The following is a 49,253-nucleotide window of genomic DNA, read 5'->3' on the forward strand; positions in this document are numbered from 1 at the left end:
CCCGAGCCCGAACCGGTGGCCGAGACCATCACCGAGCCCGAGCCGGTGACCGAGCCCGAACCGGTGGCCGAGACCATCACCGAGCCCGAGCCGGTGACCGAGCCCGAACCGGTGGCCGAGACCATCACCGAGCCCGAGCCGGTGGCCGAGCTGGAGCCGGTGACCGAGCCCGTTGCCATCGCCGTGCCAGAGCCCGCCGAGAAAGCCACGGAACCCACTCCCGCGGACGAGCCCATCGCCGCCGAGCCCGAGCCGGTGACCGAACCGGAGCCCATCGCCGCCGAGCCGGAGCTGGTTGCCGAGCCGGTCGCCGCCACAGAACCGATCGTCGAGCCCGCCCTGGAGCCCGTCGCCGCCCCGGAGCCCGTCGCCGCCCCGGAGCCCGTCGCGGCGCCCGAGCCCGTCGCCGCCCCGGAGCCCGTCGCCGCCCCGGAGCCCGTCGCGGCGCCTGAGCCGGTTGCTGCCCCGGAGCCCGTCGCCGCGCCCGAGCCGGTCATCCCGGCGCAGGCCGTCATCACGGCCGAGCCGGATCTGGTGGGCACGCCCGCCCCGGTCGACCAGCCGGACGACCTCACGAAGATCGCGGGCATCGGCCCGAAGGTGGCCATCGCGCTCGCCGCGGCCGGCATCACCACGTACGCGAAGCTGGCCGACTCCGACGTGACCAGCCTCAAGCAGGCGATCAACGCGGCCGGAATGCGCGGCTCGGCGAGCCTGGCCTCGTGGCCGGATCGTGCTCGCGAGATGGCCGGCGCGAACAGCTGAGAAGAGAACAGGCGTGTCCCGGCCCCGGGACACGCCTGTCTGCCGCAGTTCAGGTCGCCGAGAATCTCTCCGGCAAAAAGTTGCATCCCAGGAGCGGCCCGCCGATGTATCCGGCCGTCCAGCAAGGCCATGGCAACGTCAGGAGATCACGATGAACGTCGGCGCCGCTTCACTCTCCGCCTGGAACAGCTACGCGGCCTGGAACCGTCTCGCCGAGGCCCGGTCCAAGCTCGCCGCGGACCTGATGCCGACCCAGTCCTCCCCCGGCGTCGTCACCTCGTCCCGCGCCGCCGTCGCGAACGCCGAACACGAGGTGGTCCGGGTCGAGGCGGCCCGCGCGGCCGAACTCGCCCGTTTCCAGCGCAGCGGCCGCTTCATCGACATCACGGTCTGACGCCGCGCCGGCCCCCGGTGAGAGCACCCGGCCGGGCCGGACAGCACCAGGATCGGATGAGGACGGGCGGCGCTTAGCGGCGGGCAGGTTCAATCGGGTTGCGGGTTCAGAACGTGCGGTCCTCGTCGAACCACCCGGAGGGTTCCCCGCCCGGCGGAAGGTGGAAGAGGTCGGCCAATCCCCGGTAGACCTCCCATGCCTCTTCCCGTTCGCTGGTCTCGATCACCCCGTACCGTTGATCTATGCCGTTGAGGTCGGCGACGAACCGGCGGAGCGCACGCTCGGCTCGCGGGAGACGGTCCGGCGTCGACGGGGTGACGCCCTCGGCCGCCGCGCGCGCCCGCGCGTAGGCCAAACCGGCCTCCTCGGCGGCCGCCTCGGACTCCTCCCGCCAGTTCCGGAAGGGGTTGTTCAGGTTCCGGTCCAGCCAGGCGTCGGAGACCTTGCCCTCCAGGTGCACCCGGACGGCCGTGCCCCGGTAGCGGTCGCGCACCGCCTTGGCCAGGCTCCGCCGGACGCCGTGCAGTTCGAGCAGACGCAACCCCGGCAGGTCCGGGAGGTCGTCCGCGCCCAGGGCATAGGCGCCGGCCAGCGAGATCGTGTGCAGGCGCGGGCAGGCGGCCAGCGCCCCGGGCTCGGTCAGCCTGCCTGGAGGATCCTCGAAGTCGAGCCGGAGCTTCTCCAGCTCCGGTAGGGCGGCGAGCACCGACGCGGAGACCTCGGCGCCCACCCGCAGCCAGAGGTCGCGCACCCGGTGGAGGCCCTCGGGGACCCGCACGTCGGGGTTCTCGGGGAACAGACGCAGGTCCAGCCCGTACCCGGCATCGGGAAGCTCGACCCGCAGCGAGCGCGACGGGCCGGACAGCAGAAGCGTCTCCATGACCGGCAGCCGGAGGCTGCGCAGCTCGCCGCAGCCGAGGACACGCAGCGTGCCGACCGCGGTGCCGGTGAGGTCGATGTCGCCGACCGGATCGCGCCACTCGAGGAAGCGGATCCGCGGGCGGGTGCGGAGGGCCTCGCCGAGACCCCGGTCCGTTCCGGACCACAGGATGTTCTTGCTCTGCGGGAAGGCGTCCAGCGCGGTGAAGTCGACCGGGCCGTCCACCGGCACGCGGCCCGTCAGATTGAGTACGGTCATCGAGGCGACCATCGCGTGCGGACCCGCCCCGAAATCGACCTCGACGGTCGGTGGTGTCACGGAACGCAACTCGAACGCACCGGAGAGATCTGACATCCGATCATGTTAGAACCACTGGATCCGGTGAATCCGTCAAACTTTCCGTGACTTCGGCACATTCGTGGGCGCACGATGAATCGACGCCTTTCCACGTCTTCGGCAGCCCCGCGGTTCGGCAACATCATCGCTGGTGGATCGCTATGCGGGCGGCCGCCGCGGAACAGCCCGCCCGGACCCTCCCCACCGAGATCAAAAACGCTGTGTCGCCGGATCGACGCTGTTCGTAGTCATCTCGGGGTTTCGTGTCGCGCCTCGGCATCGCACCATGGATGACGGGTGATGCATTCGATGAGCGGGCGACGACTGGCAGTAGTGGTTAGCGTCGAGCAGCAGGACGATCCCGTGTTGCGCAGGTTCTCGGTGCCGTCGGCGGATGTTCCGGCGTTCGCGGACGTGCTCGGGGAGCCGGCGCTCGGCGGGTTCGACGTGGCGTACCTGCGAGATCCCGGCGCGCGTGAGGCGTACTCCCGGATCAAGTCGATCTTCGACGGCCGGGAGCAGGACGACTGCGTCCTGATCTACTTCCGCGGGGTGATGCTGACCGGGCCCGGCGGCAGTCTCTATCTGGCCGCGGCCGACACGGTGATGGGCCGGCCCGCCGACACCGCCATCGACGTCGCGCAGATGGCCGCCCTCATGCAGCGCAGCCGCGCCGGGCAAGCCGTGGTGCTGCTCGACGGTCGCACCGGGAGCCCGGTCGACGCCGGGCACCACTTCCGCGCGACACGGTCCGCCGAGTGGCAGAGCAGGGTCGTCATCGCCGCCACCGCCCGGCTCGAACCGCCCACCTTCGCCGGGCTCATCGCCGACGGTGTCACCAGCGGCGCCGCCGACCGTGACCGGGACGGCTGGATCGGCATCGGCGAGCTCCACGATCACCTGCGCGAACGGGACCCCAGCGTCCGGCAGTGGGTGTTCGGGTCGGGCCGGCAGCCGTACCTTGCCCGGGTCCGCCGTCAGGGCAGCGATCAGATGGCGCAGATCGCCCAGCTCGCGGTCGCGGCCGCCGGCGACGACCTGTCCCGCGCCGTCGAGGCACGCGAGTCGCTGCGCCGTCTGTCCACCGGTGAGGGCCGGGTCGCGGCCGCCGCGTCGGCCGCCCTCCGCCGCACCTCGGTCCGCCTGGCCGAACCGGTCGTCGACTTCGGCCGGGTCGCCCCCGGTACCCGCCGGCTCGCCGTCGAGGTCGCCGTCCAGGGACCACCGCTGACCGCGGCGTCGGCGGTGTCCAGCAGCGTCGACGGCCTGCACGCCCGGCTGGAGGGCAACGTCCTGCGAGTCTCCTGGTTCCCCACGGTGGGCCGCTTGGACGGCGCGATCACTCTGGACGGCCCGGCAGGCTCCGCCCACCTGGCGGTGACCGGCGAGGTCGCCGAGGACTTCGACGTGGCCACCGGCGGCTGGGTCCCCCGCGGCAACGGCACACCGCAGGCCCTCCCGGGCGGGGGCTCCCACGTCCCGCCTCCGCCCGGCGCTCCGACCTCGGGCGCGGGCCCACACGGCGTCCCCTCCGCACCACCCGCGCCTGAAGAGAGCTACACCCCGGCCGTCGGTTCCTCGCCCACGGGCGCTTTCGTGCCCTCCTCGGATGCCGGGCCCTCCGGACCGCCCGCGAGTGGCGGGCCGGGACATTCGACGGCCGCGTGGGAAACCGCCTGGGCCGCGGGCGCCCAGCCCTGGCCCGGCGAGACGCCCACCCCCGCCGAGGCCTGGCCCGGCGAGACGGCCTGGCCCGGCGAAGAAGCAGCGCGGGATCAGAGCGGGCCGTGGCCGGGCCGGCCGGCAGGCGGCCACACCACTCCCGCGCCGCCGGGCGGGGCGTCGGTCTCCGGTTCACCGGCCTGGTCGCCCACGAGCGGGCCACCGGCCCGAAGCTCTCAGCAGGCCGCCGGGAACGCCCCCACCCCACCCGGTACGACACCGGCCGCGGGGAACGCCACCGCCCGACCCGGTGCGGCACCGGCCGATATCCGGCCCTCCGGCGTGTCGCCCTGGGTTCCCACCGCCCAAGCGCCCACTCCGGCACCAGGCGACGAACGGACGGCCGGAGCCTCGCCCTGGGTTCCCACCGAGGGAACCGGTGCGGAGGAGCGCTCGGACAGCACGGCCGAGCCGCGAACCACGGCGCGCACCTCGCCGTGGGCGCCTACCAGTGGACCCCCGTCGCCTGGGCGTTCCACCGCTTCCCCGGCCGGGTATCCCGCCGTGCCGGCGGCCTGGGGCGGGACCGGCGATCCGTCTTCGGCCGGCCAGGGACGTGGCGGCTCCGTCACGAGCCCGGTGCCCAACGAACCGAGCGGAGCCGGGCCCGCGGAAGCACGGACGAAGCCCCCCGCTACCGCATCGGCGCCGGACAGCGACGCCGTGGCGGGCGTGGAGCCCTCGTCGACCGCCCCGGAGACCGGACCGCCCGGCATTCCTGACCAGCCGCTGGTGGCGCCCCGAGCGACGGTACGCGGTTCGTTCCCTGCCGAGCTGCCGGCTGTTTCCGGCAAACCGGCTGACGTTCCGGCAACGGTTCCGGGCGGATTGCCGGCGGAGTCGGATGAAACCGGCATGGCCGGCGGCTCGCCCACTTCCGTCGACGGAACGGCCGCCGAACACGAACCGCATCCGGCCGACAGCGGTGCCGGCGGCTCCGCTCCGGGACCGGAGAACATCTCGCCCAGCGTCCAGCCGAGTGCCGAACCGGTTCTCGTGGCCGGTGAAGTCAGCGATGCGGTCCACGGCAAGGTGGAGGCGGACACAGCCGGAGGGGCACCGGAGCCGAACTCGCCGGATGCCGACCGGTCCGGCGTTCCGGAGCGGGACGCCGCTGCGGGCGGGCAGCGGTCCGGCTCGGCGACGAGCACTGCGGAGTCCGGCCCTGCCCTGACCAGGCGTCCCGCCGCGCTCGACGGCGGCGGATGGCCTGTCCCCGGTGGCTCCTGGGGTTCACGGCCTTCGGATCCGGATGGGCTCTGGCCGTCGGCCGGCCGGAAACCCGGAGAGACCCCGGCGGGTGCCATCGCCGCCGCCGGTGGCAGGGACACCACCGATTCGCGTACGGGCGCCGCGGAGGCGGATCCGGTCACGGAGCCCGCGCCGACCGCCGGACATGTGCCCGGCCCGGTTCCCGGAGCGGCTGCGAACGGGTTGGACCAGGCCCTCGACGACGACGCCGAGGCGCATGACTCCGGTCTCGCGAGCGCTGGTGACCGTGGTCCGGTGGAGGCGGGCCCGGCCGGGCCGGCGCGGCCGTCCGGGAACGGCGTCTCGATTCCGGCTCAGCGTCAACCGGCCGACGAGACCGGTCCTCGGCTTGTCTCCTCAGCTCAGCGCCCACCCACGGCAGCGGAACAGGGTGTCCTCACAGAGCCCGGCACGGGAGTGGCTGCCGCCGCGGAGCACGGCGGTCCGGCGATGCCCGGCACGGGGGCAACGCCCGATAGCCGACGCGGCGGTCCAGCCGAGACCGGCACCGGAATCGCGGCTGCCGCGGCCGAGCACTCGGGGCGGCCTGGCAGTTGGCCCGGCACTGAGACCGGTGCAGCGGCTCGTCCATGGGCCGCCTCACCGATCGGGCCGGACGCGAACACTCCGGCCGGGATCGCGAGCGGACCGGAGACGACCGCCCCGGCCCCGCACCCCGCCGGACCGGACGCCAACCCCCCGGCACGGCAATCGGACGGTTCGTGGCCGAACGCCTCCGGTGGTACGGGCACAGCGACACCGGCTTGGCCGGATGAGCGAAGCACGCCCGCGCCATGGCCGTCCGCAACAGGTCCGGCGGTCGGAGGCGCGGCGGCAAGCTCCGGTCTCGGCGACTCGGCGGGCGGCGGAACGCCCGGGGCGGACACGGCGGCCGGGTCCGGGTGGCCCACGTCGCCGGCCGGCAGCTGGCCGACCTCGCCGGCGATCCCCTGGCCGGCGGCCGACCAGTGGGCACAGGCGCAACCGGGCGCCGACCAGTGGGCGCAGGCGCGACCGGCCGCCGACCAGTGGGCACAGTCACAGCCAGGCGCCGATCCGTGGGCACAGGCGCACCCGGGGGCCGCTCAGGCTCCGGGGACGCCGTATCCGGGTGACCAGGGACCGGCCGCCCACAGCACCGGCTACGGCCAGCCGGCCGGACCGGGCACGACCGGATACGGCCGGCCCGGAGCGGCCGGGTACGGGCAGCGCGGCGCCCGGGTTCAGTACGAGGGACCCGGCGCCGCGGGCTACGACGTTCCGGCCGGGGTGGGTTACCCGGGTGGGGACGGGCCGGGAAGCGGCGGCGGAGCGTACCCGGAGAATGGGGGTGAGCCGCCGCGGAGGCGCCTGGCTCTGGTGGCCGGGGTTCTGGTCGTGTTGCTTCTGCTGGCCGGTGGAACGTACGCCGGGGTGCGGTTCGTCCTGACCGGCGACGAGCCGGAGGCCGCCCCGCGCACGCCCGCCCCCACGCAGCAGGCGTCGCAGCAGCCGGGGGCCGTGCCGACCGAGCCGGCGGGGACGCAGCAGCCGGCCGCCCCCGCGAGTCTGGCGAAGCCGGTGGTGGTGGAGCAGATCAAGCTGGGCCGGGAGCCGGAGGGTGTGGCCGTCTCGCCGGACAACCGGACGATCTACGTGGCCGACCAGAGTTCGACGGACGTGCATTTCGTCGACGTGCGGTCGAAGCAGATCAGTGTGGTGAAGGTGCCGAACACGCCGCGGTTCCTGGCGTTGTCGGCGGACGGCAGCCGGCTGTATGTGTCGCTGTTCGAGAACAACTTCACCGGCAATGGCCTCGCGGTGATCGACACGGCCAAGAAGTCGCTGGTCAAGACGATCCGGACCGGGCCGCGGCCGTTCGAGCCGGCGGTGGCGCCGGACGGGCGGATCTGGCTGCCGATTCACAACGGGGCGCGGGTGGAGATCTACGACGACGAGTCGCTGACCGAGGCGGCACGGATCTCGGTGCCGCCGAACCCGCACTGGGTGGTGTTCACTCCGGACGGGCGGACCGCGTTCACCGCCAATCACGAGTCCAGCCAGATCTCGGTGGTGAACGTCGCGGACCAACTGGTGCGGAAGAACTTCAAGGTGGGCAAGTCGCCGCACGCGCTGGCGGTCACGCCGGACGGCAGACAGCTCGTGGCGACGAACTACGACCTGGACACGGTGGAGGTGTACGACACCGGCGACCAGCGACTGCTTCACAAGATCAAAGTCGGGCGGGAGCCGCAGGCGGTGATGGTCTCCGGAGACGGCCAGCACGCGTACGTGGTGAACGAGGGCTCCGACAACCTCTCGGTGATCGACCTGCCCTCGGGCAGGGTGGTGTCGACGGTGGGCGTCGGGGACAGTCCCCGGGTCAACGCGGTGTCCCCCGACGGCAAACGGCTGTACGTGACGGACGGCCGCGGCAAGACGGTTACCGTGTTGAGAACGTCTGCGGAGTGACGATTCCCTGGTAGCGTCGCGCCATGTCGCCGGATTCCATCTTTCGGGCTCGCCTGCACGACCTCACCGCACGGGAGCTGACCACTTTCGCCGACCGGCATCCCCGATCGGCGGCACTGTACCGAAACGCCGACCACCTGTTCGGCCGCGTCCCGATGACCTGGATGAACAAGACGCCGGCCGGTTTCCCGATCCATCTGGACAAGGCGCGCGGCAATCGGATCACCGACGTGGACGGCAACGAGTTCGTCGACTTCTGCCTCGGCGACACCGGCGCGATGGCCGGCCACTCCCCCGAGCCGGTCGTCGCCGCGGTCACCGAGCGTCTCCGCGACGGCCTGGCCACCATGATGCCGACCGAGGACGCCGCGGTCGCCGGCGCCGAGCTGGCCCGCCGGTTCGGGCTGCCGGCGTGGAGTTTCGCGCTGACCGCCACGGACGCCAACCGGTGGGCGATCCGGCTGCTGCGCGCGGTCACCGGCCGGTCGAAGATCCTGGTGAACAGCTACTGCTACCACGGTTCGGTGGACGAGTCGCTGATCGTGGTGGGCCCGGACGGGCGGGGTGTCTCCCGGGAGGGCAACGTCGGCGCGCCGGTGGACGTGACGATGACCAGCCGGGTGGCCGAGTTCAACGATCTGGCCGGGCTGGAGCGGGAGCTGGCGTACGGGGACGTGGCGGCGGTACTGATGGAGCCGGCGCTGACGAACATCGGGATCGTGCTTCCGGAGGAGGGTTACCTGGCCGGGGTGCGGGAGCTGACCCGCCGCCACGGGACCTACCTGATCAACGATGAGACGCACACGTTCTCGGCCGGGCCGGGCGGCGCGACCGCGTACTGGGGCTTGGACCCGGACGTGGTGACCATCGGGAAGGCGATCGGTGGCGGGGTGCCCGTCGGGGCGTACGGATTGAGCGCGGAGCTCGCCGGAGCACTCAGCGGGCGCGGAGATCTGGACCTGGTGGACATGGGCGGGGTCGGCGGCACGCTGGCCGGCAACCCGGTGTCGATGGCGGCGACCCGCGCCACCCTGACCGAGGTGCTCACCGAGGAGGCGTTCGCCGGCATGATCACGACGGCCACGGTGTTCGCCGACGGCCTCATCGAGATCATCGAAGGGCACGGGCTGCCCTGGTCGGTGAGCCGCCTCGGCGCCCGGGTCGAGTACCGCTTCGCCGCCCCGGCCCCGCGCAACGGCACCGAGTCGGCCCGGAGCGCGGACGCCGCGCTGGAGGACTTCCTGCACGTCTACCTGGCCAACCGGGGTGTGCTGCTGACTCCGTTCCACAACATGGCGCTGATGTGCCCGGCGACCACCCTCGCCGACGTGGCCCGGCATCACGAGATCTTCGACGCCGCCCTGAAGGAGCTGATGTAGCCGCCACGCTCCGGCCGCGGGACCGTGGGCTCCTCGCCGGTGCCCTCAGATGTTGTCCGGCTGGTTGAGAGCCGGATGCCGCTCCCCGGGAACCGCATACCAGGCCGGACCGTCCTGCCCGAGCGCCGTGTCGATCCGCAGTTTCGCCCACTCGTCCAGCTCGGGCAGGGCGCCCACCTCGAACCAGCCCACCTCCAGCGACTCGTCGTCGCCGACCCTCGCCTGCCCGCCGACCGCCCGGCAGCGGAACCACACCGCCAGATACTCACAGGTGTCACCGTTCGGATAGACCACCGGATGCGTGGCCACCCCCGCCACCCGAACGATCTCGGCGACCACCCCGGTCTCCTCGAGAATCTCCCGGAGCGCGGCCTCGGCGGGCTGCTCCCCCGGATCGATCATCCCGGCCGGCAGCGACCACCTCCCGTTGTCGGCCCGCCGCACCAGCAGCAGCCGCCCGTCGTCGTCGGTCACCACGGCACTCGCACCCGGCAGCATCAGCAGGTCACGGCCGATCTTCGCCCGCATCCGGGCCACATAATCAGGTACAGGCACACCCCAACCCTAAAAGCTCTCCGGTACGGCGTTCCCCGCCACCGGCGAATCCCCCGTCCCGTCCGTCCCCCGCGAGCACCCCGCGACTCCAGCCGGTGCCGCGACCGCCGGGCTGACCTGCCGGGCATTCCCACGTCCCGCAAGGCCGCCGCAGGCCGCGAACGATGCGGCCGGCGGCAAGCTTCAGCCGCTGCCCGGCGGCAAGCTTCAGCCGCTGCCCGGCGGCACTCGACCGGCCCCGGAACACCCGGCCACAGCGAACTCCCCTGCACGGCGGGTGCCCGGTCGCCACCATCCGCGAGCTTGGGCAGGCGCCCAGGTGTGTCACGAGCGCCCTTGACCGAACACATCTGCGAGGGACACCGTCAAGCCGTGACAGCGGACACCGGATTATCCCTTTTGGCGGACATCATGCTTCACGCTGACGGACAGTTTGGATCCCTTCTGGCGGACAACTCGTCGCTCACCGTAGTGGCCGAGCGGAGGGTGACGGAAGCCGGTTCAAACTCTCATGGGGACGCCGCCGGCTTGAGCCGTTGGGCGCGGTGGATCCTGCCGCGCCGCTTCCACTCCTCGCCGCGTATGACGCGGCTGCGGTGCGGGTCGGCTTGCCACCGGATTGCGTGGTCCAGCGGGTTCCGTGCCGCCGGATCAGGATCGGCTCAGCAGTCAAGCGTGCGCTGTCGGCGGGGCAATGAGCCACCTTTCGTCACTTGCTGTTATCGCGACATTGGGGGACTCAGCCATGTCCGTGCACGAGGAAGTTGAGGTGTCCACCAACAAGCCGAGCGGCCGGCCGGGACGAATCCATCCGACGGATCGTGGGCGATGTCCCTGAACGTATTTCTCCTCTACCTTTCAGTAAATTGGCATGATCAACTTCTGGGCGGGGCTTACAGTTTATTCTTCCCGCGCGGGACAATTTAGGTATGCGGCAGCTCCAGATGTTCGCCACGAAAGAATTGGCCACGATGCGTGATCGGCGCGCGCGCCGGAATTATTCTGAGGCCGCTGAGGATTTCCGCCGTGAGCATGAGCGGCATCGGGCTTGGGGCCTGCGTCAGCGTCACGCTCAACGCCTACGCCGCGCCGCCGCCACAGGCAAGGTGTCCACCGAGGCGCCCTCAAACACACCGGATCCGGCCACCTCGAAGCCACCGACCACCACGAAACCGGCGGAAACGACGAAACCGGCAACCACCAGCACGACCGCTGACTGCCGCGCACCCGCCCGACACAACACCGGAGCTACCGCGCAACCACGGGCCACCGCCCAACCGCTGGCCACACCGCACCCAACGGCCACACCGCAACCGCCGAACGTGGCCAGGTTCCAGGTGACGAGGCGGCCGCCGGCCGTTCTCGGGTCTTCGTCCACGGTGAATCCGCTGCTTACGGCGGGACGACCACTGGGGGCGGAGCCGCCGGCCACAGGTCTTCAAGCCATCCGTGCGGTGTCCGGTGCTGCGGGCCGGGATCACGCATCGGACGGGCCTGTGGGACTGGACCGCTCGGGTGACTGGTTCGTCAGAGCCGCCGCCGGGTGCATGCGGAGGACTTCTCCGGGTCGGGTGGCCGACCCACGGCCACAAATCAGGCCGGGCGGCAGCGAGACGGGCAGCGGCGGACCAGTCGGAGGCGGCCGCGGGACGGGCGGCGGCAGGACGGACGGCGGCAGGCCAGTCGGAGGCGGTGGCGGCGGCAGGCCAGCCGGAGGCGGCCGCGGGACGGGCGGCGGCAGGACGGACGGCGGCGGCAGGCCAGCCGGAGGCGGTGGCGGCGGCAGGACGGACGGCGGCGGCAGGCCAGCCGGAGGCGGTGGCGGCGGCAGGACGGGCGGTGATTGCGACGGAGGTCGGATCGTTTCCGTTTCGGTTTCGGCTCGAGTGAGGCCGACGAGATTGACGTCCTGCGGAGTCGGGGATCGACCATCCGCGCTCCGGACCTTTCCGCCCGGGGCGTGCACATTCCCGACTAATGATCTCGGGACGCGCGCATTCTCGCCAGGCTTATTGATAACCGTGTTTCGATCGATTGAAGCCGACCAGCTCGTGACACCATATCGCCGCCGGCCGAAGCGAAGGGAAATGGCCTTGCGGGCCGGGAGGTGGCGGCTAAACCGATCGGGCCGGCGTCGGATCGACGGGGCAACGACAAAACGAGGCCGGACAGGTACGAACTGCCTCGCCCCACCCGACCGGACCCCGCAGACGGGAAGCTCGGGTCGAATCCGGACAGTCCCAAGCTCGGGCGGCCCTTGCCCTACCCGGTTGGGTTCTGATGGGGACGGGCTTGGGGCGAGCTCAGCCCGGCGGGCGCGGCACAGGCGGGAGTGGGCAGCATGTTCGCGGGCTCGGCGGGACTCGGTGCTGCTCTTGGGGAGCGCGTGCGGCGTACCGGAAAGTGGGTGTGCCAGGGTGAGGGTCATGAATTCGTTGCGGGCGCGTTTTCGGGACATGCACTCGGCCGGGACCTTCGTGATCGCCAACGCGTTCGACGTGGGGTCGGCCCGGATTCTCGAGGGGGCCGGGTTCTCGGCTCTGGCCACCACCTCGTCGGGGCTGGCGGCGACGCTGGGGAAGCTGGATCAGCAGGTCACCAGGGATGAGCTGGTGGCGCATGTCGCGGCGGTCACGGCGGGGGCCGGGGTTCCGGTGAGTGTGGATTCGGAGCGGCTGTTCGCGGATGTGGCGGAGACCGTCGAACTGTTGGCCGGGGCGGGCGCTTCGGGGCTGTCGATCGAGGACTACGACCCGGCGGCCGGGGCGGTGGAACCGCTGGCCGTCAGTGTCGAGCGGGTGGGGACCGCGGCGGAGGCTGCGCGGCGGCACGGGCTGGTACTGACGGCGCGGGCGGAGAACCTGCTCTACGGGCTCGGGGATCTCGATGACACGATCGAGCGGCTGGTGGCCTATCGGGAGGCGGGGGCCGACGTGCTGTTCGCGCCGGGACTGAAAGCCGCCGGCGACATCGAACGGGTGGTCGGCGCGGTTCGGGCACCGGTGAACGTTCTCGCTCTGCCCGGCGTGCCCAGCGTTTCCGAGCTCGGGAAACTCGGTGTTCGGCGGGTTTCGGTGGGTGGGGCTCTGGCGTGGGCCGCCTATGGGGCCGTCCGGGACGCGGCGAAGGAACTGCTGGAGACGGGGACCACCGGGTTCCGGGCCCGTGGGCTGAACCCGGCGGAGGTGAAGGCCGCCTTCGGCGGCTGACCGCAATCACGTGGCCCGACGGCCGCGTGGCCCGGCGGCTGCGTGGCCCGACGGCTGCGTCGCCCGACGGCCGCACCTGAACAACCGCAACCGCACGCCCGGCCAACCGCAACCGCACGCCCGGCCAACCGAAACGGCACGCACGGTCCCGGGCCGCCACCCATAGTCCCGAGCCGCCACCCACAGTCCCAAGCCGCCACCCACAGTCCCAAGCCGCCACCCACAGTCCCAAGCCGCCACGCACGGTCGCTCTGGGCCGCGGCGGCAGGAGCGGTCCGAGCGGGGTCACGGCAATGCACCGCGGGGAGCACCTCGGTCAGGGCCGAACAGCTCCCTGTTTCGCGCCAAACGTCCGGACTTCACAGGAGCTTCACAGCGAACCCGGTGGGATGGCCCTCAAGGCGCTCTACGGGGGAGGAAACGATGAAGAGGACGATCGCGGTGATCGCGGCCGGAGGGCTGGTGCTGGCGGGCGCCGGGGTGGCCGAGGCGGCGGCCCCGCCCGCGCTGGGACTGGTGGCCGCGAGCAGGACGGTCACGGCGGAACGGTACGTGGACGGCGACGACGTGTACCTGTCGTTCAACCTGGGCCTGCACGTGATCGCCGGCAAGGACGCGTTCGTGGTGAAGGCGAAGCGGACCGGCTACGACAAGCCGATCGTGGCGCACCGCGGGGTGGTGCGGAAGGGCAAACGCACCTGGGTGAAACTGCCGGCCGGGACGGTCAAGGACTTCTCGGGGCTGAGGGACTTCACCACGATCACGATCTCGGACGCCAAGGGCAAGGCGGTCGTGACGTATCGGACGGCGTTCTGCGGGAACTCGGCGGAGTCGGCGCGGACCCGCCCGAACGCCCCGGCGACGAACCCGTATCCGACCGGGTGCGGCGGGCAGAACCCGTTCACGCTGGGTGCGGTCTGGGGTGTGCAGGCCGGCTGGAACGCGGCGGTCATCGATCAGCCGCGATCGGCGACCGTGCTGAGGAGCCTGCCGGCCGGCAAGTACACGGCCACCGCCACGGTGAATCCGCGGTACCGCGAGTTGTTCGGCATCCCGGCGAAGAACGCCACCGCGAAGGTCGCCGTGAACGTGGTGGAGGTCAAACCGGAGGTGGAGAAGTCGCTGGCCGGTGGGCATGAGGCGCACGGGCAGGTCGCCGACCGGCTGCCGGAGTTCCGGGCGGCGGCGAGCCGTCCCACGGTGCTGCGGGCGGCTCCGAAGAGCGGGCCGAAGCCGGACCTGCGGTCGTTGCCCGCCTGGGGCATCGCGCTGTCGCGGGAGGACGGCCGGTGGTATGTGAACTTCGGCGCCACGGTGTGGAATGCCGGTTCGTCTCCGCTGGTGGTGGACGGTTTCCGGCGTACCGGAACGGATCTGATGGATGCCTACCAGTATTTCTTCGACGCGGGCGGCAAGCAGGTGGGGTCCCGTCCGGCGGGCACCATGGAGTGGGACGACCGGGAGGGGCACAAGCACTGGCATTTCACCGACTTCGCCCAGTACACGCTGCTCAAGAGCGACAAGAAGCTGGCGGTGCGCAGCGGCAAGGAGGCGTTCTGCCTGGCCAACACGGATGCGGTCGACTACACGATCGCGGGCGCGAAGTGGCGGCCGGAGAACACCTCGCTGGAGACGTCGTGCGGGGCGAACACGGTGGTGGCGGTGCGGGAGGTGCTGGACATCGGCAACGGCGACACCTACAGCCAGGACCGGCCGGGGCAGTCGTTCGACGTCACGGGCCTTCCGAACGGCGTCTACTGGATCCAGGTGAAGGCGAACCCGGTCAACCGGCTGGCCGAGCTGTCCACCGGCAACAACACGGCGCTTCGCAAGATCGTCCTGGGTGGCACGGCGGCGAGGCGGACGCTCACGGTCCCGCCGGTGCACGGCATCAAGGGGTGATCGTCTCCCGGCCGGTCGTCCGCGACTCCAGGAAGTCGAGGTCGGCCTCCCAGCCGAGGCCGGGCACGGAGGGCACCTCGACGAAGCCCGCGTCGCAGACGACCGGTTCGGTGGTGACGTCCCGGGCGTAGTACTTGCCGGAGCCGGAGACGTCCGACGGGAACGTGAAGCCGGGCAGCGAGCTGAGCGCCACGTTCGCTGCCCGGCCGATCCCGAACTCGTGCATGCCGCCGCACCACACCGGCATGTCGTGGGCGGCGGCGAGGTCGTGGGCGCGGACCGCGGGAGTGAGCCCGCCCATCCGGGACACCTTGATGTTGAGGATTCGCCCGGCGCCCAGCCGCAGCGCGGTGATCAGGTCGTCGACCTCCTCGACCGACTCGTCCAGGCAGACCGGTGTGCGCAGCACGGCTTGCAGTTCGGCGTGCTCGACCAGAGCGCGCGGGGCGAACGGCTGCTCGATCATCAGCAGGCCGAGGTCGTCCAGCTCCTCGAAGATCGCGCGAGCCGAGGAAGGATAGGCGCCGTTCGCGTCGACATGCACCGCGACATCCGGGAAGGTGGAGCGAACCTCGCGCACCGGCGTCACGTCCCACCCCGGCGCGATCTTCAGTTTCACCCGGCGATACCCCTCGGCCACTCGGGCCTCGACCTGGGTGAGCAGCTCGCCGACGGTGGGTTCGATGCCGAGCGACACACCGGCTTCGACCTTCGCCCGCTCTCCACCCAAAGCCTTCGACAGGGGTACGCCCTGAGCGCGCGACCACAGCGCCCAGCCCGCCATGTCGAACCCGGCCCGGGCGAAATGGTTCCCGCGCACCCTGCCCATGGCGGCCGCCAGTTCCGCCGGATGTTCCCACCGGGCGGCCAGCACGAGCGGCGCCAGGAAGGCACGGGCCACCGCCCAGCAGCTGTCCACTGTCTCGGCCGAGTAGTACGGCCCGCTCGGTGAGGCGATCTCGCCCCATCCGGCGGTCCCGTCCGCGCCGGTGAGGGTGACGAGGATGTGCTCCAGTTCCCGTTTGGCGTGCGAGCTGGTCTGGAACCGGTGCACGAGTGGCAGCCGGACGCGGCGCAGCTCGACCTTCTCGATCTGGATCATGTCTCTTCCGTGTAGAGGCCCAGTTCGGCGGCGAGGGCGTCGCGGTCCCGCAGACGGCGGCCGGCGCCCTTGGAACTGGCGATGGTCAGGGTGGCGAGCAGGTGCAGGACGAGCACGACCGAGGTGGGCGAGTTCGTGTACGAGGCGCTCTCGGTGCCGATCACGATGGTGGCGGCGGCGTGGGCGGACAGCGGGGTGTCGTCGGCGTCGGTGATCAGCACCAGTTCGCCGCCGTGCCGCACGTACGCCGAGGCGACGTCGACGGTCTCCCGGCGGTAGCGGGCCATCGAGACGGCCACCAGCAGGTCGCCCTGCCGGATGTCGCTGAGCACGTCGAGCGGCCGGGCCGAGACGCCGTCGACCAGTTGCACGCCGGACAGCCCGGCGCTCAGGTCGACGGCCAGCATCGAGGCGTAGCTGAGCGACTTGCCGTGCCCGAGCAGGTAGCGGCGCCGCGCCGAAACGATCATGGCGGCCGCGCGCTCGATCGTGTCCTGTTCGGCGGCCCGGGCCAGCGCCTTCTCGAACTCGGTGCGCTGCTGCTCGAGGACGCGCTGTTTGAGAACCTGGGCGGAGCGGCGCTGCACGTTGCGGTCGAACCGCTCGGACGGGGTGGAACGCGGTGCCGTCACGAGTCGGCGCTCTCGAACGCGTAGACCACCCGGTCGGTGGAGCCGGGCGCCCGGGTGACACCGACCAGCCGGCCGCCGGACGCGAAACGCTCCTGGAGGGCGGCGCGCAGCCGGGCCCGGTCGGACAGCGACGGCGCGGCGAACCGCTGGTCGGCGGGCGCCTCGACGGCCGGGCTGGGGACGCCGGTCTTGCGGGCATGCCACAGATCCCAGCTGACCAGGACTCGGTCGGTGTCGTCGCCGTAGTAGCCGGGCAGGAACCGCACTCCGGTGGCGCCCAGGACGGCCAGGTTGAAATGGGCGTTGCGCAACGCGTACGGATCGAAGGTCCACCGCATGGTGCGCGCCCCGGTGCCGCGCGCCACCTCGGCCTGCGCCTGTTTGAGCAGGCGGCCGACGCCGAAGCCCTGCGCGGCGGGCGCCACCACCGCGGCCTGCGAGTAGTGGTAGAGCTCGCCGCCGTCGACCGCGGAGAACCCGAAGCAGAAGCCGACCAGGACGCCGGACGGGCCGAGGGCGCCGATCACCGAGCCGGAGTTCTCCCGGAGGGCGGCCAGCAGGCGGGGGCTCACGCCGTACTCAGGCTGCTCGTAGCCGAAGACGGACCGGTAGAGGCGCGCCGCGGCGGTCCACTCGGCGAGCCCGTCGAGCGCCCGCACCGACAGCTCCATGACCGCACCTCCGGAGAAGGATAAGAAACGTATGATCGCCAGTTTGACAATATCATCGCTCGTTGACAACGCCGAAGGGTCAATTTAGCGTTCGCATATGTCGTCACCGCATCTCGCCGCGCTGCACCGGCTCACGGCCCTGGAGTCACCCACCGGGGATGCCCGCTCGCTGGCCGCCCTGGCCGAGGCGCTGGAGGCGGACGCCGTCCGGGCCGGTTTCACGACCGCCCGCGAGACCCGGCCGACCGGGGACCATCTGCTCTGGAACCTGCCCGCCCGGGACGTCGCCGGGGAGCCGATCCTGCTGCTGTCGCACTACGACACCGTGTGGCCGGCCGGCACACTCGCCGCGATGCCGTGGTCGGTGGAGGGCGACGTGGTGCGCGGTCCCGGCGTCTACGACACCAAGGCCGGCCTGGTCGCGCTTCTCGCGGCGGCGGACCGGATCAGGGACCGGCCCCATCCCGAGGTACGGGTGATCGTCGTCGCCGACGAGGAGATCGGCTCACCGAGCGCCGTGGACCTGGTGCGCGCCGAGGCGGGGCGGGCGCGGGCGGTCCTGGGGCTGGAGCCGCCGCACCCGGGCGGCGACCTGAAGACGGGCCGCCGGGGCAGCACCCGGGTCCGCATCGAGGTGACCGGGGTGGAGGCGCACGCCGCGCTGGACCCGGACGCCGGGGCCAGCGCGATCGACGAACTGGTCGACCAGCTGGTGGCCTTCCGCGCGGTGGCGGCACGGCGGCCGGTGCTGCTGAACACCGGGACGATCGCCGGCGGCGGCCGGACCAACGTGGTGGCCGGGCACGCGCACGCCGACCTCGGGCTGCGGTTCACCGACCCGGCCGACGAGGAGGCGCTGCTCGGCGAGTTGCGGTCGCTGCGGCCGGTCCGGGCGCGGGCGGCCGTGACGGCGCGGCTGCTGTCGCACCGGCCCACCTGGCGGCCGGACGACGCCGGGGCGGCGCTGCTGGACCGGATCCGGGAGATCGCGGCCGGGATCGGGCAGCGCCTGGACGGACGGCCGGCCGACGGTGCGGCGGACACCAACACGACCGGCGCGATGGGGCGGCCCACCGTCGACGGGCTGGCGCCCCGTGGCGGCGGCGCGCACGCGCGTACCGAATGGGTGTCGGCCGCCGGCATCGCCGAGCGGGCCGACCTGCTCGCCGCTCTCCTGGGTCCTTCGGGCCTGGCCGGGTGAGGACGGCGCCGGTCACCGGCGTTCGCGGGGGCGTTCCTCCGCGGCGGGGGTGAGCGGCTCGTCGGGTGGGACGAGTTCCCGGTCCGCCTCGGCCCGGGGACGTGCCGCCGGATGGCGCGGCAGATCCTCGGGTCGCTTCTCTTCTGGTTCGCGTTGATTCGTCACGCCTGCTGAATTCCCCGGACCGAACGGTTTAGGCCTGCGGGACCTGGGGTAACCGACGGGGCCTGGAGGGGAATCGATGCTGAGCGATGACGACCGGCGCACCCTCGCCGACCTGGAGACCCAGCTCCGAGCCGACCCCGAGTTCGCCGCGCGGATGGCCGCGCCGGCCTCGGAGGTGCGGTTCCCGATCGTGGCCACCCTCTGTGTCGGCCTCTTCATCCTGGTTCCGCCGGTGATGCTGCTGTTCGGGTGGCCGGGCCTGATCATCACGGTGGACGTGTTCGCGTCCGTCATCGCGGTCATCCTGATCGCCCGCCACCGCCGCGACCGCTGACCGCCCGGCTCTCATCGACTTCACATCCGGGCGTGCTCTCATGGCGGGACCATGAGCGCCCACGTCCTGGTCGTCGACGACCAGCCCAACATTCTCGACCTGCTGCGGACGGTGCTCACCTTCCACGGCTTCACGGTCGACACCGCCGGCACCGCCGCGGCCGCGGTCGACCGCGCCCGCACCCTGCCGCCGGACCTCGTGCTGCTCGACGTGATGCTGCCCGACGGCGACGGGATGGACGTCTGCCGCCGCCTGCGCGCCGGCGGGCTCGGCGCCGGCATCATCTTCCTGACCGCCCGCGACGGGCGCGAGGACCAGGTGTCCGGGCTGGCGTTCGGCGGCGACGACTACGTCACCAAACCGTTCGACGTGGAGGTGCTGCTGGCCCGGGTCCGGGCGGTGCTGCGCCGGGTCCACGGCGGCGGCCCGGCGGCCCGGCCCGACCCGGTGCTGCGCTACGAGGACCTGGAGTTCGACCAGGAGACCCTGGCCGTCACCCGCGGCGGTACGCCGGTGCCGCTGTCGCCCACCGAGCTGCGGCTGCTGCGCTACTTCCTCACCAACCCCGGGCGGGTGCTGTCCCGGGCGCAGATCCTGGCAGCTGTCTGGGAGTACGACTCCGGTTCGGTGTCCAACGTCGTCGACACGTACGTCGGATATCTGCGCCGCAAACTGGACCGGCACGGCCCGCCGCTGATCGTCACCCATCGCGGCTTCGGCTACGCGATGCGCGCGGACCGCCGATGATCCGGCCGTTCGTCCCGGTTCGCGGCGCTCGGCCCGTGAGCCGTCGGCCACTGCGGTTCACACTGGTCGCGGGCGTCGCCGGGCTCACCGCGGCGGCGCTGGCGATCACCTGGCTGACCGCGGCGCTGGCGCTCCGGGCGTACCTGATGGAGAGGATCGACGACCAGCTGGCCGCGGCCGACGCGCTGGTGCGGCAGCGGGCCGCGCTCCTGCCCGAACCGGGCCTGCGCTCGGCGCTCGCGGTGACCGACTACCTGATCGAGTTCCGCCGCGCCGACGGCCACACGGCCCGGCTGGTCGGCGGCACCCCGCTGCCCGCCGAACCGCTGCTGGACAGCGCCGACCCGGCCGTCGCCGGCCCGCAGACCGTGCTCGGCGCCTACCGGGTCCGGCTCGTCGCGGTCGACGGCGGCACGGTGCTGATCGGCCTGCCCCTGGCCCCGGTCCGGGAGACCGTCACCCGGCTGGCCACGACCGCCGCCGTCACCGCCGCCACCGTGCTGGCGGTCCTCACGGTCCTGGCCCGCTGGCTGGTGATCCGCCGGCTGCGCCCGCTCGACGAGATCGCCGCCATCGCCGGGGCGATCGCCGACGGCGACCTGGGCCGGCGGGTCGGTGCCCCCGGCCCGGACAGCCCGGAGGCCCACACCGAGGTGGGCCGGCTGTCCGTGGCGGTCGACGGGATGCTCGCCCGGATCCAGGCGACGATGGCCGTGATGCGCTCGTTCGTGGCCGACGCCTCCCACGAGCTGCGCACCCCGCTCACCTCGATCAGCGGCTACCTGCAGTTGATCCGTGGCGGCGTCGTCGACCTGGCCTCCCGCCCGGATGTGCTGCGCCGCCTCGAGGAGGAGTCCGGCCGGATGGGTGTGCTCGTCGACGAGCTGCTCTACCTGGCCCGGCTGGAGTCCGACCCGCCGGTCCGCCGGGAGCCCGTCGACCTGGCCGTGCTCATCCACGACGCGGTCGCCGACGCCCGCGCCGTCGAGCCCGGCCGCCCGCTCACCATGGCCGTCAGCGCGCCGGTGATCGTCTCCGGCGACGAGAGCACCCTGCGCCAGGTTCTGGCCAATCTGCTCGGCAACGTCCGCGCGCACACCCCGCCCGGCACCCCCGCCCGGGTCACCGCGTGCGCGAACGGCGCCCGGGTACGGGTCGCGGTCACCGACCAGGGCCCGGGGATGACGCCGGAGGCGGCCGGGCGGGCCTTCGAACGGTTCTGGCGAGCCGATCCGGCACGGGCGTTCGCCGGCGGCTACGGCCTGGGCCTGGCCATCGTCGCCGAGGTGGTCCGCAACCACGGCGGCGCCACCGGCATCGACACCGGCGACGGATTCACCGTCTGGTTCGAACTTCCCATCTGACTCTCATCCGGCTCGCATCACACCGTCACACCCGCCTGGTGACATGGCCCGGTGCGAAAATCACTGCTCATCGGCGCTGCGGCGGCCCTGCTGACGGCGGTCCTGGCCGCCGACCGGGTGGCCGCCGCGATGGCCGCCGACCGTCTCGCCGCCCGCCTCCGCTGCGCCGCCGGCCTCACCTCCGGGCCGTCGGTGAGTTTCGGCGGCGTGCCCTTCCTCGACCAGCTGGCCCGCCGCCGTTTCGACCGCGTCCACGTCACCGCCGCCGTCACGGTGGGCCGCTTCCACACCACCGTCGAAGCCACCGCGACCGACGTCCGCCTTCCGGCTTCCGGCGCGGCCCGGGCCGCCTCCCTCACCGCTCAGATCCTGCTGGGGTACGACGAACTGCCGTCCCCCGTCGAGGTCGCGACCGACGGTTCGGGCCGACTGCTCCTGTCGGCCACCCGCACCGTGCTGGGCCGGGAACTGCCGGTGACCGTCCACGCCGTACCGGAGATCGCCGGAACCACCCTGACCGTCCGGCCCGTCGAGGTGGAGATCCCGTCGCTCGGTCTGCGCGTGCCCGCCGACCGTCTCGGCGCCGGCCGGTCCCGGTCGCTGGACCTGCCCGTCCTGCCGGCGGGTCTGCGCTACACCGCCGTGGCGGCCACCGCGTCCGGCCTGCGGCTGACCGTCTCGGGCGCCGGCCTGACCACCGCGCTCGGCGGCTCCGGCGGCCGGGCGTGCCGCTCCACCCCGCCCGCCGTGAGCCCCTCCCCCAGCGGCCTCAGCTCGAGTGGAACAAGGGTGCACCGATGAGCGCGGCACGCGACGGTGGCCCGGCGCATCGGTGGTTCACGGGGGCCGGGCGGCTCTCGGTACGGCGGCCCTGGTGGACGATCGTCGCCTGGCTGCTGGTCACGGCCGCGATCGCGGCGATGGTGGTGGCGTTCGGGCGGCCGGTCGACGACGACACCACGATGCCGGGCAGCGCCGCACAGCGCGGGCGCGACCTGCTGGAGATCCACTTTCCGGGAGCGGACGGGGCCGGCGGGCAGATCATCGTGCGGTCCACGGACGGGCCGCTCGATCAGGAGGCGGTGCGGGCGGCCGCCGACCGGATCGCGGAACTCGACCATGTCAGCTCGGTGACCACACCCTCCACCGACGCCGGATCGCTGACCGGGGACGGCGACACCGGCTATCTCACGGTGCAGTTCGACGTGAGCCCCCGCGACATCGGTGCCGAACTGACCGCCGCCGTCATGGACGCCGCCGCGCCCGCCGCCGACCAGGTCCTTCCCGGCGGCACGCTGGCCCGGCCCGACACGGACACCCGCCGCAGCGAGGCCCTCGGCGTCGGCGTGGCGCTGGTGGTCCTGGTCGCCGCCTTCGGCGGTCTGGTGGCCGCCGGGCTCCCTCTGCTGACCGCGCTGATCACCCTGATCTGCGGCCTGGGAGTGATCGGGCTGGCCGGTCACCTGACCGCCGTGCCGGGTGTGGCCACCACCCTGGCCACGATGATCGGTCTGGGGGTGGGCATCGACTACGCCCTCTTCATGATCACCCGCTATCGCGCGCTGCTGGCCACCGGAGTCCCGTTCCGGGAGGCGATCATCGCCACGGTCGCGTCGTCCGGCAGTGCGGTCGCCTTCGCCGGTGGCACGGTGATCGTCGCCCTCGCCGGCCTGTCCGTCGCCGGCGTGCCGATCCTGGCCACGCTGGGCTGGACCGCGGGCCTGACCGTCCTGGTGGCGGTGGCCGCCGCGGTGACCCTGCTGCCCGCCCTGCTCACGGTCCTCGGCCCGAGGATCGACTCCCTCCCGATCCGCCGGCGGCGCCTCCAGCCCCGTGCCCGCCCGTCGATGTGGGCCGCCCTGTCCGACCGGGTGACCCGCCGACCGTGGCCGTACGCCCTGGCCGGCACGATCCTGCTGCTGATCGTGGCCGCGCCGGTGACCGTCATGAGGCTGGGCCAGACCGACGACGGCGACCAGCCGCCCGGAACCGCGGGCCGGGCCGGCTACGACATCCTGGCCGCGGAGTTCGGCCCCGGCGTCACCGGCCCCCTCACCGTGATCGCCGAGCTGACGCCGCCGGCTCCGGTCCCGATGGCCCTGCACCCCTCCGCTTCCGCCGGGAAGCCGAACGACGCGCCCTACCCGCCCCGGGAAACGACCACACCACCGAACACCGGCACACCCACCGCGTCCCGGGCCGGGGACGCGACCACACCACCGGACACCGGCACACCCGGCGCGTCCCCGGCCCGGGAAACGACCACGCCACCGGACACCGGCACGCCCGGCGCTTCCGGCGCTTCCGGGCAGGGTGGCAACGCGCCGGGCGGGCGGGTCACCGATCCCCGGATCGTCGCGCTGGTCAAGGCGCTCGAAGCGGTGCCCGGCGCCGAACGGGTGCAGCCGGCCCGGGTGTCCTCCGACGGGCAGGCGGTCACCGTCCGGGTGATCCCGGAGACCGGACCGGGCGATCCGGCGACCGTGGCGACCGCCGAACGTCTCGCCGCCGTCGACGCCGCCGGACTGGACGTCCACGTCACCGGGCCGACCGCGATGAAGGCGGCGCTGGCCGAGCGGGTGGGCGCGCGTATGCCGTACGTCATCGGTCTGGTCGTGGTGCTGGCCGCGCTGCTGGTGCTGGCGGCGTTCCGCGCGCCCGTCGTGGCGGTCAAGGCCGCCGTGATGAACCTGTTCTCGGTGGCCGCCGCCTACGGCGTCCTGACCGCCGTCTTCCAGTGGGGCTGGGGGGTGACCCTGCTCGGCCTGGACGGCCCCGTCCCGATCGAGTCGTACGTGCCGATGCTGCTGTTCGCCCTGCTCTTCGGCCTGTCCATGGACTACGAGGTCTTCCTGCTGACCGCCGTCCGCGAATCCTGGGACGCGACGGGCGACAACCGCGTCTCCGTCCGTGAGGGCCTCGCCGCGACCGGTGTGGTGATCACCTCGGCCGCCCTGATCATGGTCTGCGTCTTCGCCGGTTTCGTCCTGACCAGCAGTCCCGTCGTCAAGATGACCGGCCTCGGCCTGGCCGTGGCGGTCGCCATCGACGCCACCGTCATCCGCGGGCTGCTGGTTCCCGCCACCATGGCCATGCTGGGCCGGGCCAACTGGTGGACTCCGGGCCGCTGACCGGCCGGTGCTCTCCCGCGAGCCGGCGCCCGGGTGCACCGTCCTCAGCCCGGTGACCGGGTGGGCTAGCGACTTCAGCCCGGTGACCGGGTGGGCCGACGACCTCAGCCCGGTGGGCGCGGCACGGGCCGGACCACACGGTGAGCGCGCGCCGCACGGACGGGACGTCGGCGAATCTTGGCGGGACGAGGTTCGGCGTACCGGGAAAGGGAGAGATGGGTCAGCCGGCCGTGACCGAGGTCGCCGTGATGATGCCCTCGGAGTCCGGGAGGCCTTCGACGGTGACCGGCAGGCCGGAGGTGAGGGTCTCCAGGGTGGCGGTCTGGCTGAGTTTCACCGTGGTGGAGTCGCTGGTCCGGACGGTGACCGTCTCGCCGTCGGCGGTCTCCACGTAGAGGGTGGTGCCGTCGACCAGCTTGACCGTTCCCGTCGCGCCGCCCGCGGAGGGAGCCCGGGAGGCGGCCGGGCCGCGGCCGCCGATTCCGCCGCTGGGCATGCCGGCGCCCTGCGGGGAACCGGGTGACGTGGTGGTGGAGGACCCCCAGCGTTCGTGGGCCTGTACGCCGCCGAGGAACCCGCCGGCCAGCAGGACGACGCCGAGCAGGGCGATCGTGGTGCGGTTCCACCAGCGGCGCGGGGCGACGGCGGCGAGTTCGTCGTTGAGGTCGGGCGGGCGCGGCAGGACTTCGGTGTCGTGTGTGGTCATGGGTGCCTCATTCGTAACGGAGTGCGTCGATCGGCCGCAGACGGGCGGCCCGGGCGGCGGGCAGGCCACCGAAGAACAGTCCGATCAGCACGGAGACGCCCAGGGCGAGCGCCACCGAACTGGGCACGATCACCGGCTGGACGCCGACGATCGAGAAGCGGCTGCCGAGGACCGCGGCAGCCACGCCCAGGCCTCCACCGATGACACTGAGCAGGGTGGCCTCGATGAGGAACTGGGTGAGGATCAACCGGCGGGGCGCGCCCAGGGCCTTGCGGATGCCGATCTCGCGGGTTCGTTCGGTGACGGTGACCAGCATGATGTTGGTGATGCCGATGCCGCCGACGAGCAGGCTGATGGCGGCGACCGCGCCGAGCAGGGTGGTGAAGGTGCCGGCCGTCTCGGTCTGTGTCTCCAGCAACTGGGAGGCGTTCTGCACGCGGTAGCCGCCGGGCTCCAGTTTCGTGTCGAGGATGGTGCTGACCTGGCCTTGGACGGTGTCTACCTGCGACGGGCCGTCCGCCTCGACGAGGATGGAGCTGAGGGGCCCGTATCCGGCGAGGACCTGCCGGACGGCGCTGATCGGGGCGACGGCGGTGTCGTTGAAGTCCTGGAAGCCGGCGGAGCTCTTCTCCTCGAGGACGCCGACCACGCTGAACAGCGCCCCACCGACGGTGACCTGCTGCCCGACCGGGTCGGCGCCGGAGAACAGCTCGTCGGCCACGGTCTGCCCGATCACCACGACCCTTCGGGCCTGTGCCTCGTCGTCGTCGGTGAAGATCGCCCCGGTCTCGACCGGGAAGTTGGACGCGGCGAACCAGCTGGGCACGGTGCCGACGAACGAGCTGATCTCGTGCTCGGTCCCTTCCCAGGTGAGGGTGGCGGAGGTGCTGACGACCGGGGACACCGACCGCACGCCGGGGGCGAGCACCGGGTCGTCGAGGGCTTCGGCGGTCCGCATGGTGAGGCCGCCGCTCTCCCGGCTGGTACTCATGATCGTCAGAGTGTTGGTGCCGAGCGCCTCGATCCGGGTGGCGACGGCCTGGGCGGATCCGTTGCCGACGGCGACGAGCAGGATGACGGCGGCGACGCCGATCAGGATGCCGAGCATGGTCAGCACGGACCGAAGCTTGTTGGCCCCGATGCCGCGCAACGCGAACCGTACGATCTCGGTGAGGTTCATTGCGCACCCACCGCGTGCCGTCCGGATTGCCACGAGTCGGAGACGATCCGGCCGTCGAGCAGTTTGATGAGCCGGTCCGCGCGTGCCCCCACCTCGGGCTCGTGCGTGATGATGACGATGGTGCGGCCGGCCGCGTTCAGATCGTCGAACACCGACAGGACCTCCTCGGTGGCGTGGCTGTCCAGGTTGCCGGTGGGTTCGTCGGCGAGCAGCAGCGCCGGTTCGGTGACCAGCGCGCGGGCCACGGCGACGCGCTGCTGCTGGCCGCCGGAGAGCTGGTTCGGCTCATGGTCGGCCCGGTCGGCGAGGCCGACCAGGTCCAGGGAGAACATGGCGCGGCGGTGCCGCTCGGCGGCCTTCATCCCGTGGTACGCCAGAGGCAGCTCCACGTTGGCCACCGCACTGGTCCGGGGGATCAGGTTGAACGCCTGGAAGACGAAACCGATCCGCCGGTTGCGGACGAGGGCGAGCTGCGCGTCGGTGAGCCGGCTGACGTCCACCCCGTCCAGCAGGTAGGTGCCGGAGGTGGGGACGTCGAGGCAGCCGAGGATGTTCATGAGCGTCGACTTGCCGGAGCCGGACCGGCCCATGACGGCCACGTACTCGCCCCGCTCCGCCTGGAAGGACACGCTGTCGAGGGCGCGTACCTCGGTGTCGCCGTCTCCGTAGATCTTGGTCAGGTCGCGTACGTCGAGAACGGGTGTCATGGCCGCCCGCCCGGCGGACCACCGGTGAACCCGCCTCGCATGTTCGTGGTCGTCGTGGTGGTGGCCGCGGTGGCCGTCGGGAGCACCACCCGCTCGCCGGGGGCCAGGCCCGAGACGATCTGGTAGGCGTCGTCGCCCTCCAGGCCCACCCGCACCTGGCGGATCTCCTGCCTGCCGGCGCTGTCCACGACGGTCACGGTCCTACGGTTGCCGGTGCCGGCGACGGCCGCCGAGTTGACCAGGACAGCGTTCTCCACGCTGCCGGTGACGACCGAGACGGTGACGGTCTGGCCGGGTTTGGCGCCCTTCGGCGGGTTCGGCAGGCTGACCGTCACGCCGTACGTCACGACGCTGTTCTCGCTGGTGGCGGTCGGGTCGACGGCGGTCACCCCGCCGGTGGCCTCGGCGCCCTCGAGCGCGTTCCAGGCGATGGTGGCGCTCTGGCCCTCTTTGAGCTCGGTGGCGTCGGCTTCCGAGAAGGCGGCGGTGACCTGGAGCTTGGTCAGATCGGCGAGGTCGACGAAGCCGGTCTTGTCGATGGCGCTCGCCCCGCCCAGCGATCCGTTCACCGCGACCACGGTCCCGCTCATCGGCGCTTTCAGGCTCGTCCCGGCGACCGCGGCCTCCGCCTCGTCGACGGCGAGTTCGGCCTCGGTGACGGCGTTGGCCGCGATGTCGGTGCCGGTCCCGGCCTCCTGTGCCCGGGCGAGGGCGTCCTCGGCGGCCGCCAGGTTGGCCCGGGCCAGTTCCAGGTCGCGTTCGGCGTCGGCCGGGTCGACCCGGGCCAGCAGCGCGCCCGAGTCGACCTCGTCGCCGACCTTCACCTTGATCGAGGTGACCGTTCCGGACGTGGCGAAGGTGGCGGTGGCGGTGGAGGCGCTGGCCACCGTGCCGTCCGCGGACACGGTCTTGGTCACCGTGCCCTGGGTGGCGGTCACCGTACGCATTCCCGAGGCATTCGCCCCGGTGGTCTCCGGGGTTTCCCGCAGCAGGGACCAGCCCCAGAATCCGGCACCGACGATCAGCAGGGCCAGCAGGGCGTTGACCGCCGTGCTGGGACGACGCAGCGCTTTCACATCGCCATCATGCCTTCCGGGCGGTTCGTGATCCGGTGTTCCGCCGATTCCGTCGATCACCAGGAACGTACAACCTGTTCACCCTCGGTCAGGCCGTCGGTTATCTCGGTGTGCTGGTCGCCGCGCAGGCCGACCGTCACGGTGCGCTCGACCGACCGGCCGCCGCTGCGCACCAGCACCGTGCCGGAACCGCCGGACACGTCGTGCACCGCGGTCGACGGCACCCGGATCGCGTCGTCCACCTGCCCGGTACGGACCTTCACCTGGGCGCTCTGGCCGATCAGCAGGTCGTCCGGAGAGTCGGCGAAGGACAGCACCGCCCCGTAGCGGACCAGGGTGCCGTCGGAGGTGCCGGCCGGGTCGACCTGCACCACCTCGGCGTCGTACGTGTCGTCCGAGTCGGCCAGCGTGACGGTGGCGGACTGCCCGGTCGCCAGTGCTCCGGCGTCGGCCTCCGGGAAGTCGGCGCGCACCTGCATGGTGTACGTGTCGGCCAGGGTGATGAACGTGGATCCGCTGTCGACCTGGTCGCCGACGCTGCCCTCGACGGCGACGACGGTGCCGGCGATCGGCGCCACGAGGGTCGTCCCGCCGAGCGCCTTCTCGGCCTCCTCGACCCGCCGTTCGGCCTCGTAGACCTGCTGTTCGGCGGTGAGCACCGGATCGCTTCCGGTGTCCGGGTAGCCCTTGGTGGCGCAGGCCCCGGTGGCCGCCGCCACGGGCCGGGCGCAGGCGGTGGCGCTGGCCGTGGTGCGTACCGAGACGGTTCTCGCCTCGGTGAGCCGGCTCTGTGCCTCGGCCAGGGCGGCTTCGGCGTCGGTGACGTCGTCGGCCGCTTCGGTGTCGTCGAGCGCGGCCAGGCTCTGCCCCTTGCCGACCTTGTTGCCGGCGCGCACCGACACCGATTCGACCGTGCCGGCCACCGGGAAGGTCAGGCTGCGGGTGGTGGCGGGCTCGACCGTGCCGGTGGTGGCCACGTCCACGGTGACCGTGCCGCGGTCGGCGACGGCGACCACGGTGGCGGCCGGGGTGACGGTCTCCTCCTGCTGGACGGCCAGGATGATCCCGGCGGCCACGGCGCCCGCTACGACGAGAAGGCCGCCGATCCACCGAATCTTGGCCTTTCGTCCCGATTCATCGCTCACATCCGTAGATTGTGGCTGTTCAGAACTGGATTTTGCGGACTTCCGTGATTCCAGACCGAATGGCCGACTGTGCCGCAACCGGTGTGACCAGGCCTAACGCGACGCCCGGGTGAGCTGCCGGGACACCGACTCCATGGTGTCGCTCACCTCGCGCGCCCGCTCGTGCAGGTCGCGCAGCACCGGCCCCGGATCGTCACCGGCATGGCGGGCACGGTCCTCCAGGTCGGCGCAGAGCGCCGCGAACCGGTTCGCGCCCAGCGTCGCCGACGACGCCTTGAGACCGTGCGCCAGCCGCGCCAGATTCCGGCTGTCGCCGTCGGTGGCCGCCGCGTCCATCCGGTCCAGCACCCCGGGCAGGCGGTCGGCGAAATTGTGCAGGATCTCGGCGAGACGGCGACGATCCGCCGCCTCGGCCTCCGGCCCGGCGATCACATCGGCGCAGGCCCGGATCGTGTCCGGCTCGCTGTCATGCGGTCCGGGCAGCGGTCCGGCGCCGGCGAGACGCACATCCGCGTACGCGGCCGCGGTCGCCAGCACCACGTCCAGTTCGCCGCCGTCGACCGGTTCGGTGAGCGTCCCGTCCACCCCGGCCCGGCCGAAGTCCTCCAGCTCCGGATCGTTCGCCGGGCACATCGCCACGATCCGCGGAGACCCGTGCGGCGGTGGATCGGCGTGGATCAGGCGCACCGCGTTCGGTCCGTCCAGCACCCGCAGGCCGGCTCCCATCAGCACCAGGTCGTACCGGTCCCGCTGCACCGCCTCGACGGCCGCCTCCCCGTCGGCGACCGTCACCACACGATGCCCGCGCCGCTCCAGCAGACGCCGGGCCAGCCGCCGGTCCACCGGATCGGCCCGCGCCACCAGCACCACCAGCACCCGGCGGCGGCCGTCCGCGTACGGGCCGCCGGACCGTCCCGGCTGCTCCACCTCGTCCAGGCGCAGCGTGACACCGACCGTGGTGCCCTCCCCCGGGCGGCTCTCCGTGGTGATGCCGCCGCCCATCGCCCCGGCCAGCCGCCGCGCCAGCAGCACCCCCGCATCGGCGTGCCGTTCCGCCGGCACACCCAGTCCCGTGTCGGTCACCGCGAACCGGATCGTCGTCGTCGCCGACCCGGCCGCCCCCCGATCCGGAACCTCCGACACGGTCACCGTCACCGCGCCGTGCCCGGTCCCGGCGACAGCCTGCCGCAGCAGCGCCGTCAGGATCCGGCGCACCCGCCGCTCGTCACCGCCGGCCCGTTCCGGGCAGCCCGGCGCCAGGTGGCCGGCCAGGTGCAGCCCTTTCGCCTCGGCGGTGGCGAGCACCGGCTCCATGGCCCGGCGTACGCAGCCGCGCAGCGAGAACGGCCGCTTCTCCAGGACGAGATCATCCGCCAGATCCAGCAGGTCGTCGACCACGGTGAGCAGGGCGGAACCGCTGGCGTGCGCGGTCTCCGCCAGCTCCCGCTGCCGGGCGTCCAGGGAGGTCTCCAGCAGCATGGCCGTCATGCCGGTGAGGGCGGTCATCGGCGTACGGATCTCGTGTCGCATCGCTTGGAGGAACGCCGGGCCGGTCACCTCCTCCCGGGTCGCGGCGGCCGGCGGCTCGTTCCCCGCGGCGGCAGGCGGCTCGTTCCCGGCGGCGGCCGGCGGCTCGTTCCCGGCGGCGGCCGGCGGCTCGTTCCCGGCGGCGGCCGGCGGCTCGTTCCCGGCGGCGGCAGGACCGGCGAACTCCGCCGGGCCCTGCGCCGGCGCGCTCCGCACACGCCGGGCCATGCCGGCGGTCCGCGTGCCGCGGCGCTCCAACAGCCCTCCCCCGGCCAGTACGGCGAGCGCCGCCAACGCCGATACCCAGACGATCATCCAGCGGTTGGTCCGCGAAACGGCGCCGAGTTCACGCAGACCGCGATCGAACCGCGCCTGCTCATGCCGCCGCATCTCCTCGACGGCGGCCCGCATCCCGGCGACATCCGGCACACTCCCCACCCCAGCGGCGCCCTCAGCCTCCGCCTGGCCGGCGCCCTCTGCCTGCCCCTGCCCGGCCTGCCCCTGCCCGGCCTGCTGCCCTGCCGGGTCCCGGCCGGTTCGGGGACCCGCCCCGGGCTGCGTGCCTGATGGCGGGCTCACCCGCCGCAACAACTCCCGGTGCACCGGATCCGCTCCGGCCACGTCGCTCAACCCGGCGACCCGCAGCCGCAGGGCGTCGCCCGCCACCGGTTCCGCCTGCACGACGGCCCGTAGATCCTCGATCCGCCCCAGCACCTCGCCGGAACGGCGAACCGCCGTCTCCGCCTCCAGGATCTCGTTGTTGCGCAGGAACCCGGTGACCCCGACCGCCAGAACCGCCGCCAGCGCGACGAGGACACCCACCCGGAACAGACGGCCCACCGTCCACGAGGACGCGCCGATCAGGTCACCGCCTGCCAACACGACGTTTACTCTAGGTAGCGCTCAAGGAGGTTGTGGTGACTTCCGTCCTCGTGGTCGACGACGATCCGACGCTGCTGCGCATCATCGAAACGGTCCTCCGGTCAGCCGGCCTGGAAGTGGCGTCCCGCGACACCGGCGAGGCCGCCCTCCGCGCCGCCCACGCCCACCCACCCGACTGCGCCGTCCTGGACTCGGCCCTGGACCAGGCCACGCGCACGATGACCGCCGTCCAACTGTGCCGCGCCATCCGCGCCGACCCGTGCACGGCCGACATCCCCATCCTGCTGCTCACCGAACGCGGCCACCGGCTGGCAGCCGCCTCGGCCTTCGACGCGGGCGCCGACGACTACCTGACCAAGCCGTTCACCGCCCAGGACCTCCTCACCCGCATCGAGACCCTCGCCCTTCCCTGAATCATCCGGGTACGCCGCGCGCCGCCCTCGATCGAAGTCACCAGGCTCCTCCACACCATTGCCACCTGCGCGCCACGCCCCTGCCGCCCTGACGGCCGGCCGGTGTGTTCCAGCCGGTTGCCGGGGCTGTCTCGGCCGGTGTGGGGCAGCGCTCACGGCCGGCTGCACGGTCCTGGGCGTGTTGTTCCCCAGTTTCGATCTCCCACGTCGCGTGCACGGATGTCCGTACGCGGCTGTGCAATGCCGTGGGTGTGCCGGGCGAGAGCGTGATCGCGGTGCTCTCGCCCGGCATGCGGGGTCAGCTGCCGAGACGGTCGAGGATCCAGTCGGTGATCGCGCGGGTGAGGCCGGCGACAACGCCGGTGAGCGCGGCCAGGGTGATACGGGTCCGGTTGTCGTTCGGTCCGGCCGGGCCGGGCGCGGCCGGTGGAGAAGAAGGACCTGCCCGACGGACCGGCGAAGAATCTACGAGACGTGGTCTACCGGTTGTACGCGGAGGCGGACCGGCCGCGGCTGGCTGAACTCGCTCAGCGGATCGCCGGTGACGACGACCTGCCCGGGTCGCCGGGCCGGGACCTGATCGGCAAGATCATCGGCGGTGACGGGCTGGCCGGGCAGCGGGACACGGTGACCGTCGCGGTGGCACTGGCCCGGGCCGCCGGGCGTGGGGATCTCGCGCCTATCGCGGATCAGGTCCGTCAGTTGTGGATCACGGCCGCCATGGCAGGGCCGCCTCCACAGCGAGGCCGCTACCAACACGCGATCTGGCTGTACCGGCAGGCAGCCGACCGCGGCGACCCCGGTGCACTACGGCAGCTGGCCCTGCTACGGGACCAGGCCGGGGACACCACCGCCGCCGAGGCCCTGGCGGTGCAGGCAGCCGACCGCGGCGACCCCGGTGCATTGCGGCAGCTGGCTCAGTTGCGGGAGCAGACCGGGGACACCGCCAGCGCCGAGGGCCTGTACCGGCAGGCAGCCGACCGCGGCGACACCGACGCACTGCGGCAGCTGGCTCAGTTGCGGGAGCAGACCGGGGACACCACCGGCGCCGAGGGCCTGTAGTACCGGCAGGCCGCCGACCGCGGCAACACCGACGCACTGCGGGACCTCGCCCTACTGCGGGAGAAGGCCGGGACACCGCCGGCGCCGATCGTGCGGTCAGGTTTGGGCTGACCGGGCCGGGCGAGATCACCATTGCGTTGGACTTCGAATCACCGATCCCGGGGATGTTCGATTGAGGTACACCGCAAACGCCACGGGTGTCACGAAACCGCGTGACCGGTGATCGTCTGCTTGCGCCGGCGACTCATGCGGTGTCGCCGAGCAGGCGGCGGTCGGTCTCCGGAGCATCAGTGCCGGTGTGCGGCACTGATGCGTCCGACAGGAAGGCCTCGATCGTGTCGAGGTGCTCGGGCTGCAGACCACGGTTGGGTAGCGGTGCGATCAGCAGGGCCCGGCCGGTCGCGACGAGTTGGTCGTGTGCCGGTCCGCTGGTGGGCACGGCGTCGTCGTCGGTCCAGATCAGCCGGTGGCCATGGTCGAGAACGGTACGGGCGGTGGCGAGTTTGACCGCGGGTGCCGCGCTGTGGCTGATCGGGTCGGTCCAGGCGCGTTCCAGCCGTGGCAGCGCGAACAGCCGTTCGACCTGGTCGGCGTCGGCGCACCAGGTGGTGCACCAGCGCAGGGTGACGCTTCCAGCGTCGTGCAGTGCCCGGATGCGGTCGATCAGGGCCGGTGCCCAGCGCAGCCGGTACGGGTGGCCGCCGCCGTAGGCGGTGCCGTTGCGGGGTGCGGCGCTCCAGCCGGGCCGGGTGGCGTTGAGGACGCCGTCCACGTCGAGCAGCCAGATCGGCCGGCTCACTGCGCCTCCCTTGCGGGCGCCGTGGCCGGCCGGGTCGCGGGGGCGGTACGGATTTCGCGGTGGACGGTCATGGGAGTGGCGTCCCTGGAGGAGGCGATCTCGGTCATCGTGAACTGCTTGGAGTCGTACATGCGCTGCGCCTTGTTGATCATGGCGGGGACGCCCTGGGGACAGGCGGCGGCCTCGCCGCTCAAGTGTCGAGGATGAGAACGTGCAGATGACGGGGGCCGTGCACGCCTTCGACGCGATTGAGTTCGATGTCGCTGGTCGCGGACGGGCCGCTGATCCAGGTCAGGGGCCGCCGCGGATCGAGGCGGGCGACCGCGTCCGGCACCGACGCCACCACCTGGCCGGGTCGGAGGACGCAGAGGTGCACGTCCGGGAGCAGGGTGATGATGCGCCGTCCCTGGTCGGGTGAGGCGTCGAGGACGATGGTCCCGGTCTCGGCGACGGCGATGGCCGCCGCGGTGAGGACGGCACCGGCGGAGGCGATGCGGTCCGGGGTGAGACCGTCGTCCACGTAGGCGCCCTCGGGACGCCACTCCTCGGGGAGCCCGGGCGGCACGAGCACCGCGCCACCGTCGCCGGTGATGCGTGCCGCGGTGGCCGCCACCTCACCGGAGCTGACCCGGTAGACCTCGGCCTTGTAGTCGACCAGCCGATCGATCAGCACCTCGAGGTCGGCCTTGTTCGTCCCGGCAGGCCGGTAGTCCCGGGGCGCCTCGGCGACGACCGGCGCGTCCCGCAGAGCGGCCCGCACCCGGTCCAGGATCAGCTCACGCGAACCCACCCCGGCCACGGCCGGACCGCCCGAGCCTCCACCGACCGGGCCACCCGCGGCCGGATCGGCCGGGACCGCACGATCCGCAGCCAGGCCGTCCACGCCCATGCCACCCGCAGCCGGGCCGGCCGGGACCGCACGATCCGCAGCCGGGCCACCCGCGGCCGGATCGGCCGGGACCGCACGATCCGCAGCCGGGCCACCCGCGGCCGGATCGGCCGGGACCGCACGATCCGCAGCCGGCCCGTCCACGCCCATGCCACCCGCGGCCGGGTCGTGGGGAATACCCGCGCTCATCGCTGTGCCCACCAATCGCGGAAGGTCTGTTTCGGGAATTCGGGAAGGTCGCACCCGGCGGTCCAGCCGGACAGCGGCGGCGGCAGGCCGCGGCCGCGACGGCCGGCGATCCGGGCCATCTTCGCCGCCCGCTGGGCGGCGGCGTACAGCTTGGGACGGTCCATGGTGTAGGCGGCGGCCGCCATCGCGGCTCTCTCCGCCGGGGGGTGGGGCGCCTTGTTCCGCAGGTGCACCAGGATCGACGGGATGTCGATCTTGACGGGGCAGGCGTCGAAGCAGGCGCCGCAGAGGGAGGAGGCGTAGGGCAGGGAGGCGTTGTCCTCGATGCCGGTGAGCTGCGGGGACAGCACGGCGCCGATCGGGCCGGGGTAGACCGACCCGTACGAGTGGCCGCCGGTCCGTTCGTAGACGGGGCACACGTTGAGGCACGCCGAGCAGCGGATGCAGTGCAGCGCCTGCCGGCCGACGGTGTCGGCGAGGACCGCGCTGCGGCCGTTGTCGAGCAGCACGAGGTGGAAGTTCTGTGGCCCGTCGCCGGGGGTGACGCCGGTCCACATGGTGGTGTAGGGGTTCATCCGCTCGCCGGTCGACGCCCGTGGCAGCAGTTGCAGGAAGATCTCCAGGTCCCGCCACGTGGGCAGTACCTTCTCGATGCCCATCACGGTGATCACGGTGTCCGGCAGGGTGAGGCACATCCGCCCGTTGCCCTCGGACTCGACCACTCCGAGGGTGCCGGTGTCGGCGATGGCGAAGTTGGCGCCGCTGACCGCCACTGTGGTGGAGAGGAACGTCTCGCGCAGGTAGCGCCGGGCGGCCGCCGCCAGCACCGGCGGGTCGTCGGTGAGCGCGGGATCGACGCCGGGCATGGCGCGCAGGAAGATCTCCCGGATCTCGGACCGGTTCCGGTGGATGGCCGGGACGAGGATGTGGCTGGGTTTGTCGTCACCCAACTGCACGATCAGCTCGGCGAGGTCGGTCTCGACGGGGGTGATGCCGGCTTCTTCGAGGGCCTCGTTGAGCCCGATCTCCTGGGTTGCCATCGACTTGACCTTGATGACCCGTTCGGAGCCGGTCTGCCGGACCAGCCCGGTGACGATCCGGTTGGCCTCGTTGGCGTCGGCGGCCCAGTGCACCACACCGCCCGCCTCGATGACGCGGGACTCGAGCTGGACCAGCAGTTCGGGAAGCCGGGACATCACGTCGGCCTTGATCGCCGATCCGGCGTCGCGCAGCGCCTGCCAGTCGGGCAGCTCGGCGATGACCCGGCCGGATTTGCCGCGGATCGTGCTGGTGGCGTGCCGCAGGTTGCGCCGCAGCTGCGAGTCGCCGAGGGCGTCGTGGGCGGCGCGCGGGAACGACCGGTCACCGCGGAGGTGGCCGACGCCGCGCGGTGCGGTCGCCGGCATGCCGAGGAAGGTGGTCATGCGGACTCCGTCGAGGCCAGGATCTCGGCGAGGTGGACGGTTTTGACGCCGGTGCGCAGCCGGGACAGCCCGCCGCCGATGTGCATGAGGCAGGAGGTGTCACCGGCCGTGCACACGTCCGCCCCGGTGGACACGATGTTGGTCATCTTGTCGGCGAGCATGGCGGTGGACGTCTCCGCGTTCTTGATCGCGAAGGTGCCGCCGAATCCGCAGCACTGCTCGGCGGCCGGAAGTTCGACCAGGTCGAGCCCGCGGACCTGCCGCAGCAGCCGCAGTGGCTTGTCGCCGACCCGGATCATGCGCAGGCTGTGGCAGGTCGGGTGGTAGGTGACCCGGTGCGGGTAGTAGGCGCCCACGTCCTCCACCTGGAGCACGTCGATGAGCAGCTCGGACAGCTCGTAGGTGCGGGCGGCCACGGACGCGCTGCGCGCGGCGAGCCCGGCGTCGCCGTAGCCGCCGGCGACCAGGGCGTGCTGATGCCGGATCGACCCGGCGCAGGAGCCGGACGGCACGACGATCACGTCATAGGGGTCGAAGGTTGCCGCATAGCGCTTGACCAGTGGCAACGCCTCTTTCTGATAGCCGGTGTTGATGTGCATCTGCCCGCAGCAGGTTTGTTCGGACGGGAACACCACCTCGTGGCCGAGTCGTTCGAGCAGCCGCACGGTCGCCTTGGCCGCCTCCGGGAAGAGGGTGTCGGCCAGGCAGGTGGCGAAGAACGCGATCCGCACGGGTCACCTCCTCAGTCGTGCGGCAGCGGTGTCCCAGTCCAGTCCGGAATCACCGGGTGGGTGACGCACGATGTGCTGAGTCTCGCGCACCAGGGCACGCAGCGCATCCAGTCCGCCCGCGACGACCCCGGCGGCACGGGCCTGCACGAGCAGGTTGCCGATGGCGGTGGCTTCGACCGGCCCGGCCAGCACCGGCAGCCCGCAGGCGTCCGCGGTGAGCCGGCACAGCAACTCGTTGTGCGCGCCGCCACCGACCAGGTGCACCACGGACACGCTCCGGCCGGCGAGGTCCTGGGCCTGGCGCACCGCACGCCGGTGCGCGAGCGCCAGGCTGTCCAGGATGCAGCGCACGATCGTGGCCCGTCCGGCGTCGGCCGGGAGCCCGGCGGCCTTGCGCAGCCGTCCCTCCATGTCGCCGGGCGGCAGGAACAGCGGGTCGTCGAGGTCGACCACGTGGGCCAGGCCCGGTTCGGCCGCCGCCGCTCTCAGCAGCCGGGGCAGGTCGGGCGAACTCCACTCGCGCAGGCACTCTTGAAGGGGCCACAATCCCATGACGTTCCTCAGATAGCGGATCGTTCCGTCGACGCCGCCCTCGTTGGTGAAATTCGCCTGCCGCGACCGCGGGCTCAGCACCGGGTGGTCCAGCTCCAGACCGACGAGCGACCAGGTGCCACAGGAGATGTACGCGAAATCGGCGCCCTCGGCGGGAACGGCGACGAGGGCGCTGGCCGTGTCGTGCGAGCCGACCGCCACCACGGGTGTGCCCCGGTGGTGCCCGATCGTCGATCCGGGATGGCGCACCGGCGGCAGCAGGTCGGCCCGCAGTCCCAGCTCACCGATCAGGTCGAGAGCCCATTCCCGGGTACGCACGTCGAGCAGCCCGGTCGTGGAGGCGTTGGTGTACTCGGCCCCGATCTCGCCGGTCAGCCAGTAGGCGAGCAGGTCCGGGATCATCAGGAGCCGCCGGGCCGCCTCGTACTGGGCGGTCGGTTGCGCCGCGAGCAGTTGGTACACCGTGTTGAACGGCAGTTTCTGCAGGCCGCAGACGTCGTACAGATCCTTGATCCGGTCGGCGACGCCGTCGGTGCGGCCGTCCCGGTAGTGGACCGGGTTGCCGAGCAGCGCCCCGTCGGCGTCGAGCAGGCCGTAGTCGACGGCCCACGAGTCGATGCCGATGCTGTGCACCGGTCCGGCCGCTTTCAGGCCGTCGAGCATCCCGCGGTACAGCGCGAGGATGTCCCAGTGCAGCGTGCCGCCGACGCGTACCGGCTCGTTGGGGAACCGGTGCACGATGTCGAGGCGCAGGTCGCCGTCGTCGAACCGGCCGACCACGACGCGCCCGCTGGACGCGCCCAGATCAACCGCTGCGAAGGTGCCGACGGCGTCGTGAGAGCTCCTCATCGGAGGAACGCCGCCGCGACGCCCGCGTCGACGGGGATGTGCAGGCCGGTGGTGTGGGTGAGGTCGCCGCCGGTGAGGGCGAAGACCGCGTTGGCGATGTGTTCCGGGAGCACCTCACGCTTGAGCAGGGTGCGCTGGGCGTAGAACTCGCCGAGTTTCTCCTCCGGCACCCCGTAGACGGCGGCCCGGTCGGCGCCCCAGCCGCCGGCGAAGATGCCGGAGCCGCGGACCACGCCGTCGGGGTTGATGCCGTTGACCCGGACGCCGTGCGGGCCGAGTTCGGCGGCGAGCAGGCGCACCTGGTGCGCCTGGTCGGCCTTGGCCGCGCCGTACGCCACGTTGTTCGGCCCCGCGAAGACCGAGTTCTTGCTGGAGATGTAGATGATGTCGCCGCCCATGCCCTGCGCGATCAGCACCCGGGTGGTCTCCCGTGACACCAGGAAGGAGCCCTTGGCCATCACGTCGTGCTGCAGGTCCCAGTCGCGGGCGGTGGTGTCGAGCAGCGACTTCGACAGCGACAGGCCGGCGTTGTTGACGACCAGATCAACCCCACCGAAAGCCAGGACCCCTGCACGTACGGCGGAGGCCACCCCGTCCTCGTCGGTGACGTCGAGGGTGACCGCCACGGCCATGTCGGGTCCGCCGATCTCGGCGGCCGCCTTCGCTGCGGCCGTAGTGTCCCGGTCGCTGACGACGACGCAGGCGCCCTCGGCGGCGAGGCGCAGCGCGATGGCCCGGCCGATGCCAGAGCCGGCGCCGGTGACCAGGGCGATGCGGGTGGCGAGCGGTTTCGGTTTCGGCCTCCGCGCCAGCTTGGCCTCCTCCAGCGCCCAGTACTCGATCCTGAATTTCTCGGCCTCGTCGATCGGGGCGTACCGGGACACCGACTCGGCGCCGCGCATCACGTTTATCGCGTTGACGTAGAACTCGCCGGCTACCCGGGCGGTCTGCTTGTCGGCACCGAAGGAGAACATGCCCACGCCGGGGACCAGCACGATCGCCGGGTCGGCGCCGCGGATCGCCGGGCTCTCCGGGGTGGCGTGCCGCTCGTAGTAGGCGCGGTAGTCCGCCCGGTACGCCTCGTGCAGCTGCCGCAGGCGGGTCACCACCTCGTCCAGCGGCGCGTCCGGCGCGGTGTCCACGACCAGCGGCTTCACCTTGGTGCGCAGGAAGTGGTCGGGGCAGGAGGTGCCGAGGGCGGCCAGCTCGGCCAGGCGCTGCGAGCCGGCGAAGTCGAGGACCACGTCACTGTCGTCGAAGTGCCCCACCTGCGGGCGGTCGGTGGAGGCGAGACCCCGGATCACCGGGAAGAGGGCGGCCGCGCGCTCACGTCGTACCTCCTCTGGGAGGGGCTGGTGGACCGTCGCGCCGAAGGGCGCGCTGCGGCCGTGCTCGGCGAGGTAGGCCGCGGCGGTGTTGATGATCTCCTGTGAGTTGGCTTCGCACTCGTCGCTGGTCGCGCCCCACGCGGTGATCCCGTGCCCGCCCAGGATGACGCCGATGGCCTGCGGGTTCGCCTTGTGGGCGGCGGCGATGTCGAGGCCGAGCCGGAAGCCGGGTCGGCGCCAGCCGATCCAGAGGACGCGGTCGCCGAAGATCTCCTTGGTGAGCGCCGGTCCGTCTGCGGCGGTGGCGATCGCGATGCCGGCGTCCGGGTGCAGGTGGTCGACGTGCGGGGCGTCGACCAGACCGTGCATGGCGGTGTCGATGCTGGGGGCGGCGCCGCCCTTGCCGTGCAGGCAGTAGTCGAAGGCGGCGACCATCTCGTCCTCGCGGTCGACGCCCGGATAGACCGCGGTGAGCGCGCGGAGCCGGTCGAGGCGCAGCACGGCCAGGCCCTTCTCGGTCAGCGTGCCGAGGTCGCCTCCGGAGCCCTTCACCCACACCAGGTCGACCGGGACGCCGGTGACCGGGTCGATGTCGGCGCCCTTGGCGGAGGTGTTGCCGCCTGCGTAGTTGGTGGTCCGCGGGTCCGCGCCGAGGCGGTGGGAGCGCGCAAGGAGCTCGGAGACTACGGGGTTGGTCATGGGCGTCCGCTCTTCAATCGGAGTGAAACGTTTCAGAGTTACCGGTAGATTACGCGGGCCCGCTCACCCGGGTCAAGAGTCCCTATCCGCCTTCCGCAAGACGCTTGCGCACCTCGGCGAGAATGTGCTCACTGCGCGACACCTCGTCGGTGTAGGAGCCGGGCAGCCTCGCGGCGAGCCGAGCGTGCAGGCGGGCCGCCTCCTCGGCGGACTCCAGCGCTGGGCGCAGCGGCGCCCCGGCCAGAAGGCTGACCGTCGCGTGCGTGCGCAGCGCCTGAGCCAGGCCGCCCTGATGGACAGCCGGGTTCGCGGCAGCCAGCTCCAGGTACAGGTCGATCGCCTCACCGGCGGCCCGTAGCGCCTCCGGTCCGGCACCGGACCGCGCCCGCCACTGGGCGAGATTGTTCAGCGAGGCCGCGAGCCCGGACCGGTGCACGGCCGGATTCGCCGCGTCCAGCCGGCGCCGGATCCCGATCGCCTCCTCCGTCGCGGCCAGCGCCTCGGGCAGCCGGCCGACGGCCACGAACAGAGCGCCGAGGTTGCTCAACGTCCGCGCCACATGCGGCACGTACGCGGTCGGGTTCGCGGTGCTGAGCTGCCGGTAGAGGTGCAGGGACTCGTGGGTGGGCGCCAGCGCCTCGCTGTACCGGCCCAGCTCCGCCAGGTAGTTCCCGACGTTGCCCAGCGACATGGCGAGGTCCGGCAGATGGGCGGCCGGAGCCGCACCGGCCATCTGCCGGCGCAGCCGAACCGACTCCTCGCCCATCGGCAGCGCCTCCTCAGCCCGGCCCAACCTCCACAGGTACAGGCTCAGGTTGTTCAGCGACAGCGCCAGGTGGGGCAGATAGGCGGCCGGGTTCCCGGCGGCGAGCCGGCGGAGCAGAGCGACCGCCTGCGAGGCCGGTTCCATCGCCTCGCTCAGCGTGCCCATCTCGTGCCGGGCGAGCGCGAGATTGATCAGCGACCGGGCCAGCAGCGGCTCATGCGCCTCCGGGTTCCCGGCGGCGAGCCGGCGGTCTATGCCGACCGTCTCCTCCGCCACCGCCAGCGCCTCGGCGGCCCGGCCGTCCGCACCCAGCGCCAAGCCGAGAACGGCCAGGCTCTTGGACAGATTCGACAGGTGCGCGGCCGGCTCGTCGTCGGCCAGCTCCCGGAACAGCTCGACGGACTCGGTCAGCGGCGTCAGCGCCTCGCCGGGCCGGCCCAGCCACAGCAGCGACATGCCGACGTTCAACAGCGCCGCCGCGAGCTGCCGGCGGTGCGCCTCCGGATCGACGGCCGTCAACCGGCGCAGCAGCCGCACGGCTTCCCCGCCGAAACCCATCGCCTCCTCCAGGCTGCCCACCTCAACGGCCGCCGTGGTCGCGTTGCTCAGCGCCAGCGCCATGTCGCTCTCGAAGGCGTCCGGGTTGACCTCGACGAGCCCGCGATAGGTCTCCACCGCCTCCTCGGTCGCCAGCAGCGCGTCCTCGCGGCGTGCGGTCTCCATGAACAGCATCCCCAGGTTGATCAGGGAGACGGCGAGGTCCGGCAGAAACACGGCCGGGTCGGCCCGGGCCAGTCGCCGCTGAATGCCGACGGCCTCCTCCACCGCCGTCAGCGCGGCCGCCCGGTTACCCATGCGGTGGCGTGCCAGGCTCAGGTTGCTCAGCGAGGTCGCCAGCGCCGGCCACAGCGCGTCGGCGCCCTCCTCCACCAGGGCACGGTGAATCGAGACGGCCTCCTCGGCCTCCGCCCGGCCGTCGCGCCCCAACTCGGCCAGCACCACCGACCGGTTGTTCAGCACGATCGCGAGATTCGTCCACCGTTCCGGATGGTCCCCGGCCACGAGGGTCCGTTGCAGGGCCACCGCCTCCTCGGTCAACGGCAGCGCCTCAGCGAACCGGCCCAGACTCATCTGCGCCTTCATGACGGCTACCAGCGCGTCGACCAGATCCGGCCGGTACGCCGCCGGGTCCAGCGCGGCGAACTCCCGGAGCAGGCCGGCGGCCCGCTCGGCAGCGCGCAGGGAGGCCTCGTGCTGTCCCGCGTTGGACAGCAGAAGCGCATGCGCGGACAACCCCCGGGCCCTGGCCACCTGGTCCGAGGTCGAGGCCAGCCAGTGCCCGGTGAGGACCGTGCTGATCGCGGCGGCGGCCACGTCGAGGTCGATGTGCCGGTGCGGCGGCAGCAGCTCCTGGATCGGCTCCAGGACGGACGGATCGATGCCGGGGATCCCGGCCAGGCGGGTCAGCGTCGCCCCGCCCGCCGCGATCGCCGACTCGGGCCGCTGCCGGATCAGCGGATAAAGCAGTTCGGTGGCCACGTGCGGCCAGCGGCGCGACGTCTCCACCAGCACCGTCAGCACCTCCCCCGGCAGACCGGCCAGCAGCGGCGCGGCGGTCAGCGTCCAGTCGTCGGTGAGCCCGCCGCCGCGGTCGTGGCCCGGTACGGAGAGGGCGATCAGGTCCTCGCCGAGCCGGTCCGGGTGCAGCGGCTCCAGCACGGTCCGTGGGTCGGCGCTCGGATAGCAGGCCCGATGGTCGTCGATCAGCCGGTCCCCGCCGTCGAGGCCGGCCCGTCGCAGCGCCTCCCGGGCATCGGGGCGGGGCAGCGCCCCGGTGAGCGTCGCCGTCCACACCGCCCGGTGCATCACCTCCGGTGGCGTGACCAGCGGATTCTCGGCGCGGGCGTGCATGTGGTGCCAGTGGGCGGCCTCCCGGCGCAGCAGGTAGGCGGAGACCCCCTCCGGCCCGGCGGGGGTGTCGTCGCCGTGCCGGTGGGCGTCGACCGCCGCGAGGGCCGCCATGTGCACGGCCAGCACCTGCCCGAACCTGTCGTCGCCCAGTCCCGGCGGCGGCGTCCAGTCGCCGTCCACGCCCAGCACGGCGGCGAACCGGGTGGCGGCGTCGGCGTACAGGATGGTGCGGTCGGCGGACAGTGACGGCAGCGCGGCGTCGGCGGTGGGCACGGCCAGGTCGCTCTCCACCCGGTCGGCCAGGGCCGGCCACCAGTACCCGGCCGAGCGTGCCAGCAGCAGCACCCGCACCACCGACGACGTCGCCGTGCCCAGCCGGTGCAGTTGGGTGATCAGGGTGAGCAGCGCGGACGGCGGCCACCGGTCGGCGTAGTCGACCACCGCGAGCACCGGCCCACCCGGCAGATCCACCCGGGACCCGGGCAGCGGGGTGGGCATGTGCAGCACCCGCCACACCGTCCAGCCGTCCGCCGCGCACCGGCCGGCGAGCTCCTCGGCGAGCCGGGTCTTGCCCTGCCCGCCGGGAGCGTGGAGGAGCCGGACCGCGGCCGGTGCCTCGGCGGACAGCCATCCGCCCAGTTCGGAGAGCATCTCGCCGCGGCCGGTGAACGGGACGATCCGGTGCCGGGCCAGCAGCATCCGGCTGGGTTGCGCACGGGCGTCCCCGGCAGACAGGGGCACGGCGCGGACGACGGCCTCGGCCACCCGGTACGGCGGCCGTTCCAGACTGATCGTCACGTCTCCACGGACGCCCTGCACCATCACCACGTCGCCGAACACGACACTCCCGGTGATCGACTGCCCGGTCCGGTTCCCCGGCCACCAGCCGCGCATGATCCCCATCGATCCATTTTGAACCGCTTGTCCACGAACGGGACCGGCCGAAACGTTGAATAGGGAGTGACGTTCGAGGAGTCCGCCTACGCCCGGGGCCCGTCGCTGGTCCGGCTCGCGCGTCTGCTCACCGGTGACGAGCACCGTGCCGAGGATCCGGCACAGAACGTCCTGGCCCGCGCCCGCTGGCGGCGATCCGGGAAGACCGACAACTCCGATCAATACGTACGCCGGCTGCTCGTCGACGCGGACAAATTGGAGGACCCGGGCACCTGGTGGCGCCTACGATCGCGCGATGCGAACCGAGACGACGGTGATCCGGGAGAAGACGGCCGCGGACACGGAAGCCTGCGTGGCTCTGCTGCGGCGGGTGCACGCCCGCGACGGCTACCCGCTGTACCTGCCTCCGGATGACGAGGCCGGGTTCCTCCGGCCGGATCACCAGCGCGCCGCCTGGGTGGCCGAGCAGGGCGGGCGGATCGTCGGCCACGTCGCCCTGCACTGCCCGCGGGAGAACCCGACCCTGTCGGCGGCCGCCGCCGCGACCGGCCTGCCGGTGGACCGGCTCGCCCTGGTGGCCCGTCTGTTCACCGCCCCGGAGGTGCGCCGTCAGGGACTCGGCCGCGCCCTGCTGCGGCACGCCACCGCGCGGGCCCCCGAGCTGGGCCGCCGCGCAGTCCTGGACGTGGGCCAAAGGCTGCCGACGGCGGTCGCCCTCTACGAGTCGGAGGGCTGGTCGCGGGCCGGCGAGCTGCGCATCTCCCTGAACGAGTCGACGGTGCTGGACCTGTGGGTCTACGTCAGCCCGTGATCCTCGGTGCGCCTCCGCGCGGACGGCCGGTTCCGGGTCCGGCCCCGCCGCGGCGTGACTCGGGCAGGTCACCAGCCGGTCCATAGGCGTGGCAGATCATCAAACCATCTCATCCGGTACGCGCGACACCGCACCGCCACATTCGGACCGTCCCGCCCCGCCGGCGCGATCTCGCTGCCACTCCCGCCTCTGCCGCGCCCACCGGGCTGAGAATCGGCCGGTCACCGGGGCACCGCGCCACAAGACGGCGTAGGGGCCACCCGCCGCGCTCAGATCAGCGGGTCACCGGGGCACCCGGTCGTCCCCGCCGTGCCAGGAGCGCCACAGGGCCGCGTAGGAGCCGCCCGCCGCGACCAGGTCGTCGTGGCGGCCCAGCTCGATGATCCGGCCGTCGTCCATGACGGCGACCCGGTCGGCGTCGTGGGCTGTCTGCAACCGGTGGGCGATCGCGATGACCGTCCGCTCGTGCAGGACGGCGGCCAGGGCCCGCTCGGCGGTCCGCGCGGCGGTCGGGTCGAGCAGGGCGGTCGCCTCGTCCAGGATGACCGTGTGCGGGTCGGCCAGAACCACCCGGGCCAGCGCCAGCTGCTGGGCCTGCGCGCCGTCGAGCGGATGTTCGCCGAGATCACGGTCGAGGTCGTCGGCCCAGTCGGCGCCGACCGTGCGCAGCGCCTCCCGCAGCCGGCCGTCGGGGGCGGCGACCATCAGGTTGGCGCGCAGCGTGTCCCGGAAGACGTGGTGTTCCTGGGTGACGAGGACGACGTGGCGGCGCAGCTCGTCCGGTGGCAGGTCGGCGATCGGCACGCCGCCGACCGTGACGGCGCCGGCGGTGGGCCGGTCGACGCCGGCGATCAGACGGCCCAGGGTGGACTTGCCGGCGCCGGACAGGCCGACGACGGCGAGACGCTCGCCGGGGCGGATGGTCAGGGTGACGTCGTGCAGGACGTCACGGCCCTCGTCGTACGCGTACCGAACCCCGGTGATCTCGATCCGCTCGTCGGCGGGCGCACGCTCGTCCGGTGGGGGTGGCGCCGCCACCGAGCCCAGGCCCTCGACCCGGGCGAAGGAGGCGTTCCCGGCCTGCAACTGGTCGACGAAGATCAGGATGCCGTCCAGCGGCCCGACGAGCTGCCGCAGGTAGAGGACCGCCGCCGCCACGGTGCCGAGGCTGACCCGGCCGTCGATGTGCAGCAGGCCGCCGAGGGTGAGCACGAGGACGGCGGGCAGCGCGTACGACGACTCGGCCAGCGGAAAGAACACACTGCGCAGCCGGAGGGTCGCCAGCCGGGTGTGCCGGGTCTCGGTGAGCGCCTCGCCGCCGGCCGCGAGCCGCCGCGCGTGCAGGCCGAACGCCTCCACGGTGCGGGCGCCTCCGGTGGTGTTGGCCAGTTCGTCGGCGAGCCGGGAAACCGCCTCGCCCTCGGTGAGGTACGCGTCCCGGGCCCACCGCAGGTACCACCGGGTGACGAACCAGATGCCCGAGAACCCGATCACGCCGACCACACCGAGCAGCGGGTCGAGCACCACCACCGCCACGATCAGGAACGCCATCTGCACCAGGCCCACGAAGATCGGCGGCAGCAGGTCGCGCAGCGCGTTGGCGACGGTGTCGACGTCGGTGCTGCCGCGGGCCGCGAGGTCACCGGCGGGCACCCGCTCGACCACGGCGGCCGGCAGCTCGAGCACCCGGCGCAGATAGGCCTCCCGGATGCGGGCGGCGGTCCGCTCCCCGAACCGGTAGGCGGCGGCCAGCGCGAACCGGGACAGCAGCGTCTGGGCGAGGGCGCACAGCAGCACGGCGCCGGCCAGCCGGTCCACCTCGCGCACGCCGCCGCCCACGGCGACGGTGTCGATGACCCGGCCGAGCAGCGCCGGGCCGCCGAGCCCGGCGACGGCGGCCAGCGAGGCGAGCGCGAGCAGCCCGGCGACCGCCTTCGCGTCCGCCCTGATCAGCCGGCGGGCGGCACGGGCCACGTCACGGCGGGAGGAGACCGGCAGCAGCGTCCTCACTCGTCACCTCCGAAGGCGCGGGTGACCAGGGCCCGGTAGCCCGGCTCGGACCGCAGCAGCTCGGCGTGGGTGCCACTGGCGGCGACCCGCCCGCCGACCAGGTAGTGCACGGTGTCGGCCCGGTCCAGCAGCACCGGCGAGGTGGTGGCCAGGACGGTGCCGCGGCCGGCGCGGGCCGCGCTGAGCCGGTCGGCGATCGCGGCCTCGGTGTGCGCGTCGACGGCCGAGGTGGGTTCGGCGGCGAGCAGCATCTCCGGGTCGGTGTAGACAGCGCGGGCCAGCCGGACCCGCTGGCGCTGACCGCCGGACAGGTTGCGCCCGCCCCAGTCGACCGGCCGGTCCAGGTCGGCGCCGACGTCGTGGGCGACCGCGATGTCCAGGGCCCGGCGGACCCGGTCGTCGTCCGGCTCGTCACGGCCGGCGACAACCTCGCGCAGCGGGCCGGCGAACAGGTGTGCGTCGTGGTCGGCGACCAGGATCCGGGCACGGATCTCCGGCTGGGCGATCACGGCGAGCGGCCGGCCGCCCCAGGTGGCGTCGCTGGGCCGGTAGCGGCCCAGCCGTTCCAGGACGGCCGCCGAGTCGGCCGGGCGAACCGACGCGAGGGCGGTCAGCCGGCCCGGCTCGGCGCACACCCCCGACTCCGGGTCGTGCAGGACGGCCGGGCCCTCCGGGGCGGGCTCGCCGGCCGGATCGTCGACGGGCAGCCGCAGGAAGTCGGTGACCCGGCGGGCCGCGATCACGCCGCGGGTGACGTCGAAGCCGACGAAGATGAACACGTTCACCGGGATGACCAGCATGGCGGTGTAGCCGTACACCGCCACCAGCTGGCCGGCGGTCAGCCCGCCGCCGACCGCGAGCCGGGCGGCCAGCCAGATCACCACCGCCAGGTACACCACCGGGAGACCGTCACCGAGCGCGCCGATCCAGCTCGACGGGCCGCCGACCCGGTAGCCGACGTCACGCAGCCCGGCCGACTCCCGTTCATACCTCGCCAGGTGGGCTTCCTTACCGCCGAGCCCGTTGAGCACCCGCAGGCCGCCGACCACGTCGACGAGCCGCCCGTTGAGCCGGCCCTGATGCTCCCGGTAGTGGCCGCCGACCCGCTGAGCACGGCGCAGCAGCGGCCCGATGAACAGCGCCAGCACCGGCACCCCGGCCACCACGACCAGGGCGAGAAGCCCGGAGATGCGCTGGAGCAGGAAGGCGATCACGCCGACCGCGATGAACGCGGCCACCCCGACGCCGCCCGCGTTCATGGCCCGGCCGACCGTCCACACGTCGGAGATGCCGATGGTCACCACCTCACCGGCGGTGACCCGGCGGGGCAGGGCCGCGCCGAGCCGGATCGCGTGGCTCAGCACCAGGTCGGCGGTGCGCAGCGCGGCGCCCAGTCGCAGCTTCGTCATGCTGCGGTGCCGCATGATCCCCAGACCGGCGCTGGCCAGCCCGACGACCAGAACCACCGCGGCCCAGGCGAGCAGCACACCGGGGCGGCGCGGCGCGAGGCCGCGGTCGATCGCCTGCGAGATGAGGTACGGCGTGAGCGCCAGACTGACGAACCACAGTGACCCGAACATCGCGCCGAGAGCGACCCGCCCTTTCAGCTCCCGAGCCAGCCACCACAGGTATCGAACCGGTCCCCGCGCATCCACCACGCCGTCATGCTGCCGCAAAACCGTCGATTGATGTCACCCGATTTCCACCGGTTGACGGGTGTGCTCCCTCACGGTCGCGAACACCGTCACGGCCCCCACCACGGCGAACCCGGCCGCCGGCGTGACCGCGGCGCTGAGCCCGCCCGTGCCGAAGCTCTGCTGTCGCGAGACCGTCCCGTAGATCGCCACCCCGAACGCGAAGTCCGGTTGCCGGAACGGGCGCCGAGCCGGCCCCGTTGTTACCGCACGTGAAACAACTCGGACCCACCGCAGCCCCGATGTGAATTCCCCGTTACACCTGGCCTCGAGGGGCAACGGTTTGCGCTTGACACCCGTCATGCTCTACGAGGGCCGGACATCGGCACGGCACGGGACCGCGGTTCGCGGGCGCCTCCCTTCCGTGCCCGGCGAGCGGTCCCGCACGGGGTGGGCGACGGCACCGGTTCGGGCCGCCGCCCATCCCGGCGCGAGCACACCGCACCAGACGAGCCCCCACCCATCCCGGCCCGAGCCGGGCGCCCGGCCACTCCGGGCCGGCCGTCAGCGACGCCTCCGGCCCCTTGAAAGAGCGCAGACCCTGCTGGCCAAATCGCCCGCCTGCCCGCCCGCCGAGCGGGCGGGCGGGCGCACAGCGCACCGACCGTGTGCCCCGAGCATCGCCGTGACACTCGTGAGCGACCGCGCAGGGCCCCGCGTGCGTGCCGAATCGCTCGGCCCCGTCTGCCCGCCGGGCGGGCGCCCCCAGCGCACCGACGGTGAGCCCTGCCGCCCTGCCGCCCTGCCGCCCTGCCGCCCTGCCGCCCTGCCGCCCTGCCGCCCTGCCGCCCTGCCGCCCTGCCGCCCTGCCGCCCTGC

Annotated in this window: 40 protein-coding genes; 15 read left to right on the plus strand and 25 right to left on the minus strand. The window is 72.8% G+C overall.

Features of this window, described 5'->3' with window-relative positions; genetic code table 11:
• Positions 1-765, plus strand: a 765-nt coding sequence (locus AB0I88_RS31560) for a helix-hairpin-helix domain-containing protein (RefSeq protein WP_361032878.1), incomplete at its 5' end; no start/stop codon positions are given.
• A gap of 151 nt (positions 766-916) precedes the next feature.
• Positions 917-1,159: a hypothetical protein gene (locus tag AB0I88_RS31565; RefSeq protein WP_361032882.1), complete on the plus strand. Its 243-nt coding sequence runs from the start codon at positions 917-919 to the stop codon at positions 1,157-1,159.
• Between the two features lie 106 nt (positions 1,160-1,265).
• Here AB0I88_RS31565 and AB0I88_RS31570 read toward each other — a convergent pair whose 3' ends face one another.
• Positions 1,266-2,393, minus strand: a complete 1,128-nt coding sequence (locus tag AB0I88_RS31570) for a hypothetical protein (protein ID WP_361032885.1) — start codon at positions 2,391-2,393, stop codon at positions 1,266-1,268.
• Between the two features lie 345 nt (positions 2,394-2,738).
• Here AB0I88_RS31570 and AB0I88_RS31575 point away from each other — a divergent pair, with 345 nt between their 5' ends.
• Positions 2,739-7,799: a beta-propeller fold lactonase family protein gene (locus AB0I88_RS31575; protein ID WP_361032888.1), complete on the plus strand. Its 5,061-nt coding sequence runs from the start codon at positions 2,739-2,741 to the stop codon at positions 7,797-7,799.
• A 23-nt stretch (positions 7,800-7,822) separates the two neighbouring features.
• A complete protein-coding gene (locus AB0I88_RS31580; RefSeq protein WP_361032891.1) occupies positions 7,823-9,178 on the plus strand; it encodes a transaminase in 1,356 nt (451 codons plus the stop codon).
• A gap of 45 nt (positions 9,179-9,223) precedes the next feature.
• Here the strand turns inward: AB0I88_RS31580 and AB0I88_RS31585 are convergent, their stop codons facing one another.
• Together AB0I88_RS31585 and AB0I88_RS31590 are read right to left on the minus strand one after the other, a co-directional pair.
• Complete coding sequence (locus tag AB0I88_RS31585) at positions 9,224-9,733, minus strand: NUDIX domain-containing protein (RefSeq protein WP_361032894.1); 510 nt, start codon at positions 9,731-9,733, stop codon at positions 9,224-9,226.
• Between the two features lie 1,072 nt (positions 9,734-10,805).
• Positions 10,806-11,111, minus strand: coding sequence for a hypothetical protein (locus AB0I88_RS31590; RefSeq protein WP_361032897.1), 306 nt, complete (start codon positions 11,109-11,111; stop codon positions 10,806-10,808).
• 1,048 nt (positions 11,112-12,159) lie between these two features.
• Between AB0I88_RS31590 and AB0I88_RS31595 the strand changes: the two genes are divergently transcribed.
• Entirely contained in the window at positions 12,160-12,942 is a 783-nt protein-coding gene (locus tag AB0I88_RS31595) for an isocitrate lyase/phosphoenolpyruvate mutase family protein (RefSeq protein WP_361032900.1), read from the plus strand.
• Positions 12,943-13,365: 423 nt separating this feature from the next.
• Positions 13,366-14,844 (plus strand): lysyl oxidase family protein, encoded by a 1,479-nt coding sequence (locus AB0I88_RS31600; protein ID WP_361032903.1) that lies wholly within the window; start codon positions 13,366-13,368, stop codon positions 14,842-14,844.
• On the opposite strand, the gene menC is transcribed toward AB0I88_RS31600, so the two are convergent.
• From menC to AB0I88_RS31615, 3 genes are read right to left on the minus strand one after another with little or no spacing between them, the layout of a single operon-like run.
• Positions 14,834-15,946 (minus strand): o-succinylbenzoate synthase, encoded by a 1,113-nt coding sequence (menC, locus tag AB0I88_RS31605; protein WP_361032906.1) that lies wholly within the window; start codon positions 15,944-15,946, stop codon positions 14,834-14,836. The genes AB0I88_RS31600 and menC overlap by 11 nt on opposite strands.
• Positions 15,943-16,578 (minus strand): SIS domain-containing protein, encoded by a 636-nt coding sequence (locus AB0I88_RS31610; RefSeq protein WP_361032909.1) that lies wholly within the window; start codon positions 16,576-16,578, stop codon positions 15,943-15,945. Before AB0I88_RS31610 ends, menC begins: the two co-directional genes overlap by 4 nt.
• Complete coding sequence (locus AB0I88_RS31615; protein WP_361032912.1) at positions 16,575-17,249, minus strand: GNAT family N-acetyltransferase; 675 nt, start codon at positions 17,247-17,249, stop codon at positions 16,575-16,577. Before AB0I88_RS31615 ends, AB0I88_RS31610 begins: the two co-directional genes overlap by 4 nt.
• A gap of 97 nt (positions 17,250-17,346) precedes the next feature.
• On the opposite strand from AB0I88_RS31615, the gene AB0I88_RS31620 reads away from it, so the two are divergent.
• On the plus strand, positions 17,347-18,450 hold the full coding sequence (locus tag AB0I88_RS31620) for a M20/M25/M40 family metallo-hydrolase (RefSeq protein ID WP_361032915.1): 1,104 nt from the start codon (positions 17,347-17,349) through the stop codon (positions 18,448-18,450).
• A 12-nt stretch (positions 18,451-18,462) separates the two neighbouring features.
• Here the strand turns inward: AB0I88_RS31620 and AB0I88_RS31625 are convergent, their stop codons facing one another.
• Positions 18,463-18,615, minus strand: a complete 153-nt coding sequence (locus AB0I88_RS31625) for a hypothetical protein (protein ID WP_361032918.1) — start codon at positions 18,613-18,615, stop codon at positions 18,463-18,465.
• 76 nt (positions 18,616-18,691) lie between these two features.
• Here AB0I88_RS31625 and AB0I88_RS31630 point away from each other — a divergent pair, with 76 nt between their 5' ends.
• Genes AB0I88_RS31630 through AB0I88_RS31650 form a run of 5 tightly spaced genes read left to right on the plus strand, consistent with a single transcriptional unit; the run spans position 18,692 to position 24,191 of the window.
• A complete protein-coding gene (locus AB0I88_RS31630; protein WP_361032921.1) occupies positions 18,692-18,949 on the plus strand; it encodes a DUF3040 domain-containing protein in 258 nt (85 codons plus the stop codon).
• 51 nt (positions 18,950-19,000) lie between these two features.
• Positions 19,001-19,696 carry a response regulator transcription factor gene (locus AB0I88_RS31635; protein WP_361032924.1) on the plus strand — a complete coding sequence of 232 codons (696 nt, stop codon included), beginning with the start codon at positions 19,001-19,003 and terminating at the stop codon, positions 19,694-19,696.
• 35 nt (positions 19,697-19,731) lie between these two features.
• Positions 19,732-21,060, plus strand: coding sequence for an ATP-binding protein (locus AB0I88_RS31640; RefSeq protein WP_361032927.1), 1,329 nt, complete (start codon positions 19,732-19,734; stop codon positions 21,058-21,060).
• A gap of 51 nt (positions 21,061-21,111) precedes the next feature.
• A complete protein-coding gene (locus AB0I88_RS31645) occupies positions 21,112-21,861 on the plus strand; it encodes a DUF2993 domain-containing protein (protein ID WP_361032930.1) in 750 nt (249 codons plus the stop codon).
• Positions 21,858-24,191 carry an MMPL family transporter gene (locus AB0I88_RS31650; RefSeq protein WP_361032933.1) on the plus strand — a complete coding sequence of 778 codons (2,334 nt, stop codon included), beginning with the start codon at positions 21,858-21,860 and terminating at the stop codon, positions 24,189-24,191. The genes AB0I88_RS31645 and AB0I88_RS31650 overlap by 4 nt, the downstream gene beginning before the upstream one ends.
• Positions 24,192-24,411: 220 nt before the next feature.
• Here the strand turns inward: AB0I88_RS31650 and AB0I88_RS31655 are convergent, their stop codons facing one another.
• From AB0I88_RS31655 to AB0I88_RS31680, 6 genes are all read right to left on the minus strand, one after another.
• Entirely contained in the window at positions 24,412-24,897 is a 486-nt protein-coding gene (locus AB0I88_RS31655; RefSeq protein WP_361032935.1) for a hypothetical protein, read from the minus strand.
• A gap of 7 nt (positions 24,898-24,904) precedes the next feature.
• Positions 24,905-26,077, minus strand: coding sequence for an ABC transporter permease (locus AB0I88_RS31660; protein ID WP_361032938.1), 1,173 nt, complete (start codon positions 26,075-26,077; stop codon positions 24,905-24,907).
• Complete coding sequence (locus AB0I88_RS31665) at positions 26,074-26,784, minus strand: ABC transporter ATP-binding protein (protein WP_361032941.1); 711 nt, start codon at positions 26,782-26,784, stop codon at positions 26,074-26,076. Before AB0I88_RS31665 ends, AB0I88_RS31660 begins: the two co-directional genes overlap by 4 nt.
• The gene (locus tag AB0I88_RS31670) at positions 26,781-27,860 is read right to left on the minus strand and encodes an efflux RND transporter periplasmic adaptor subunit (RefSeq protein ID WP_361032944.1); all 1,080 of its coding nucleotides are present in this window, start codon (positions 27,858-27,860) and stop codon (positions 26,781-26,783) included. Before AB0I88_RS31670 ends, AB0I88_RS31665 begins: the two co-directional genes overlap by 4 nt.
• Before the next feature lie 56 nt (positions 27,861-27,916).
• A complete protein-coding gene (locus tag AB0I88_RS31675; RefSeq protein WP_361032947.1) occupies positions 27,917-29,005 on the minus strand; it encodes an efflux RND transporter periplasmic adaptor subunit in 1,089 nt (362 codons plus the stop codon).
• Between the two features lie 93 nt (positions 29,006-29,098).
• Positions 29,099-31,414 (minus strand): histidine kinase dimerization/phospho-acceptor domain-containing protein, encoded by a 2,316-nt coding sequence (locus AB0I88_RS31680; protein WP_361032950.1) that lies wholly within the window; start codon positions 31,412-31,414, stop codon positions 29,099-29,101.
• A 35-nt stretch (positions 31,415-31,449) separates the two neighbouring features.
• On the opposite strand from AB0I88_RS31680, the gene AB0I88_RS31685 reads away from it, so the two are divergent.
• A complete protein-coding gene (locus AB0I88_RS31685; RefSeq protein ID WP_361032953.1) occupies positions 31,450-31,827 on the plus strand; it encodes a response regulator in 378 nt (125 codons plus the stop codon).
• 426 nt (positions 31,828-32,253) lie between these two features.
• The gene (locus tag AB0I88_RS31690; protein ID WP_361032956.1) at positions 32,254-32,889 is read left to right on the plus strand and encodes a hypothetical protein; all 636 of its coding nucleotides are present in this window, start codon (positions 32,254-32,256) and stop codon (positions 32,887-32,889) included.
• 244 nt (positions 32,890-33,133) lie between these two features.
• On the opposite strand, the gene AB0I88_RS31695 is transcribed toward AB0I88_RS31690, so the two are convergent.
• From AB0I88_RS31695 to AB0I88_RS31735, 9 genes are all read right to left on the minus strand, one after another.
• Complete coding sequence (locus tag AB0I88_RS31695) at positions 33,134-33,688, minus strand: hypothetical protein (RefSeq protein ID WP_361032959.1); 555 nt, start codon at positions 33,686-33,688, stop codon at positions 33,134-33,136.
• Positions 33,685-33,882, minus strand: a complete 198-nt coding sequence (locus AB0I88_RS31700) for a hypothetical protein (RefSeq protein WP_361032962.1) — start codon at positions 33,880-33,882, stop codon at positions 33,685-33,687. The genes AB0I88_RS31695 and AB0I88_RS31700 overlap by 4 nt, the downstream gene beginning before the upstream one ends.
• Positions 33,879-34,478: a lactate utilization protein C gene (locus tag AB0I88_RS31705; RefSeq protein WP_361032965.1), complete on the minus strand. Its 600-nt coding sequence runs from the start codon at positions 34,476-34,478 to the stop codon at positions 33,879-33,881. Before AB0I88_RS31705 ends, AB0I88_RS31700 begins: the two co-directional genes overlap by 4 nt.
• Entirely contained in the window at positions 34,460-34,732 is a 273-nt protein-coding gene (locus AB0I88_RS31710; RefSeq protein WP_361032968.1) for a hypothetical protein, read from the minus strand. Before AB0I88_RS31710 ends, AB0I88_RS31705 begins: the two co-directional genes overlap by 19 nt.
• Positions 34,733-34,762: 30 nt before the next feature.
• Positions 34,763-36,190: a lactate utilization protein B gene (locus AB0I88_RS31715; protein ID WP_361032971.1), complete on the minus strand. Its 1,428-nt coding sequence runs from the start codon at positions 36,188-36,190 to the stop codon at positions 34,763-34,765.
• Positions 36,187-36,921 carry a (Fe-S)-binding protein gene (locus AB0I88_RS31720; protein WP_361032974.1) on the minus strand — a complete coding sequence of 245 codons (735 nt, stop codon included), beginning with the start codon at positions 36,919-36,921 and terminating at the stop codon, positions 36,187-36,189. Before AB0I88_RS31720 ends, AB0I88_RS31715 begins: the two co-directional genes overlap by 4 nt.
• A gap of 3 nt (positions 36,922-36,924) precedes the next feature.
• A complete protein-coding gene (locus tag AB0I88_RS31725; RefSeq protein WP_361032977.1) occupies positions 36,925-38,322 on the minus strand; it encodes a rhamnulokinase family protein in 1,398 nt (465 codons plus the stop codon).
• Positions 38,319-40,349, minus strand: a complete 2,031-nt coding sequence (locus tag AB0I88_RS31730; RefSeq protein ID WP_361032980.1) for a bifunctional aldolase/short-chain dehydrogenase — start codon at positions 40,347-40,349, stop codon at positions 38,319-38,321. Before AB0I88_RS31730 ends, AB0I88_RS31725 begins: the two co-directional genes overlap by 4 nt.
• An 82-nt stretch (positions 40,350-40,431) precedes the next feature.
• On the minus strand, positions 40,432-43,929 hold the full coding sequence (locus AB0I88_RS31735; protein ID WP_361032983.1) for a tetratricopeptide repeat protein: 3,498 nt from the start codon (positions 43,927-43,929) through the stop codon (positions 40,432-40,434).
• A 286-nt stretch (positions 43,930-44,215) separates the two neighbouring features.
• Between AB0I88_RS31735 and AB0I88_RS31740 the strand changes: the two genes are divergently transcribed.
• Positions 44,216-44,731, plus strand: a complete 516-nt coding sequence (locus AB0I88_RS31740) for a GNAT family N-acetyltransferase (protein WP_361032986.1) — start codon at positions 44,216-44,218, stop codon at positions 44,729-44,731.
• Between the two features lie 282 nt (positions 44,732-45,013).
• On the opposite strand, the gene AB0I88_RS31745 is transcribed toward AB0I88_RS31740, so the two are convergent.
• The 3 genes from AB0I88_RS31745 to AB0I88_RS31755 form a co-directional block, all read right to left on the minus strand.
• Positions 45,014-46,741 (minus strand): ABC transporter ATP-binding protein, encoded by a 1,728-nt coding sequence (locus AB0I88_RS31745; protein WP_361032989.1) that lies wholly within the window; start codon positions 46,739-46,741, stop codon positions 45,014-45,016.
• Positions 46,738-48,321 carry an ABC transporter ATP-binding protein gene (locus tag AB0I88_RS31750; RefSeq protein ID WP_361032998.1) on the minus strand — a complete coding sequence of 528 codons (1,584 nt, stop codon included), beginning with the start codon at positions 48,319-48,321 and terminating at the stop codon, positions 46,738-46,740. Before AB0I88_RS31750 ends, AB0I88_RS31745 begins: the two co-directional genes overlap by 4 nt.
• Positions 48,322-48,432: 111 nt before the next feature.
• Entirely contained in the window at positions 48,433-48,588 is a 156-nt protein-coding gene (locus AB0I88_RS31755; protein ID WP_361032992.1) for a hypothetical protein, read from the minus strand.
• Between the last annotated feature and the right edge of the window lie 665 nt (positions 48,589-49,253).

Source organism: Actinoplanes sp. NPDC049802 (assembly GCF_040656595.1).
Lineage (GTDB): Bacteria > Actinomycetota > Actinomycetes > Mycobacteriales > Micromonosporaceae > Actinoplanes.

Excerpts from the sequence above, each read along its gene's own strand:
- AB0I88_RS31715 (WP_361032971.1), bottom strand. The coding sequence starts at position 36,190 with ATGACCACCTTCCTCGGCATGCCGGCGACCGCACCGCGCGGCGTCGGC.
- AB0I88_RS31620 (WP_361032915.1), top strand. The coding sequence starts at position 17,347 with ATGTCGTCACCGCATCTCGCCGCGCTGCACCGGCTCACGGCCCTGGAG.
- AB0I88_RS31750 (WP_361032998.1), bottom strand. The coding sequence starts at position 48,321 with ATGTTCGGGTCACTGTGGTTCGTCAGTCTGGCGCTCACGCCGTACCTC.
- AB0I88_RS31615 (WP_361032912.1), bottom strand. The coding sequence starts at position 17,249 with ATGGAGCTGTCGGTGCGGGCGCTCGACGGGCTCGCCGAGTGGACCGCC.
- AB0I88_RS31740 (WP_361032986.1), top strand. The coding sequence starts at position 44,216 with ATGCGAACCGAGACGACGGTGATCCGGGAGAAGACGGCCGCGGACACG.
- AB0I88_RS31565 (WP_361032882.1), top strand. The coding sequence starts at position 917 with ATGAACGTCGGCGCCGCTTCACTCTCCGCCTGGAACAGCTACGCGGCC.
- AB0I88_RS31630 (WP_361032921.1), top strand. The coding sequence starts at position 18,692 with ATGCTGAGCGATGACGACCGGCGCACCCTCGCCGACCTGGAGACCCAG.
- AB0I88_RS31665 (WP_361032941.1), bottom strand. The coding sequence starts at position 26,784 with ATGACACCCGTTCTCGACGTACGCGACCTGACCAAGATCTACGGAGAC.
- AB0I88_RS31735 (WP_361032983.1), bottom strand. The coding sequence starts at position 43,929 with ATGGGGATCATGCGCGGCTGGTGGCCGGGGAACCGGACCGGGCAGTCG.
- menC (WP_361032906.1), bottom strand. The coding sequence starts at position 15,946 with ATGATCCAGATCGAGAAGGTCGAGCTGCGCCGCGTCCGGCTGCCACTC.
- AB0I88_RS31650 (WP_361032933.1), top strand. The coding sequence starts at position 21,858 with ATGAGCGCGGCACGCGACGGTGGCCCGGCGCATCGGTGGTTCACGGGG.
- AB0I88_RS31580 (WP_361032891.1), top strand. The coding sequence starts at position 7,823 with ATGTCGCCGGATTCCATCTTTCGGGCTCGCCTGCACGACCTCACCGCA.
- AB0I88_RS31725 (WP_361032977.1), bottom strand. The coding sequence starts at position 38,322 with ATGAGGAGCTCTCACGACGCCGTCGGCACCTTCGCAGCGGTTGATCTG.
- AB0I88_RS31570 (WP_361032885.1), bottom strand. The coding sequence starts at position 2,393 with ATGTCAGATCTCTCCGGTGCGTTCGAGTTGCGTTCCGTGACACCACCG.
- AB0I88_RS31655 (WP_361032935.1), bottom strand. The coding sequence starts at position 24,897 with ATGACCACACACGACACCGAAGTCCTGCCGCGCCCGCCCGACCTCAAC.
- AB0I88_RS31600 (WP_361032903.1), top strand. The coding sequence starts at position 13,366 with ATGAAGAGGACGATCGCGGTGATCGCGGCCGGAGGGCTGGTGCTGGCG.
- AB0I88_RS31595 (WP_361032900.1), top strand. The coding sequence starts at position 12,160 with ATGAATTCGTTGCGGGCGCGTTTTCGGGACATGCACTCGGCCGGGACC.
- AB0I88_RS31635 (WP_361032924.1), top strand. The coding sequence starts at position 19,001 with ATGAGCGCCCACGTCCTGGTCGTCGACGACCAGCCCAACATTCTCGAC.
- AB0I88_RS31730 (WP_361032980.1), bottom strand. The coding sequence starts at position 40,349 with ATGACCAACCCCGTAGTCTCCGAGCTCCTTGCGCGCTCCCACCGCCTC.
- AB0I88_RS31660 (WP_361032938.1), bottom strand. The coding sequence starts at position 26,077 with ATGAACCTCACCGAGATCGTACGGTTCGCGTTGCGCGGCATCGGGGCC.